Source organism: Candidatus Methylomirabilis limnetica (assembly GCF_003044035.1).
Taxonomy (GTDB): Bacteria; Methylomirabilota; Methylomirabilia; order Methylomirabilales; family Methylomirabilaceae; genus Methylomirabilis; species Methylomirabilis limnetica.
Genome location: NZ_NVQC01000011.1, coordinates 1 through 57,194 on the forward strand (window position 1 = coordinate 1; position 57,194 = coordinate 57,194).

Here is a 57,194-nt window from a genome sequence, read left to right on the forward strand (position 1 = left end):
CGCTCTTCCAGTTGTTCAAGTGGTGTTGTCATAAGGCCTCCTTATCTGATTGCTCAATTAACAATCAGATGATAGGCCAAAAAAAGGGAAAAGTCAATATTACCCATAAATTTGTCTTACACCCGCAAGGAATTTCCAACGATCCGGAACATGGCAAACACTGCAGGAACGGTCAGCCTATTCCCGCTGATCAGAAGGACTCTCCACCTCCAAGCGGGGATGTCACCCTCGGCATCGCGGTGTAGATTTCAACCACAAATCCGCACCAAGATCGAAACGCCTGGCGGATTTTAGTCGGGATGAATGCGGGATTCTTTCGGTTGATTCCACAGATCAATTCGAAATGCGTATGGAGTGTACACCAGGTGTTTTTAACGATTCAATCAGGAAGGCCCAAATCTATCTGGGGAGAAAGCTTGGAGGGGAAATGGTGGTTCTTTGTCCAGAATCAGGTCGGCGACCAACTCTCCCGTCAGTGGTCCTAGCAGGATCCCGCTACGGTAGTGTCCAGTGGCTACGATCAGATTTGGAATATTCGCAAAGCGGCCGATGGCAGGCAGACCATCCGGTAGCCGGGGACGCAGTCCTGCCCATGTCCTGTCGAGAGGCGCGGTCATCAGGCTTGGAACCATCGCCTTGGCGGCCTCGCACAGCTCCGCTACGCCTGCAAGGGTGGCGGTCGAAGCGAATCCCGCTTGCTCTACCGTTGTTCCTATAAGGAGCTCACCGTTTAGTCGCGGAACGAGATATCCCAGTGGGCCCCAGACGAGGTGGGTCAATGGAGGGCGTTCGAAGCGAGCCCGAACGATCTGGCCTCGCACGGGCTCCATGGGAAGTCTGTGGCCGATGAGATCCAGGAGGCGGCCGGACCACGCGCCGGCGCAGGCCACAATGGTATCAGCCAGGATCGTTTTGCCGCCAATATTGACACCCCGCAGGCGATCTTCACCCAGAATGAAGTCGATCGCCTCGACGTTCTCAAGGATCTCGGCGCCGCCGGCACGCGCCCCCGCAGCCAGCCCGGACACTACGGTGCAGGGTCGGATGTGGGCCTCATCCGGAAAGAAGAGCGCGCCTCCTATCTTGGGATTCAGAATGGGCTCCATGGCGCGAACCTCACGTCCGGACAGCTCCTCCACGCGCAGCCCAGCCGCCCGCTGCCAGACCACTCGTCCATTCGCCGCCTCATGTTCCGTCGAATCGAGGAGGTGCAGCAGTCCCCACTTGCAATACTCAATATCCTCTCCGGTGGCGTCCCGAAGCTCATCGGCCAGCGTCAGGTAACGATCCCTTGCGGCGAGGCAGAGGTCGAAGAAGGGCCCAGGTCCTTCCGCCTCCGCCTGAGGCGCCAGCATACCTGCAGAAGCCCGCGATGCCTCCCGCCCGAGCTGTCCACGTTCGATCAGGACGACACGCTTCACGTGAGCTCGAGTCAGGGCGTAGGCGCAGGCTACACCGATAATCCCGCCGCCAATGATGATGACATCCGCGCCTTTAGCCATAGCTATGAAGACTCCTCACGCCGCACCAAGAGATATGCTTAATGGTGAAAGACGATGTCTGGAAAAAGAACTAAAGTCAGGGCAACGACAAGCAGTACTGGAACGATCGCCAGGGCGTAGATCAGCCAACTCTCAGATCTCAAGTGCATGTAGTTTAGTGCGACCAGTACGGCTTTTACCGCTGCAATGGCAAAGATCAGATTATTGATAGCCGACTTTCCCAATGGCAAACGGGTTGCGAGGACCCCGGCGACCATTAACACGAGCAGCCACACCCAGATGGTCACATAGTTGGGATGAACCCGTTCAGGAGTCACTTGGGCCCTCCTTCAGGCAAGAGCGTCGCCGCTCCTCAGCGGTATGTGCAGCAAGGCTAGACATTATAGTGAATGGCCTCGGCCTTGTAGGGGCAGGGCTTGCCCTGCCCGGGCATTGCGTAATCCCGAGAAGGGCGCAGCAAGCAGCGCCCCTACGATCCGGATGACGCGTTGACGAGTTATAGTCGCCCACACAATTTGCGGAAGACCCATAATACATTTGGTAACTACTCAGGTGTTTAGACTGAAGGCTGAAGGCTCTGAATTATCTCGCAAGACACGAATCAAGCCGTTCAAGACCTTCTCGGTTTATATGACTTTTGGTTCAACCAGATAAACCAACATTGCTACTTCATCAGCCAACTCAAATGCCCGAAGTTTTGTGTGATCAGAACACGATTACCCCTAACAGCCTTCAGCCTTCAGCCTTCAGTCTATCTACCTTGTAGTTACCATTTCAGTACGAAAGGTAGAGAAGCGGGAAGAGGAAGATCCAGACGATGTCAACAAAGTGCCAGTACAGCCCCGCAATCTCGATGCGATAGCCGGTGCTCAACCCCCTCCCTGCCGCAAGAAACAGGATGAAGTTCACAATAGCCCCGGCAATGACGTGTAGCATGTGCAGTCCCGTCAGCGCGTAGTAGAAGGACCAGAAGGAACCGCTCCACGGTACGGCGCCCTCCATGATGTGGGAGGTGTACTCATAGGATTTAATTCCGAGGAACGTCAGCCCGAGCAGGGTGGTAAGCAGCAGAAACCTTTGCGCCCCACGCTGATCCGCCTTTTGGTAGGCGTCAAAGGCCATCGCCATGGTCATGCTGCTGGTAAGCAGGACAAAGGTGTTGATCGTCGCCAGGGAGGTGCTTAGATGGGCGGCTTCTGCCGACCATCCCGGGCTGGCCGCCCGAGCCAGGATATAACTGCCTACGGCGGTTCCAAAAATCATCACCTCAGAGGCGATCACGAACCAGATGGCGATCTTGCCTCGAAGCGCGGGGGTGAACTGTTCGGATACGACCGCCATACGCATTATCGCCCGTCCTGGGCAGCTCCCGACACCGGGGCACGATCCTGCGGAAGATAATCTTCACGAATGCCGGGAGGGCTGTACTCATACGGGCCGCGGTAAACGGTTGGGGTCGCTTCTCCCCAGTTGTCATGAGGCGGCGGAGAGAGGGCTGTCCACTCGAGTGTTGCTGCCTCCCAGGGGTTGCGCTCCGCCTTTCTGCCGGCCACGATACTCCAGGCAAAGTTGATCAGGAATGGAATCTGGGCGATGATGAGCCCAATCGCACTTATCGTAATCTGGATGTTAAGCGGTTGAACCGCTTTCAGGAACTCGTACTGGAGCGGGTTGGCGATACGACGCGGCATCCCGGCGAGGCCGACGGCATGCATCGGGAAGAAGGTGAGATTAAAGAACAGGAAGGTGAGCAGAAAGTGTAGTTTTCCCATGGGTTCATTCATCATCCGACCGAACATCTTTGGAAACCAGAAGTAGAGGCCGGTAAAACCGCCAAATATGACGACGCTCAACAGGGTGTAGTGGAAGTGGGCCACGACGAAGTGGGTACCGTGAATCTGGATGTTGGCCGGCGCCGAGCCGTTTACGATGCCGGTGAGTCCTCCGAGAATGAACATGGCGATAAAGCCCAAGGCCCAGAGCATCGGGGGCGCAAGGCGGATCGAGCCTTTCCATAGGGTAAAAATCATCGAGAACAAAATGAGCGCAAGTGGTACAGAGATCAGGATGGTGGCAATACTAAACGGCATGACGAGCCGGGGATCCATGCCGCTGATGAACATGTGATGCGCCCAGACGATAAAGCTGAGGACCCCCGTGATGAGGGTCGAGTAGATAATCCACCGATAGCCAAAGATTGGTTTCCTCGAGAAGACAGCCAGGACCTCTATCACCGCCCCAAGCCCTGGCAACAGGATGACGTAGACCTCAGGATGGCCGAAGAACCAGAAGAGATGCTCCCAGAGCAGGGGGTCGCCACCCCCTTCGGGTACAAAGAAGCTGGTTCCCAGGAGCCGATCCATCAAGAGCATTACGGCTGCCGCGATCAGCGGTCCCACAGAGAGCAAGAAAATGACGGAAGCGGTGAGTAGCTGCCAAATAATGATCGGAAGACGGAAAAAGGTCATCCCCGGTGCCCGCATAGTGATCGCGGTGGTGAGAAAATTGACGCCGCCGATTAGGAAAGAGCTGAACTCAAGGGCGTGAGCGATAAGCCAGAGGTTTATCCCCCAGTTCACACCGGTATATTCTGCCCTTGCGCTCAGCGGCGCATAGCCGGTCCAACCGGCGGAGGCCCCACCAGCGGGAACGAAGAATGATGTTAAGATCAGAAGAGCAGAGACCGCGAGGATCCAAAAGGAGAGCATGTTGAGCCGCGGGAAGGCCATATCCCTGGCCCCGATCATAAGCGGGATCAGAAAGTTTCCAAATGCCCCCAGCAAGATCGGCATTGCCACAAAGAACACCATGATCGTGCCGTGATTGGTGACGAGAGCGTTGTACGTCTCCGGCCCCACAAAGCCGAATCCAGGGATTGACGTGTCGGGAAAGGCAAGCTGCCATCGCATCACATAGGCCAGGTAGCCCCCCACAAAGGCCATAAAGAGGCCGAGGGAGAGATACTGCTTGGCGATCGTTTTGTGATCGGTTGTGAAGATATACGTACGCCAAAAGCCGAGCTCCCCATGTGCGGCGTGGATAACGGCCGAGGGAATGGGGGCTACTCCTGGGGGATGGCTCATGGTTGGTCTATTTCCTTGAGAGAGCTTTGCGTGGCAGTGCTTCTGCCATTACGGAAGGCCACTGTTCTTTCACCCACTTGTCGTATTCCTCAGCAGTGTGGACGGTCAAATGTCCGATCATCCCGGAGTGACCGAATCCGCAGAGTTCTGCGCAGGGGATCTCGAACACGCCGGTCTTGGTGGCCTGGAACCAGGCGGGAAACTCACGTCCTGGTACAGCGTTCTGCTGTAGTCGCAGGTTGGGTAGGAACAGACTGTGAATGACATCCTTTGACTTGAGGGTGATACCGACGACCTTGTTCACTGCAACGTGCAGCTCATTGTCCATCTGAAGATCATCCGCCGTCCCGAACTGGCCATCCGGCCCTGGATAGAGGATCTCCCAGTTAAACTGCTTTCCAGTCACCTGCACCTGAAGCTCGCTTGGCGGCACGTTAATCCTGGCCTTTGCCCATGCATCGCCTGATCGAAAATCGAGCCACAAATCGAGCACGAGGACGAGCGCGGTCGGGATAAGAATCCACGCAACCTGCGAAAACTTCTCGCCCGTGATGTAGGTGGCACGCCGTCCCTCGCGCTGGCGGAAGAGTAGAACGAAGCCGAGCATGGCCCCAATGGTCACAATGAACCATGCCAGCGTGATGTAATAGATCAGCCAGAAGAGAGAGTCAATCTCTCCCCCATAGGTTGAGATATTCTCAGGAAGCCAGCTCAGGAACATACCTCATCCGCCCCAATCAGAGTCACTACGTTGTGATAGGCACACAGCGAAAGAAGAACCAAAAGCGTTTCTAACATTCACCTCAAATAGTGTCAACGTTAATTCTCGAGTCTATCCCGCAAACCCCCGTTCACCCTTCGACACGCTCAGGGCGAACGATGAATGTAAAGAAGCGTTAGACGCACTACTCTAGCGGATTGTGAAATCAACGCGGCTATCCTTCAGCGTGTTGCGTTTCTCGGGCGCCAATGACTTGGGCTCAATGATGAACAGTCGCCCCTGCTCAACCTCGCCCGATCGTAGGATGGCATCCTTGACCTTCATGGCACGTTGAGAGGCCAGCAGCCGCAGGCCATCATCATTAACCTGGGTGTGTGTCAGCATCAGCTTTTCCATTTCGGGGACCGGAAGGTCCTTCGCAAACCCCACGAGGTTGCGTGGCTTGGGAAACGTTTCCGCCTTGTAGGCTAGCCTCAGGAATGGCTCGTACTCCGCTGGTTCAAGGTTCAATTCAGCGACCGGGATCGACGCCTGTCCTTGTTTGAGGCGCTGATTGAATTTCTGGACCTTCAGCTTCCTCATGAACTCACGCTGCCGTAGCCCCTCTCTGTCCTTCTCAACATCAACATGGCCTTCGATCTCGAGCTTTAGCGAGGGCCGCTCATACAGCGCCTTAACCAGCATCTCGATCTTTTTCGCGTTTGTATCGGCCACAGTAGCGCTCCCTGGCTCGTACTCGAGATACCCCAGTTCCTCCCCACCCCCGATAAGCGCTCCGAGTAGGGCAAATGGGGCCGTCGCTGCCTTTGAGAGAAGGTTGACGAGGATCTGTAGGACAACCTTCCAGACTCTGAATTCAGGGTCATCAAGGCTGCCGGTCACCGGGAGATCCAGACGGATCTCTCCATTTCTGTCCTTGAGGAGGGCGATGGCCAATCTGACAGGCAGATTTGTTGCAGTGGGGCTTTCTACCTTCTCTCCCAGGGTAAACTGATCCAGGAACAGATTATTTTTGGAATCTAGCTTCCGGTTGGCAATCTGATAATTCAGATCGAAGGAGAGCTTGCCCTTCTCGACCGTGTAGCCAACGTATTTTCCCGAGTAGGGGGTCGCGGAGCTCAGGTCCATGTCCTTGAACCCGGCTTTCAGGTCTACAAAGAGGTCGTCGCGCAGCGGGTTGATCTTGCCCACGATCTCGAGGGGGGCAAACTGGTTGACCTTACCCCTGAGCTCAACATCCGCGAGTGTGGCTTCACCGGACGACAGTCCGGTCACCCTTCCACCGATCTCTGTCAGGTCGACGGAATAGGCCGGCTTGAGTGATGCGTCTGAAAAGCTGATGTGTCCCCCCTGAAGCGTGACCGTCCGGATTTGAACATCAGTACCGGCCTTGCCGGATGTCTCGCTGGGGGTGGGCTGCGGGGCGGTCGGCGACGTATCTGGAGAAGTCGGTTTTTCCTCGACTGTCCCCTTTTCCATGATTTGTGCAAGATTGACCGAGCCGTCCGGATGAACGATCAGACGGGCGTAGAAGTCGGTCAGCGCAACCTTAGCGATATGGACGTACGTCGGATTATAGCCTACATCGAGGTCGCCGAACGCAAGGGATTGCCAGGTCAGAAAATCCTGTGCGTGAGCCTTATCAACCGATCCGAACTGCACTGCGGACAGATTGCCCTTGTAGGCAGCCTGCAGGCCGGATCCTTCCTGGTGGTTTAACGAGAGATTGCCGTCGGTTGATACGGTGCCTCTCGTGACGTGGATCTTGACCCGATCGGTGAAATAGGGTTGAAACGGGCGGAGATCGATCGCCTTGAGGCTCACGGCCAATTGCGCGGACAGCGGGGCAATACCGACCGGGCCCTTGACCGTGGCCGTTCCCCCCTTATTCAGACGGAAAGAGACGACGGTCGTACCCTGGCGATCTTTTCTGGTCGTAAGGTTATCGGCCCTCACGCTGATTTCCTGGGCGACGAGGTTGGCCGGCTCGGCAGGCGTATGATCTTCAGCATTCTTCTCAGCTTTTATTGAGATCGCCGTAGCCGTATCCGAAAAGGAGAGCATCCCCTTACTCAGTTGAAACGTATCGATGTCCACTACAGCAGAGGTGGCTGTAGTATCTTGAGCCTTGACATCGGTGCGCGTATCCGGATTCGCGGGAAAGAGGGTCTGAATGTTGGTTACCCCGGACGGATCGCGCCTGATAAACAGTTCTGGTGATTCCAGCGTTACGGATGCCACATGAAACAGCCTGGCAAGAGGTTCCGTAGGCGCGAGCACGACGTCTAAAAGGGGAAGCGCCAGAAGCGGTCGATCCTGTGCGTCGCTGACGGCAAGCTGGCGCAAGGCGATGCGGCCTTCTACCGTCAGCGCGGGTTGTGGGTGTTGAATAAATAACAGTTTCGCTTTGAGGGACATCTTCCCCGAACGGATCGTAAAGTTGGTCTTAACCGGCATATAGGTGAGATAGTAAGGAATATCGAGATCGGTGACATCGATGTCGAAAGTGGTCTCCAGGGAGGAGGCAAACGGTTTTGTCTTGCCTTCAAGGATATACCGGCTGTCGTTGATCATTGCCGACACCCTGGGCGCAACCGATGTATCGATATGGTATGGGTAATTCGAGAGAAACGGGAGGGCGATGTTCAGGTCCCTGACGGTATGATTGGTCTGCCTTGGCTGATCGAGGAGGTCCATGCTGCCGTCCACGATCCGAATATTATTGAATGAAAACTTGCGGGGGGCTGCTCCGCCACCCTGACCCGAGTCGCCCGCCCCCAGGAGATCGGAGAAGTTGTAGGAGCCGTCCTGATGACGGACGATCCGGATGTAGGGTCGATCTATGCGCACATCCTTTAGAATTACAGCCCAGCGGAGCGCGGAAACACTTTGGAGATTAATGAAGAGTTGATCAAACGATACGAACGTATCGGGCGCCTCGCGGTCCTTGACCATGACACCTCTGACGGTCAGTGAGAGCGTGAGCGGATTGATCTTGATCTGTTGGATCGTCACCTCGCGGTGGAGCGTATCCGAGAGTGTTCGCATCAGAAACGATCGCATAAGTGGGGGGAGGCCAAGAAATGCGAAGAGGGCCACGGCCACAAAGACCGCGCCGGACCAGATGAGCAGTTTCCTCAGACGCTGCATGGGCATCAGTCGGCCCAACAACGATACCACCGAGGGTCTCATGATCCGGACAGCAGACGCACCTCCCGCTGCGGAAGCGGGATGCCGATGCGACCGTCCTGAAATCGCTCCACAATTGTTTGGTAAAGCTCCGCCTGGGCAGTCTCGTAATCGTCGACCTTGACCCACGGACGGATCGAGATGACGATGGCCGAATCACCGAGCATACTGATACCCACTAAAGGGATCGGCTCTTTCAGTACGTATGCGCTGCCCTCAAGCACTTGTCGCACGAGACCCATCGTATCGTTCAGGTCCGTACCGTACGCGACGCCTACCTTTAAGTTCAGTTGTCGCATGGTCCCATAATTGTGCAGGATCTCTCCAACGATCTTGCGGTTCGGAATGACGATCTTCGACATGTCCGGATGAACGAGCGTCGTCGAGAAAAGATCGATCATATGGACCTCACCCTGCTCCCCAGCCAGATCGATGTACTCGCCGACACGATACGGTTTTGTAAAGATGATAGTCAGGCCCGCAACGACGTTGCTCAGAACGCCCTGGAGCGCCAGTCCTATGCCGAGCCCGAACACGCCGATGCCGGCGAGAAAGGGTGACATCTGGATTCCCAGGTTGCCAAGCACCACCACGACCGTGAGGAGAACGACTACCACCCGGACAAGGCGGACGAGCAGTGTTCTGACTGGAGGCTCAATATGCTGACGCAAGGTCCATGTGCTAACGACGTTCCCGATCCATCGCGCTCCGAGTAGACCAGCCGCCAGGAGAATAATGGCCCCTAGAACCTGAAACCCGTAACGGATCAAGAGGTCGATCATGAGTGCTACCGGCGGCATCGTCATGGTGCGAACCTCCGCTGTGTGTCGTGGACCATCGATGTAATCCTCGTGTGCATTAGTAGTAACTGCTCAGGTAGATAGGCTGAAGGCTGAAGGTATTTAGGGACAAATAATGCGTGATCATGCAAAACTCCGGAAAAGGTCTTGAATAGCTTGATCCGAGCGTTACGTAATGATCGATCTACTTCAGCCTAAACGCCTGAGTAGTTACCATTAGTAGACCTCTATCCCGGTCATCTGGAGAAGACCTCTTTCAGAAGATCGGTCACGCGGGCCGTCGGATCGGTCCTGATCTTGCGTTCCTCCTCCCCCAATACATGGAACAGGCCGTCGAGGCCCTTGGAGACGACATGCTGATCGATGTCAAGTGTTGCGCTCTTCACGAAGGGGATAGATTGATACAGCGTAACCAGTTCCTTGTATTGGCGGACGGCACCGACCTCGTTCATCGCCTGTTCAACGACCGGCCGGAAGGCTGCAACTAGACGGTTCGAGGTCTTTGCCTTGAAATAGTCCGTAGCTGCTGTGTCGTTTCCAGTGAGGATTGTGCGGACATCCTCGAAGGTCATCGCTGAGAGGGCATCGGTAAAGATCTGTGTGGCGGCTGGGGCTGCTCGCTCAGCAGCCCGATTCATGCTCAACATAAACGCATCCATCTGCGGACCATACCCTACCGCCCGCATCGTCGTTTCCAGTGTCTGAAGTTGTTGCGGCATCAGGATCCTGATCGCCGGGTTGTCAAAGTACCCATTAGGCTTCCCCGTCAGTGCGACGGCGTTCTGCGTCCCGATCCGTAGCGCTTCTTTCAGGCCTGAGCCGATCCTCCCATCATCAAGCCCACCCTGCTGCCCCATTTCCAACCCTTTGAAGGGCTTACTGAAGGGCCACCACCCTGGAGCCGGGGCATTATGCTCCTGCGCGGCTGCCGGTTGTTGACCGGCAAGGATGAGCATCGGGAGGCACAGGATGAGCGTTGCACATCCCTTCCAGAATCTCTTTTGCATCGCCAACCTCCTGTACGCGAATTATTGCAGCGGCTCCCCGGCTGAACAGATTGAGACCATGACGCCCACTTCAGATCACAGAGGTGCAATACGCGCAGCGTGTGGCCTCCAGGTGGATACTGGACAAGCAATGGGGGCACGCCTTTGTGCTCGGTGCGACCGGCGCCGCTTCGGGCTTCCGTGTCATGCGGTTGATCTGCCTGATCAGGAGGAAGATGGCAAAGGCCACGATCAGAAAATCCAACACGGTGTTGAGAAACACCCCGTAATTGATGGTGGCTGCACCTGCAGCCTTGGCTGCGGCGAGCGTGGGGTGGGCAGTACCGGAGAGATCGATGAACAGGCTGGAGAAGTCGACCTTGCCGACCAACAGGCCGATGGGGGGCATGAGGATATCATTGACAAATGAACTGATAATTTTGCCGAAGGCGGCGCCGATCAAGATCCCGATGGCCATATCGATGACGTTCCCGCGCATCGCGAACTCTTTAAACTCCCGAAGCATCTACCCCTCCTCTTGCGCAATGGCAGATTACCACGCCTGTTCCGACCTTTACCCAGCGCAGGGACGGACGTGAATCCTGCCCCTGCTGCTACAGAGGATACCATAGTCTGCCGCTTGTCCGAAATAGCTTCCGACGGTGCCAAATCTATAAAGTGGAGCAGGGGGGCGCCTTATTCGGCGTTTCATTGAGAGGTGCGGGACAGGGTAAGGAAGCGGTTCGTGATGCAGGATGGCTGCCCGCGATTCGCAGCAACCTCGATCGGGTTTAGGCCAACGAAATTCTATGGTCCTCTAGGAGCTGTCGAAGGCGCTGGCCGTTGAGGAGCTCGATGGGTGGCCCCTCGGTGAGCTTCCGAACCTCTTCGGAGAAGAAGCCGGTTGTGATAAAGATGCCCTTAGATGCCCTTTCAGCACGTACCGTATCGCCTAGGGCAATGATCTGGGTGGAGTTGATCGGCACCTCAGGCGGGATCAGGACACAACGGACGATATAGCTGCCGCCGATAATCGGTTGGGGATTGACGGCGGTGATGTCGATCTCCCCATGTGTGTTACGATGGCAGCCCGTGATGGACAGACCCATCTGCTCCAGGAGGAGGAAACAGAGGCGTTCGAACTGCTCGGGCGTCAGCCGTTCCAGTCGCTGCTGCTCGACGTCCCTCGGTTGGTAGAAGGCCTTTTCGGCGGCTACCGGCGGCGAAGAGCGATTGAGCAAGAAGATCAGGCCCAGGCCGAGCAGGATCGCAATCGTAACTAAAACGAACATGCCTCTTGCTCTTCAAGGACCACCCAGGAGATCAGGCGAACAGACAGGAAGATCCTACCTGTACATCTCTTCGTAGATTCGATCTTTCTGGCCCTTTTTGATCAAGCGGTCATGGCGGAATGCTTGTTTCATCGCTGTCCCGAGACAGACTAAGATCAGGACGAGCATCCCGATGATCGGGATGTTGTCCGGCTGCGTCGCAATAGCCATAATATTTTCCATAGCTGACCTCCTTTCACTCGGAATTCTAGCACCGCTACACGTGATAGCAAGTCTTTTGTACGGAACTCTACATCCTCAGACTCGGACGTGCCATCTTCTCCTCTGGACGGGTCCTGAAAATAATCTACACGGCCCACGCTACCCGGCAATCGGCAATCGCTTTATTGTGGCCTCCCTACCATCCGACGAAATAATTCCTCCCTCGATAGCGCATTTTGTTCTTGACAAGCACCATATGTCGAGGTAATTAAGACGTCTCTATACAAGATATGGTAGTGCATTGGAAAGTGGTACCTTTCTGATACGCCGAGATAGATGGCTTATTTGCGCGTGGTAACTTCTTAGGTAGATAGACTGAAGACTGAAGGTTGTTAGACTGGAGGAACGCGCACAGATGAGCCAGGCGTTTTCCAAATGCGACGCGACAATGAACTACCCCACAGCAAGCTGCGGGGTATCGTCTTCTGTTCTGGCCCGTCATTCCGTGCTTGACACGCCTGCCCCGTACTTGATACGGGGCCTGCCCCGTACTTGTGTGATACGGGGGAATCCAGTCGGGCCCTCTGGGTACCGGCTTCCGCCGGTATGACGAACTTGCGGCAACCCGCGGGGGTATCAACCCTCAATGGAATGATGGAGACCGAAAAGGTTTTGGGCGCCTTGATTCGATCCGCGCGCAACGACTAACAGCCTTCAGCCTTCAGCCTAATCACTTTGTAGTTACGTCCGAGTTGTCACAATCATCCCAGGTAGAGGAGGACACAATGTTTGGCAAGGCGAGCGAGTCAACGTTCCACGGGATTGAACAGGGGGCAGAGATGACCCAGGCGGCTGGATCGCGACCGGCGAAGACCGGACAGTGGAGTGAGTCGGCCCTCCGCGTTCTCAAAGAGCGTTACCTGATGAAGGATGAGACCGGTGTCAGAGAGACGCCCGAGGAGATGTGTTGGCGGGTGGCGGTGGCCATCGCCAAGGCCGAAGAACAGTGGGGCAGAAGTGAGACGGAAGCTCGCCAAGTCGCGGAATCGTTTTACGATGTGATGGTTGAAGGGAAGTTCCTTCCTAACTCTCCCACGATGATGAATGCCGGCAAAGAGAACGGGATGCAGTATTCGGCCTGTTTTGTGCTTCCCGTTGAAGACTCCATGGAAGGGATCTTCGAGGCGGTCAAAAGAGCGGCGATTATCCACCAGTCGGGTGGCGGGACCGGCTTTGCCTTCTCGCGCCTCAGGCCGAAGGATACGCTGGTGAAGTCAACCGGCGGTAAGGCGAGCGGTCCCATCAGCTTCCTTCGGGTCTTTAATGCCGCCACCGAGGCAGTCAAGCAGGGTGGGGCCAGGCGTGGCGCCAACATGGGTATTCTCAAGGTGGATCACCCTGACATCCTGGAGTTCATCGACTGTAAGCTGGACGGCGGGATCACTAACTTCAATATCTCCGTGGCGGCCACCGAAACGTTCATGGATGCCCTGGCGAAGGACGAGGCCTACGAGTTGGTCGATCCTCACACCAAGTCCGTCACTGGCCACCTTCAGGCTCGCGAGGTCTTTCAACGGATCGTCCAGGCGGCCTGGCGGACCGGAGATCCAGGGATGGTCTTCATCGATCGCATTAACACAAGTTCGGCCAATCCGGTCCAGCAGGATGAGCTGATCGAGGCCACGAACCCATGTGTGCCAGGGGATACGTGGATTATGACCGACGTCGGTCCACGCCAGGTCCTGGATCTGCTTGGCAAGCCGTTCCGCGCTATCGTGGATGGAGCCGGACATGCGAGCGGACTGGATGGTTTTTTCAAAACTGGTACACGTCCCTTGGTATGCCTTCGGACGGTTGAGGGCTATTCGTTGCGCCTTACGGCAGACCATCAGGTCCGGAGGGTTACTAGGCTGACCCGCTATGTGTCTGAGGCGGAATGGACCGAAGCTGGGCAACTCCGCCCTGGTGATCGAGTACTCCTCCATGATCACCGGGAGCTGACGGGATGGGCGGGGGCTTATACGGAAGGCGAGGGGTATCTCGTTGGTCTGTTAGTTGGGGACGGTACTCTGAAGAACGACAAGGCGGTTCTCTCGGTGTGGTGTCCAGAAGTCGTCGCCGTCGCAAATGGACCGTCCGAGATTGGTGAGTCAGGAGCCTCGGCCGTGATGCAGGCTGCATGGAATTATGCCCAAGCCCTTCCTCATCGGTCGGATTTCAAGGGGTGGCTGCCAGTTTCGGGTCGAACCGAGTTCCGCCTGTCGCTGGCCTATCTGAGGAATCTAGCGGGAGAACTGGGAATGGCGCCTGGCCGGAAGGATATTACCCCTACACTGGAGCAAGCCTCTTCTGCATTCTATCGGGGATTCCTTCGAGGTCTGTTTGATGCCGATGGGTCCGTCCAGGGATCGCAGGAAAAGGGAGTCAGCGTCCGCTTGTCCCAAAGTGACCGAGAACGGTTGCTGGCCACCCAGCGCATGTTGTTGCGCCTGGGCATCGTTTCCACGCTGTATGAGGGCCGCCGTCCGTCACAGGTTCGCATGCTCCCCGACCAGCGAGGAGGCCTGCGAGGGTACGCCACGGCCGAACAGCACGAGCTTGTCATCTCCGGGGATAACCTCCTGCGCTTTGCCGAGCGCGTTGGCTTCTCCGACAGTAACAAGGCCCTCAGGCTACGAACGTTGTGCTCAGCTTACCGGCGCATGGTAAACCGAGAGCGATTTACGGTCCGAGTGGTTTCTGTTACCGACGCGGGAATGGAAGATGTCTACGACGCGCAGGTCCCTGGGGTTCACGCCTTCGATGCCAACGGCCTCTACGCCCATAATTGCGGCGAGCAGCCGCTTGGTCCCAATGACGCGTGCAATCTGGGCTCGGTCAATCTAGCCAGATTTTACCTCCCCTCGATTCCGGTGGATGCCAGGGTGACGGAGCGAATCGATTGGGCTGGACTAGAGCAGGTGGTACGGACGGCAGTCCGCTTCCTGGACGACGTGATCGACGTGAATCCCTATCCGCTCCAGGATATTATCGAGGAGGTCCGAAGCAACCGGCGTATCGGCCTCGGCGTCATGGGCTGGGCCGACCTGCTGCTTGAGCTTGGCCTTCCATACGACAGCGCCGAGGCGGTCACGCTGGGTGATGAGATCATGGGCTTCATTCAGCAAATTGGCCATGATGCCTCTGAGAAGCTGGCAGAGGCGAGAGGGCCGTTTCCTCGCTGGTCACGGAGCATTTACAAGGGCAAGAAACCCCTTCGTAACTCCACCGTCACAACCATTGCGCCTACCGGAACGATCAGCATCATCGTCGGTTGCTCTTCCGGGATCGAACCGATCTTCGCTGTCGCGTTCAGCCACATTGTAGGAGACCGGCACCTGACCTTCGTGAACCCGATCTTCGAGGATGTTGCGAAGCGACGGGGCTTCTACAGCGAAGAGCTGATGCGGCGGGTGGCCGAACAGGGGACCGTTCGCGGTCTTGAAGGCGTACCGGAGGACGTTCAGCGAGTCTTCGTGACGGCCCACGAGATCGATCCCGCCTGGCACGTCAAGATGCAATCAGCCTTTCAGAAGCAGACCGATAATGGCGTCTCCAAGACGATCAACCTGTCCCACTCAGCGACGCCGGATGAGATCGCCAAGGCCTATATGATGGCGTATGAGCTTGGATGTCTCGGGATTACGGTCTTCCGCGATGGCTGTAAGGGCACCCAGGTCTTGCATCTCGGCACCGGCGCCAAGCCTGCCCTGAGCGATGCTGAAGGGCCTGCCTTGGGCGATATTGAAGTAGTGGCACAGCGGGAGGCGCCGCAAGCGATCCCAATCGTTATGAAGATGGGCCGAGAGGCAGCGCTCAAGGTCAAGCCGAGACCGCGGACCGTGAAGGGCGTCACGTACAGGGCGGAGACGCCGCTCGGAACCGCCTTCGTCACCGTCAACCAGAACGGCGAAGGTGAGCCGTTTGAGGTCTTCGCCAGCGTCGGGAAGGCCGGGAGCGATACCTCTGCGGTGTCCGAGGCAATCGGCCGACTTATCTCTATGATCCTCAGGCTGCCGTCACCGATGTCTCCCAGGGAGCGGGTCGAGCAGATCGTGAGCCAACTCTCCGGCATCGGCGGCGGTCGGCCGATGGGCTTCGGTAAGGGTCGGGTTCGGTCGTTACCGGATGCCATCGCCCAGGTCCTGTCCGAGCATATCGGTCTGACCGAGCCCGGTGTTCAAGAGATGCGGGCGGCTCTTGGCAAGGCGACCCAGAAAGTAGGCGACATGTGCCCTGACTGTGGCTCGGCAACCCTCGTCTACGAAGAAGGTTGCCAGAAGTGCTACTCTTGCGGGTTTAGCGAGTGCTAGATCGCATGGCGGATATCCGCTCAATCTTACGTGATTCGTAAAAGTGGAGACTTGATGTCTCGCAGGAGGACGTTAGATGTCGATCAAATCAGATAAGTGGATCAAGCGGATAGCGGTTGAACAGCAAATGATTGTTCCATTCGAGGCTGAGCAGGTCCGAAGCGGGGTAATCTCCTATGGTCTCTCGTCGTATGGGTACGATATCCGAGTGGCGAACGAGTTTAAAATCTTTACTAATGTCAACACGACCATCGTAGACCCAAAGAACTTCGACGAGCGGTCGTTTGTCGATTTCAAGGGCGATGTCTGCATCGTCCCGCCTAACTCCTTTGCCCTCGCCAAAACCGTCGAGCATTTCAGGATTCCTCGGAATGTACTGACAATTTGTTTGGGGAAATCGACGTATGCGCGTTGTGGTGTCATCGTGAATGTCACCCCGTTCGAGCCGGAGTGGGAGGGGTTTGCGACCCTCGAAATCAGCAATACCACACCGTTACCCGCCAAGATCTATGCCAACGAAGGGATCGCCCAAGTGATCTTTTTCGAGAGCGATGAGACGTGCCTCGTGTCGTATGCGGACAAGAAAGGGAAATACCAGGCCCAGCAAGACATCACGCTGCCTAAAATCTAGCCAAGGCCTTTCCTCATTTTATCACTCCCTTTCGGCGAAGAGGGACAGTGCGGTTCGCAAGTATCCACAATCATTCTTAGAACCAGGCGCTGTCTCTCTTGTAGCCAACGATTTCGTTATGAAAAAAGTTTGACTTTTTGTACGATTGTTGTTGACACAGGCAGAACAGTCGTTGTAAATATATCAACAACGATGAGGTGCACAGTTGTTGATCCGGTTATTTTCATCAGAAACACGGGTGAGTCTTCTCACATTTCTTTTCACTAGGTTGGATAAGCGCTTTTATGTCAGAGAGCTGGCGCGACACCTTGGACGGGATATCTCCGGGGTCAAGCGGGAGCTGGACAATCTAGAGAGGGCTGGTTTGTTGGCTAGCGAAAAGGTCGGGAATCTTCGGTACTACCGGGTAAATAAGGCGTCGCCCATTTACACCGATATCAAGGGGATCGTCGCCAAGACCACCGGCATTCATGCGAGCCTCCGAGAAGGACTCCGAAAAATTAAAGGGATCCAGACGGCTATGGTTTATGGGGTAGAGCAGCACGAGGCCGAAGAGGGCCTTGGCCCCATTCGGCTGATGGTTATTGGACGGGTTGATTTGAACGATCTTAACGATACCATCAGGGGGCTGGAGAGCCGGTTAAATCGCGAGATTAACTACCTGGTGTTCGATGAGGCAGAATATCAGCGGAGAAAGACGGAGGATGACCCGTTCCTCGTTGAAGTCCTCAAGGGCCGAAGGGTGATCCTGATCGGAACGGACGATGGCTTATGAGGAGCTTCGGGAGCGCGGCTTGGTTGAGGAGATCAGACCTGACTTCCGGCAGGTCTTGACATTGCTGACAAGGGCTATGAAAGATCTGTCGACGGCCAAGGCCAACGTGAGCATCGACAAGGAATGGGCATATACCATCGCCTACCAGGGAATGCTGGGGGCCGCTAAGGCGTTGGTGGCCGCTGAAGGGTGGCGACCAAGGGGTCGTGACCAGGCCAGAACGGTTATCGTGTTAGTGGGGGAGCTGCTGGGTGAAGAGGGGCGACCTCTGGTCAATGTTTTCGACCGGATGCGTCGCAAACGGCAGGACTTTATGGAGGAACCCCAGACCCCGATCCCACGGTATGAGGTCGAGGGGGCGCTGAAAGATGCACAGTCCCTCATTGAAAGGCTTGTGGATCTCGCCCGTGAGAAAAATCCGCAGTTAGCGTTCCTGTAGCGAAGCTGGGAATGGACCGATTGCGCTGAAGGGAGGTGAGAGACTGAATGGCGGCGAAAAAGCCTGCACCAAAAGCAGCAGTAAAGAAAGCAGCACCGAAGAAAGCAGCACCAAAGACGGCAAAAAAGTCGGGGAGGGGTTGCTAGCCCCGTTTGGCGGTGTGTGAGTCCCTAACCATGGAAGGGGGTGAGAAACTCAATGGCAGCGAAGAAGAAGGCAGCACCAAAGGCAGCAAAGGCAGCACCAAAGAAGGCAGCTAAGAAGAAATAGTAACGCTGCAAGGCCTTGGTGGCCAAAATCGATCCCGCAGAGCCGAAAAAGAAACGATTCGTTACTGGGCGGGCCGGGGAACGATCACCAGGGAAGAGTTGATCGATTGCTGTAAAGGTCAGCAATCGTCGCCCACTGCTGGGGGGCTAATCCCCCCCCCAGCCGGCATTATTCTTACATCTTATCTTAATTTTTAGCTATCAGAGGTGAATGATCGAAACGAAAGCGTGTGAAGTTGCGACGGGGGAGTTAGAAATTGTGCATCAGGATACGTGAGAAAGGAATGGTTGATCCGTAAAGGATGCCGACGGTGCTTGCTGTTTTCTCTTACCCTTGTTGGTGACTCCCGCTATAGCATCTTTTATGTGAGGGGCTTCTTTAATTTCATCCGTCTATCTATGTAGCGGGTTCTCTCCTCGCTGGGGAGGCCAAGAATCTCCCTTCTGCGTGACAGGCCTTCTCAGTGCTCCCCTCCCCATTACGAATATCCTACGTTGGTGAATTCCTCTTTCTGACCGGAGATGTGCTATGGTTATTACATAGCCGTCTACACCGATTGCGTCACAAGTAGTACTGCTTGTCGCTTTAGGCATCCACTCAGGTAAATACCCAGGTGTTTAGGCTGTAGGCTGAAGGCTGTTAGTCGTTACGTATGGACCGAATCAAGGCGCCCAGAACCTTTTCGGCCTCCATCATGCATGTTCACGTCGCATTCAGAAAACGCCTGGCTCATCTGTGCGCGTTCCTATAGTCTAAAAGCCTACAGTCTATCTACCTGAGTAGTTACCCACTCAGAGTCTGATAAACGGTCTTACTGGTGCGATGGCGAGGTTCATCTTCTTGCTTGTCGGAATTATCTCCAAGCGAAGACAAGACCGTTTCACAGTTCTTTACATCATCTCCACTTTATGGTATAGGAAGGCAGGAATGCGAGTAATCAGGCATGTATGGTTAGCGGGGATAGTTGCGGTAGCGATGGCCGCAACTTGTGCGTTTGGGCTGGGCAGCGGTGCGTCCCTGGCATTTGGGGAGGGACAACCCGGTTCGACGGCAGACGTCAAGATCACCAGGTTCCATTTAGTGGAAACGAAGGCCGGCAAGACGCTCTGGGAGGTTTGGGGCGACCGCGGTGAGGTCTTTCAGAAGCAAGACGTTGCGAAGGTGATGAAGATCTCCAATCCGGTAACTATCGTGATCTATTCTGAGGAAGGCAAACTAACGGTCCGAGCGGATAGCGCCACGCTGAACACCCGGACGAAAGATATCCATATGGAGCATAACGTTACGGCGATCTCGGAGCAGGGCAATAGCCTGCAAACCCAGTCCTTGGACTGGTTGGCCAAGGCTCGTCGGTTGTCCACTCGGTCGCCTGTTACGTTGATAAGGGGCGGGCTGACGAGTAGTGGAGTGGGACTGGAGGCAGATGCCGATCTTGAACGTGCGAGATTCTTGAGTCGTGTGAGGTCGCATATGATTCCCGGGGGTGCCGAGCTGGCGACTAAGGCCCCTTCTAGCTCGCGAAGCGGAGGAACTCGATGAATCGCCGCAGTTGGGTTGCCACAGTCATTGTGATAGTGAATCTCGTCTTGCCGGTTGGTTCCGGGCGTGCCCAGGAACGGCAGAAAGGAAAGAGCCCAATTACGATTACCTCTGACCGCTTGGAGGTGAATCGGAAGCTCCATTCTGCGATCTACACAGGGAACGTGATGGCTGATGACAAGGATAAGGATCTGGTCGTCCTCTCTGACAAGATGGAGTTCCTCTTCGATGAGAAGATGGAACGAATCGAAAAGGGGGTAGCTACCGGCAATGTCAGGATCACCAACGGGGCGAAAAAGGCTACTGGCGACCAGCTCGAGTTATTTCGCGATGAAGACATGGCAGTCCTTACGGGAGATCCCAGGGTCTGGCAAGATAACGACCTGATCACCGGAACGAAGATTACCATTTTCTTGAAGGAGGATAGGGCAATCGCTGAAGGTGGTCCCTCAAAACGCGTGACGGCGATTCTCTACCCCAAGTCTGAGGGGGCGGAGCAGCCGAAGTCGGCGGAGCCTGCCAAGGCTGACAAACCGACAGCGCCGAAGGGGGGTTCCTGAGTCGGGATGGAGCGGACCCTTCGGGCAGACAACCTCGTCAAGGCGTTCAAGGGTCGAACGGTCGTGGATGGTATCAGTATCGGTCTCGAAGCCGGGGAGGTTGTGGGCCTGCTTGGGCCCAATGGCGCCGGGAAGACGACGACCTTCTACATGGTCCTTGGATTGCTGAAGCCGGATCGTGGCCGGGTCATGTTGAATGGGGAAGATGTCACTGATCTTCCCGTGTACAAACGGGCCCGCAAGGGCTTAGGGTTTCTCCCGCAGGAGCCCTCGATCTTTCGCAAACTGACAGTGGAACAGAACGTGATGGCTATCCTCGAGATCCTGGACCTGTCAGAAGAAGAGCGACGGCAACGGCTCGACAGCCTCCTTCAGGAGTTGGATCTCACCCACCTTGCCAAAAGTAAGGCCTACACGCTATCAGGCGGCGAACGTCGTCGAGCGGAGATCACCCGATCCCTGGTAACTTCCCCAGATTTCATACTGCTGGATGAGCCGTTTGCGGGAATTGACCCTATTGCGATAGCCGATATCCAGGCCATCATTGCCAGGCTCAAAGTGAAGGGAGTTGGGGTCTTGATCACCGATCACAATGTGCGTGAGACATTGAAGATCGTAGATCGCGCGTATCTGATCCACGAAGGCAAGGTATTGGTCTCCGGCACCGCCAACGAGCTAGCATCCGACGAGCGGGCCAGGGAGATCTACCTGGGCGAACGGTTTAGTCTGTAAGGGTGAACGCTATGGCGTTTGAAGCGAAGCTCAGTCTGCGACAGATGCAGAAGATGGTCATGACGCCGATGCTCCAGCAGGCGATCAACCTCTTGCAGCTATCGCGGATGGAGATGCTTCAGGCTGTACGGCAGGAGGTGGAGGCGAATCCGGTCCTGGAAGAGATGATAGAGGAAACGGAGGAACTGGACGATCTATCAGCGTTGAAGTCCGTTGCTGAGGAGCCGACGGCCGAGCGCAATGGGGAAGGGCAGACCGAAGAAATCGATTGGGAGAGTTATCTTCAGGACGGCGCAGACTATCGTCCATCTATCCAATACGAGTCGGTGGATCGCTTCGAGCGCGAGAGCTTACTTACCAAGCCGGGTACCCTCCAAGACCATCTGCTCTTTCAGCTTCACCTGACCGTCATTGATCAGGATCTTGTCAGGCTGGGCGGCCTCATCATCGGAGAGTTAGACGACAACGGATACCTTCGCAGCAGCATCGATGGGCTGGCGTCGCTGGCCGGCGTTTCCTTGGAGGCGATGGAATCGGCCCTTCGAGTTATCCAGGGTTTCGATCCTGCCGGGGTGGGCGCGCGCGATCTTCAGGAATGCCTGCTCGTGCAGCTTCGGATGCGACCGGAGGAGCATGCGGTAGCAGAGGCCATTGTCAGCGGCCACCTCCATGACGTGGAGCGCCACCGATTCGGGAAAATTACGGCTGCGCTTGGGGTCTCGCTCCGAGAGGTGCAAGGGGCGGTAGCGCTTATTGCCTCCTTGGAACCCAAACCAGGAAAGAACTACAGCAGTGAGGAGCCTCAATACATTACGGCCGATGTGTATATTCTCAAGCTTGATGGACAATTGGTGGTAACGCTGAATGAAGACGGTCTCCCACGCCTTCGAGTCAGTCGATATTACCGGGAGATCATGTCCAAGCAAGCGCCCACTTCACGCGAGGCTCGGGGTTACGTCGAAGAGAAGATGCGCTCCGCCCTGTGGTTTATCCGGAGCATTGAACAGCGGAAACGGACGCTTGTAAAAGTAGCCGAAAGTCTGGTGAAATATCAGAGGGATTTCTTCGAGCACGGGATCTCCCGCCTCAAGCCCCTGACGCTTCGCGAAGTGGCCGATGACATCTCGATGCATGAGTCCACCGTCAGTCGAGTGACTACGAGTAAGTATGTCCAGACCCCGCAGGGACTGTTCGGGCTGAAATACTTTTTCCACTGTGGTGTTCCATCAACCGTTGGTGAAGCCGTCTCTTCTCGTAAGGTAAAAGACATGGTTCACCGATACTTGACGAAAGAAGACTCGCGCAAGCCGCTGAGCGATCAGAAGATCGTGGAGATGCTGGCGAGAGTGCACGGGGTCGAGATCGCCCGTCGAACCGTGGCCAAGTATCGTGGTCAGCTCAAGATCCCCTCATCCAATCAACGTCGCTACGTGTAATTCGGTACAGAGGCATCTCATTCTTTGTCGAGGAGTCAACTGATGCAGATTACCATTACTACTCGCAATCTCGAGAACACCGAAGCACTCAAACGTTACGCAGAGGAGAAGATCGCTCGCCTGCAGAAGTTCGTGGATCAGATTACCTCAGTCCATATCGTCCTCTCAGTCGAGAAGCATCGACAGATCGCGGAGGTTACGCTCCACGTACGAGACCATACTATCCGTGGAGAAGAATCGAGCGCTGATCTGTATTCCGCCATCGACCTTGTGGCTGACAAGGTTGAACGCCAGATCCTTCGCTACAAGGAGAAGGTTGTGGATCACTCCGGTCGAGGCATAAGCCGGTTGCGGTCCAGGGAAGAGCTGGCGGCTACGGAGGCTGAGTCCTTTATGGAGGATGGTCCCAGCATCGTTAAGACCAAAAGCTTCGCCATCAAACCGCTCTCTCCTGATGAGGCCGCCGTCCATATGGACCTGTTAAGCCACAATTTCTTTGTGTTCCGAAATGCCCAGACGCAGGAGGTCAACGTCCTCTATCGAAGGCGTGATGGGGATTACGGCTTGATCGAACCCACGAATTAAGCGCCCGTAGATGCTATCGTCAGGCGTGAGGGGTTAGGCGTGAGGAGAAGTTCGTTTCACGCCTTACGATTCACGTTTCACGAATATGTTCGCTGATAGCTAAGCGCCCGTAGATGCTATCGTCAGGCGTGAGAGGTTAGGCGTGAGGATTCGTCGTATAGCGAATATGAAGGGCGCAATGCGGTGAAGCCGACTGAGCTTGTGATTATCACCGGTATGTCCGGGGCCGGTAAGAGTCAGGCGAACAAGTGCTTGGAAGATATCGGCTTTTTTTGTATCGATAACCTGCCGACACCCTTAATCCCCACCTTCGTTCGGCTCTGCACGCAATCAGACCATGCCATTGAACGGGTTGCCCTTGTTATCGACGTTCGGGGGGGCGAGTTCGTTGATCCGCTGTTCGACATCCTGGGGATACTTCGGGCTGAAGGGCATGCCGTCAAGATCGTATTCCTGGACGCAAGTAATGAGGTGCTTGTGCGGCGCTTTAGCGAGAGCCGACGCCCGCACCCTCTCGCGGCTGGAAAGTCGGCTCTGGCCGGGATCGTGGCGGAGCGACAGATACTGACTCGCCTTCTGGACGAGGCGGATCTCATTATCGAGACGAGTACCCTGACTATTCATGACCTGAAACGGTTCCTCTCTCAGGCATTCGTGGTGGAGCGGCCCACAGCCAAGATCAGCCTCTCCCTGGTCTCTTTTGGCTATAAACATGGACTGCCGTTTGACGCCGATCTGGTCTTTGATACTCGATTCCTACCCAGCCCTCATTTTATCGATGACCTGCGGCCGCTGACCGGCCTTGATTCACAGATCGGCGAGTTTATCATGCGAGCTTCAGCGGCCAAGCCTTACCTTGAGCGTCTGATGGATTTGCTTGACTTTGTGACCCCTCTCTGCGAGGAGGAAGGTCGCGCCTATCTGACTATCGCACTTGGCTGTACCGGTGGCCACCACCGTTCGGTCTTTTTAGCGGAACAGCTTGCCGGCCATTTGCGAGAGTGCGGCTATCTGGTCAACGTCAGACACCGTGACATCGAAAGGGCCTGAGCATGCACTCATCCTGTGCCGGGATACGGGTAAGCGTGTAGGCGACGCAGGATGCCTCGACTCGGATCTCAAGGGGCGAAATCGGGCCGATCGGTGCATGGGGATGCCCGCAGCAGGCCGACTTCTGAGGATGGGTGGCTCTGGTGGTCCCACCAACATGGGGATTGACGAAGCGCTCGCCACCTTGTGTAGAGATGTTGCGACCCTACGCTTTTACGCATGGGAGGCTCCGACACTTTCCATCGGTTACTCTCAGCGGAGTAGCGACATCGACCCTGCGGCCTGTCGCAAATCCACGGTGCATCTGGTGCGCCGTCCTACAGGCGGTAGAGCCGTACTGCACCAGCAAGATCTGACCTACAGCCTGATCCTTCCCCTGCGCCCACCCTGGACGAAGATCTCGATCGCAGAGAGTTACCACCAGATAAACGTGTGCCTGCTGCGGGGTCTTGAAACGCTGGGCCTGAAGGTGCGGGTTGGGAGCCGCCCGAGACAGGTTAACGGAGCGCTGTCCCCATTCTGCTTCCCAGCCATCTCGCAAGATGAGGTCTTGGTGGGCAGGAAAAAGGTGATCGGCTCAGCGCAGCGGCGATTTCCCACGGCACTTCTTCAACAGGGAAGCATTCTGTTGGATTTCGACCCTGCCGGTATTCTTGATCTCCTACGCCCATCCGATCGGGCCGCCGCCGCAGGTGCTTTCGAGACAGTGGGTTCACTGCGGGAGGCGCTGGGGTGGCTTCCTGATCGTCTGGAGGTAGAGACGGCGATTAGAAACGGATTTTCCGAGGAGATGGGGATCGAATTCGTGGAAGGTGAGCTTCGGCCAGAGGAGTTCCGGCTATCCGTAGAGTTAGCCGCCACACGCTATGGCTCAGAGGACTGGACCTTTCGTCGCTGATATTATATTGGATCGACCTTGACAGCCTCCTTAAGCCTTTGCTACGGTATCGCTATAAGGTCGTATCCGTATCTGTAGGCGCGTATGCTCTACATGGGAGCGGGTAGTGAGCAGTGAAAAGGCGAAGGCCATCCAGGGGGCGATGGCGCTGACCCTGTCGGCTCCGCAGGAAGAGAAGAGTGATTGAGCACGGGAGACGCGATCAAGAAGGGTCGATGGAATTCGCGCGAGATTTTAAAGGGCGAAGAGCTCTCATGAACCTGCCCAACAAGATCACGCTGGGCAGGATCTTCTTAGTTCCCTTCATCATCGTCTTCCTGGTTGTGGGGGAGAAGGTCCCCAATTATACTGCTGGCGCTATCTTTCTAGCTGCGGTCCTGACCGACTGGCTGGATGGCCAGATTGCTCGCAACACCCGGCAGGTGACCACGCTGGGCAAGTTGCTTGATCCGATCGCCGACAAGCTGCTCATCTCCACTGCTCTCATCGCGCTGGTGCAGGTGGGGCGCGCGCCGGCATGGATGGTCGTTCTGATCGTGGGCCGTGAGCTGGCTATCACCGGGCTCAGAACGATCGCTGCCTCACAGAGCGTCATCATCCATGCAAGCGACTTTGGAAAGTACAAGATGCTCACAGAGGTGGCGGCGGTGAGCTTCCTGATCCTCGACTGGCCACCGGAGTGGGGTTTCATTGCCATTCCCTCCCTGGGGGTTCTTTGTCTGTGGGGAGCGATTGCGTTGAGCATCGTCTCGGGCATCGACTATTTCTTGAAGTTCTGGAAAGTTATCGACCTGAGCTGATAAACCTTCTCATCTCTGGAGGGCAATGAGCGTAGGATTATGGCTCGTTCCACTGGGGTATCTCGCCGGCTCCATCCCGTTCGGCCTCCTGATTGCCAGGGCGTCGAAAGGAGTGGATGTGCGTAAAGTCGGGAGCGGCAACATCGGTGCCACCAATGTCTTGCGGGTCGTGGGCACAGGGGCCGGCGCTCTCACTCTTGCCCTGGACGCGCTGAAAGGGTGGGCGCCTGTCGCATTGAGTAAGCTCCTTGGTGCGCCGGAGGTGCTCGTTGCTACGGTAGGACTGGCAGCATTTCTGGGTCATCTGTATCCGCTCTTTCTCGGCTTTCGCGGGGGGAAGGGAGTAGCCACCGCCTTGGGGGTGTTGCTCGCGCTGTTTGCGAAGATCGCGTTGCTGATTGTGGGTGTCTGGGTGTTGATAGCTGCCCTCTTTCGCTATTCGTCGCTTGCTGCCGTCGGCACATGCATCGCATGCCCGCTGCTCGTATGGGTTCTTGATGGCCGACCGCCCTATGTGGGCTTGACGATTATTATCTGCGGTTTCATCCTCATCCGGCACCGGGAAAACCTGGGACGCCTTATGGCGGGGGAAGAGGGGAAGATCGGACAAAAGCTACAGGGAGCGGATCTGCCTCGGCACGATCGGCTCGCCTCGTAAGGACAAGACATGTCTCTCATCGTTCAGAAATACGGCGGAAGCTCCGTAGCAGACGTCGAACGAATCAAAAACGTGGCGCGTCGCGTGGTGGAGACGAAGCTCCAAGGGCACGACTTGGTCGTGGTGGTATCAGCCATGGCTGGAGAGACGGACCGCCTGTTAGGCCTTGCCGCTAAGATCTCCGATGCTCCGGATGAACGCGAGCTTGACGTCATCGTGACCACCGGAGAACAGATCTCGATCGGTCTCCTGTCGCTGGCCATTCAACAACTCGGGCACAAGGCCCGCTCCTTTACGGGAGCCCAGGTCAGGATCCAGACCGATACCGCCCACACCAAGGCAAAGATCGTAAGTGTCGAGGTTGACCGGGCACAACAGGCGCTTCGGGAAGGAGCTATCGTCATCGTCGCCGGGTTCCAGGGGGTGACGGCGGAAGAGGACGTGACGACGCTGGGGCGTGGCGGATCAGATCTGACGGCGGTGGCCATGGCGGCGGCCCTGAATGCCGACCTTTGCGAGATCTATACCGATGTGGATGGGGTCTACACCGCTGACCCGAATGTTGTTCCAGAGGCGAGGAAGCTCGGGAAGATCTCCTATGATGAGATGCTCGAGATGGCTAGCTTGGGGGCGAAGGTACTTCAAGCCCGGGCGGTAGAGTATGCCAAGAATTACGGCGTGCCGGTTCACGTCCGTTCCAGTTTCAATTCAACCCAGGGGACACTGGTGGTCCAGGAGGATGCGGAGATGGAGAGGGTAGTGGTCTCTGGGATCGCTTGCGATAGAAACGAGGCGAAGATTACTGTGCTGCGCGTGGCGGATCGTCCGGGGATCGCAGCCAAGCTGTTCGGCCGGGTTGCGGAGGCCAACATTGTGGTGGATATGATCGTCCAAAACATCAGCCAGGATGGGACGACCGATATCTCGTTCACGGTCCCGAAGTCGGACTTCCCTAAGGCGATGCAGCTCCTCAACGGTGTGGCTCAGGAGATAGGCGCTCAGCAGGTTGAGGGTGACGACAGGATCGCCAAGGTCTCCATCGTGGGGGTGGGGATGCGGACTCACTCCGGGGTGGCTGCGAGGATGTTTGAGGCCTTGGCACGCGAGAACATTAACATCACAATGATTAGTACCTCCGAGATCAAGATCTCCTGTCTGATCGATGCCAAGTACGGAGAGTTGGCCGTCCGTGTTCTGCACGAGACCTTCGGCCTGGCCGAGCGCAACGTGGTCGAGGATCGCGCGTGAAGGGAACGTACACCAGGCGCGAGGCGATCGTCGCCGGCCTCTTTGGCGTGGCTGTCGCCGGCATTGTGTGGGGTCCTGTCATTCTTCGTCCGTTTGGCTCTGCCCCTGCCATTGATCTTCGAACGCTCCAGTTTCAGCAAGACCGGCCCGCGGTACAGGCCCGTCTGTCGCCACCGGCCAGGGTCACAAAGACAAAACCGACCAGCCGCGTGGACATTAATCATGCTGATGCCGTAACGCTTCAGACGCTGCCGGGGATCGGTCCGACACTGGCCCAGCGTATCATCACCCACCGGAAGGGCTATGGCCGGTTTACAGGCGCTGACGGGCTTAGAGAAGTTGAAGGGATCGGTCTGAGGCGATTTGAGAAGCTTGAGCCCTGGATCGAGGCGCGCTGAGCGATGAGCTATCGTGTTCGCCTTGATATGTTTGAGGGCCCACTGGATCTCTTACTCTATCTGATTCAGGTCAACGAGGTCGACATCTACGATATCCCCATTGCCAAGATTACCCAGGAATACCTGGGATGCCTGGGCGGAATGGAGGCCCTTGATCTGGAGATCGCAGGAGAGTTTCTGGTACTGGCTGCCACGCTGATACATATTAAGTCGAAGATGCTTCTCCCGGTGCAGGAGTCGGTAGCGGAGGGGACCTCTGAGGACGACCCGCGGCAGGAGCTGGTGGAACGTCTCCTGGAGTACAAGCGGTTCAAAGATGCGGCCATGAAGTTCGAGGAGTTGGAGGCGGGACAGGCGCTCCTATATGTCAGGCCTGACGATCCATCGATTCCGATCGCCGAGGGCCCCCTGGAGGTCAGCCTCCCCGCGTTGCTTCGCGCATTTATGGCGATCATGCAGCGCGCACCAGAGGCGATGGCAGGCGAAATCACCCCAGACACGATCAATGTGGGAGGACGAATGGTGGCGGTGCTGGATCGGCTGACGCTTCAGAGTCCGGTACCATTCCTGGCCCTGTTCGAGGGGGTGACGACGCGCGCCTTATTGATCGCTACCTTTCTCGGGCTACTCGAGCTGTTACGTCGGGGCTTGGTCCGAGCCCGGCAATCGGATCCGGGAAGCGAGATCACGATCTATCGAATCGTAGAAACTGCGGTGGAGGCCAATGGACACCTCGGCTGACCTCGGCCCGCTTGGGGTCCTTGAGGCGTTATTATTTGTCGCCGAGGCGCCACTGCCGCTGGAACGAATCGAGGAGATCATCGACGGTTGCTCAAAGGAAGAGGTGAGTCAGTTACTCGCCGACTTACAGGAAAAATATCGGCAACCGGACCGGGGACTTGTCGTGACCGAGGTTGCCGGGGGCTATCGTCTGACGACAAAACCAGAGGTGGCCTTATGGGTTCAGCGGCTTCGCGGGTCCAAGCCGGCCAGGCTGTCCAGACCTGCACTCGAAACGCTGGCGCTCATTGCCTATAAGCAGCCGATCACCAAGGTAGAAATCGAGGCGATTCGAGGGGTTATGGTGGACGGGGTCGTAAAGACGCTCGTGGAGCGGGACCTCATCCGAATTCTTGGACGAAAGCCCGAGGTGGGTAGGCCGATCCTCTACGGGACCAGCAGGTCCTTCCTGGAATACTTTGGATTTAAGGACCTCTCGGAGCTACCGACTATGAAGGAGATCGAGACGCTGACCCCGAGCCCTGTCCCCGAGCGTACTGATCTGGGAGCGACCGTAAAGGAGGCGTCAGGCGAGGCAGTTGATGAAATCGAAAAGGCGGATTGAGGCGACCGATGGTGGCCAGGAACGACTGCAGCGATATCTCGCCAGAGCCGAGCTGGGCTCGCGCAGGAGTTCCGAGAAGCTGATCCTCGCGGGGAGGGTCTGCGTCAATAATCGGATCGTCACGCAGCTTGGGACAAAGGTATCGCCGGGCCTCGATAAGGTGACGTGCGATGGTAAGCCGGTCACACCAGCGGCCAGTCTGGTCTACGTCATGCTGCATAAACCGGCAGGCGTCCTGACGACCTTATCCGATCCTCGTGGACGGCCGATCATCAGCGACCTCCTGCCGTCTGAAGGGCTGCCAAGGCTCTTTCCTGTTGGGCGTCTTGACTATCACACAGAAGGACTCATACTTCTCACGAATGATGGAGAGTTAGCCTACGGGCTCATGCATCCCAGCTTCGAGATCGAGAAGGAATATCTCGCCCAGGTGCGTGGTTGCCCCAAGCCTGCCGATCTGGCTAAGTTGGAGGCGGGGGTAATATCGGATGGGGAGAGGTTGTGGGCCACCCAAGCCAAGCTCGTTACCCGTGGGGTAAGCTCTGCATGGATCGCACTTATCGTACAACAAGGACGGTATCACGAGATCAGACGGCTCTGCGATGCTATTGGGTACCCGGTAATTCGACTCCAGAGGGTTCGTATTGGGCCCCTCGTCTTGGGGAAACTGGCCAAAGGGTGCTGGCGACGACTCAACCTCGGGGAACTGGCCAGCATCCGTCGCGTGGTGGGACTGGGAACTGCCTGATGGGGCATGGTGGCGGCGTGGGTAGCGTGCGCCCCTGCCTGGGCTGGGGAGCCTGATGAAGATTGCGAGGTTACGGCATAAGATCGATCAGATCGATTCGAAGATCGTATCGCTGCTCGGTGAGCGAGCCGAGGTTGTGTTCAGAGTCGGGCAGGAAAAGGCTAAGGCGAATATGGACCTCCACGTGCCGCAACGCGAGGAGGAGATCTTTACCCGTCTGATGCTGGAGAATACGGGGCGCTTTCCCATTCACGCGATTCGGCCTGTTTTTCGCGAGATCATCTCAGCCTGTCGATCCCTGGAGGGTCCGTTAAAGCTGGCCTACCTTGGCCCGGAAGGGACGTTTACCCACTTGGCCTGTACGCGGCGGTTTGGGGTATCGGCCCAATTCGTGCCGGTTCGCTCAATCAGTGATGTCTTCGCCGAGGTAGAAAAGGGAAACGTCGAGTACGGGGTGGTGCCCATTGAGAACTCCAGTGAAGGTGTGGTCAGCCATACCCTGGATACATTTATGGAATCGGACCTGAAGATCAGTGGAGAAATTCTCCTGGAAGTGTCCCACAGTCTCCTGTCCAAATCAGGCGATCTGAGGAAGGTGAAAAAGATCTACTCGCACCCGCATGCCTTCGCTCAGTCCCGAAAATGGCTGGAGGCAAATCTGCTGCGAGTGCCGCTCTTCGAGGCGTCGAGTACTGCGGCGGCGGCAAAGCTCGCAGCAAAAGAGCCGACAGCGGCTGCGATTGCGAGTGAATTGGCTGCTAGCCTGTACAAACTTAAAGTCATTTCTCGAAAGATAGAGGATACCCCGCGTAATTTCACACGGTTCTTGATAATTGGTAAGACCCCGGCTACACCAACTCATCGCGATAAAACCTCCGTGATGTTCTCGATCAAAGACCGGGTAGGGGCGCTGTATCGTATCCTGGAACCTTTCGCGAAGCATCAGATCAACCTGACCAAGGTCGAGTCCAGACCATCCAAGACCAAAGCCTGGGAGTACGTTTTCTATTTGGACGTTGAGGGACACGTTGCCGACGAGCCTGTGAAGGCGGCGCTCGCGCTACTGAAAGAGGAGTGTCTGTTCCTGAAGGTCCTCGGCTCGTACCCCAGGGGAAGCTCCATCGAGACCTAGGAGAACCGTAAGAATCATGGCCAAGTCGTTGGCAGAGCTCGCCTCGCCATACCTTCATGGGCTCGCACCTTACACCCCCGGGAAGCCAATTGAGGAGGTGGAGCGTGAGTTTGGGATCACAGGGGCCATCAAATTGGCGTCAAATGAGAACCCCCTGGGCCCTTCGCCGCTGGCACTTCGCGCCTTACGAGAAGCGCTACCGGAGGCCCACAGGTATCCCGATGGCGGCGGCTACTTCCTGAAGGCGCGGCTGGCCGCTCGCCTTGGACTGACACCAGACCATCTGGTCCTAGGGAACGGGTGTAACGAGGTCTTAGAGCTGATGGCCCGCGCCTTCCTGCTCGCGGGAGACGAAGTAGTCATCGCTGATCCGGCATTTGTCATCTACGGGATGCTGGCCCATCTGCAGGGGTGTACCACGATCCGCGTGCCGCTGAAGGCGTGGACCCACGACCTTGAGGCTATGGCGAAGGCCGTAACCCCCAGGACCAAGATGGTGTTTGTCGGCAATCCCAACAACCCCACAGGCACGGCTGTAGGGCCAACGGAGCTGACTGCCTTTATGGACGCCCTCCCGGCAGAGGTCATAGTGGTCATCGATGAGGCATACATCGAGTACGTCCCGCAGGAGATGATTCCGGATTCCCTGACGTACGTCCGGCAGGGGCGCTGGGCGATCGTCCTTCGGACCTTCTCTAAAATCTATGGTCTGGCAGGGCTCCGGATCGGGTATGGGATGGCGCCGCCGTCGATAGTGGAACTACTCGAGCGGATTCGGGCACCCTTTAACGTCAACGCCCTGGCCCAGCGAGCAGCGTTGGCTGCCCTAGAGGATGAGCACCACGTCACCAATAGCCGAATGTTCAATGAGCTGGGAAAGGCGTACCTGTCCAGCGAGCTGCATCGTCTGGGGCTTCAGTTCCCGCCGTCCGTAACGAACTTTCTGCTGATCGATGTCAATCGCGACGGACGGGTAGTGGCGGATGCGCTGCTCCGAATGGGCGTCATCGTACGCCCACTGGGGGGAGCCCACTTGAAGACCCACATCCGCGTGACCATAGGGACGCCCCCGGAGAACGAACGATTCATCGACGCGCTGAGAAGTGTGCTTCAAAAAGGCAGCCATCAGCAATCAGCGATTAGCAGGCAGGGAAAAAGCTGATGGCTGATAACTGGAGGCGTAAAAAATGATCATCATTTTGAAACCGCATGCGACTGAGGCCGAGATTGCCTTGGTCGTCAAGAAGATCGAAGGCTTCGGCTTGGCCGCCCACATCTCGAAAGGGACGGAGCGAACTATCATCGGCGCGATCGGCGACGAGCGGGTTTTGCAGGATCGGCCGTTAGAGGCCTTCCCCTTTGTGGAACAGGTCCTGCCCGTGCTGAAGCCGTACAAGCTGGCTAGCCGTGAATTTAAACCTGAGGGCACCATCGTCAACATCGACGGGGTGCTGGTCGGCGGCAAGCAGGTAGTGGTCATGGCCGGGCCGTGTGCAGTTGAGAATCGAGATAGCCTGCTTCAGGTCGCCAGGTGCGTGAAGGATGCAGGGGGGCACATCCTGCGAGGCGGCGCCTACAAGCCCCGGACCTCCCCGTACACCTTTCAAGGTCTTGGTGAAGAGGGGCTGACCTATTTGTCAGAGGCCAAGGCGGAGACCGGCCTGCCGATCGCCACCGAGCTCATGGATCCCCGGGACGCCCCCCAGGTTTATCAGTGCGCCGATCTGGTCCAGATCGGGGCGCGGAACATGCAGAACTTCAGGCTCCTGAAAGAGGTTGGGTGCCGTCGAAAGCCGGTCCTCTTGAAGCGGGGGCTAAGCTGTACCGTGAAAGACCTCTTGCTCGCAGCCGAGTACATCTTGTCGGAGGGTAACTACGACGTCATCCTCTGTGAACGCGGGATCAGGACCTTTGAAGACGCCACCCGCAACACCTTGGATCTGTCGGCTATCCCCCTGATCAAGAGGCTGTCGCACTTGCCGGTGATTGTCGACCCGAGCCATGCGACAGGTAAGTGGCACCTGGTCGCGCCAATGGCCTTGGCCGCGGTGGCGGCCGGCGCCGACGGCATCATGGTAGAGGTTCATCCCCACCCGGAGGACGCCCTGTCTGATGGGCCCCAGGCTCTGCTGCCCAGCACATTCGAGAAACTGATGAACGATCTCAGCAAGGTGGCCCAGGCAGTAGGACGGTCGCTGTGACGGTAGCGTCAAGGATCGAGCCGCCTGGCGCTGCTGCCTCGTCGTCTTCACCACTCGTACAGCGACTTGCGATCATTGGCCTGGGCCTGATCGGTGCAAGTGTGGGGCTGGCTTGTCGCGCCCGCGGTCTGGCCGGAGAGATTCGTGGAGCCGACGAAGATCCGGACCATTGTGCGCAGGCCGTCGCGCTGGGTGTGGTGGACTGGGCCGCCGCGGACGCCGCGGTCGCTGTAGAAGGGGCCGACATCGTACTTCTGGCCGTGCCGGTAGGCGCGATGGAGCCGACCATTAAGCGGATTGTCCCGCATCTGGATTCCGGCGCGGTGGTGACGGATGTGGGGAGCGTGAAGGGGTTAGTGGCAGCAGTGATGGAGCGGTTACTGCCAGGCGGCAATGGAGTGCCAGGCCACCCGATTACCGGGCGGGAGAAGTCCGGGCCGCACGCGGCGTCGGCCGAGCTGTTCGTTGGTAGCAAGTGCGTGCTTACCCCGAGCGCCTCTACCGATCCTGCCGCCGTCCTGCGGGTACGCACCCTGTGGAGGGCCATAGGATCAGAGGTGCTGGAGATGAGCCCGACTCGCCATGATGATATCTTCGCGGCGGTCAGCCATCTGCCGCATGTCGTCTCGTATGCGCTGATGGGAGCGATGCTCGATTTAGCTGATGGCGGCGATGATCTGCGAGAATTCGCGGCAGGCGGTCTGAAAGATTTCACGCGAGTGGCCATGAGCCATCCGGTCATGTGGCGCGATATCTGCCTGGCGAATCGCCAACCGATCCTGAAGATGATCGGACAATTCCAGGCTGCCCTTGACCACCTGACTGTGATGATCAACGCCGAAGACGGGGAAGGGCTCTACCGGCAATTTGCGAGCGCCAAGGCCTATCGAGAGGGTTTTGGGAATGGCAATGATGGCGATGATCGTAAGCGCACAGCTTAGTGACCGAAGGGAACGGGCACTACTGGTAGGGATACATTGCAAGCGCGACCCCAGATGGGAGGCCGAGGACTCGCTCGTCGAGCTTGCCCGGCTGGCGGAGTCGGCTGGGGCCCTTGTGGCGGGAACGATCCTGCAAGACCGGAACGCACCGGACCCGCGCTATCTGATCGGGAAGGGCAAGGCGCAGGAGATCAAGGCGGAGTGGAGTGGGAAGATCGATCTGCTGGTGATTGATGAGGAGTTGTCTGGCTCGCAGCAGCGAAGCCTGGAGGAACTGACCGGCTGCAAGACCGTCGATCGCCCCTTGCTCATCCTGGACATCTTCGCCCAGCGCGCGAGGAGCCGGGAGGGTAAGCTCCAGGTGGAGCTGGCTCAGCTCGACTACCTGCTGCCGCGCCTCGTCGGGCGAGGGGTTGAGCTGTCGCGCCTTGGCGGCGGAATCGGGACCCGTGGTCCAGGCGAAACCCAGTTGGAGACCGACCGTCGGACGATCCGCCGACGAATGGCGAAGATCCGGGATGAGCTCACCAAGGTCCGTCGGCATCGGGCCCTCTTGCGGCGGCCTAGAAAGCGTCATGCGATCCCGATCGTGGCCCTGGTCGGCTACACCAATGCCGGCAAGTCGACGCTCTTCAATGCCCTCACGCACTCGGATGTTCGGACCAACGACGCGCTCTTTGTGACGCTTGATCCCATCCTGCGTCGGGTCACCACGGCCGACGGATTCAGCTTTCTGCTCTCCGATACCGTGGGGTTCATCCGGCGCCTCCCCGCGCAATTGGTGACGGCGTTCAAGGCCACACTGGAGGAACTCAACGAGGCCGATCTTCTGCTGCACGTGATCGACGCCAGCCATCCCCAGATGATGGAGCAGAAGCAAGCCGTAGACGCGATCTTGGGCGATCTCGGCCTCTCGGACAAGCCGATCATTGAGGCCTTGAACAAGGTCGATCTTTTGGCGAACGGGATTGCGCCATCCTTTGTGTCCGGCAAGAGCGCATTCCCCCGGGTGGCGTGCTCCGCTCTGACCGGGTATGGTATGGATCGTCTGCGACAGGTAGTCCAAGAGAAGCTGACGCCCGCGACGGATCATGCCCCGATAGAAGCGGCTGTTGCGTGGCCCTGTCGCTGATGAATCTTGCCAATAGCCTCACGATCTTCAGGATCCTGATGGCGCCTGTCATCTCGATCTTGATGGTCTACAAGTACTGGCGACTTGGTTTGGCGATCTTTGTGCTGGCAGGGATCACCGACGCCCTGGATGGTTTCATCGCGCGTTCGAGGTCCCAGGGGACAGAGCTGGGGATGATCCTGGATCCGCTGGCCGACAAGCTGCTGCTCTTTGCCACTTTCATGACGCTGGTATACCTGCACCAGATCCCCAAGTGGCTCTTCATCATTGCCGTCAGCCGGGACCTGATAGTGGTTGGCGGTTTCCTGGTTATCTACATCGTCAAAGGCAAGGCAACGGTCTCTGTCTCCTGGATAGGGAAGTGTACGACAGGTCTGCAAATGCTGACCGTGCTGGCGACGCTCATTTCCCGTGTGGCCGGCGGGGTAGAGCCCTACGTGCCGGGGCTTATCTATCTTACGGCAGCGGTCACGATTGTGTCCGGGCTCGATTACCTCAGGCGAGGCACGATGGTACTCAACTCATGAAGTTGACCGCGAAGGTCTTAAATGGCTTGATTTGTGCCTTGCGAGTTAATGTATAACCTTCAGCCTTCAGTCTAAACACCTAAGTAGTTATTCCACGATAACGTATCCGATTGGAGAGAACTGCGATGCCCCTTCCTGTGGTCACGATCGTTGGTCGGCCCAATGTGGGCAAATCGACCCTGTTCAACCGGCTGGTGGGCGGGCGAAGGGCGATTGTACTCGACAAGCCAGGCGTAACCAGAGACCGGCAGTACGCGCCGATCGAGTGGAAAGGCTGCGCGTTCCTGCTCGGTGATACCGGGGGGTTCGAGCCGGGCGTCAAAAGCGGTCTGGCGGTTCAGGTGCTCGCCCAGGTCCAGATGGCGGTCCAGGAGGCCGCCCTCATCGTCTTTGTGGTTGATGCCCGCGAGGGGCTGACCCCGCTGGACGAGGAGATCGCCAGGGCGCTTCGGCACGATGTACGCGCCCGTATAGTCGTAGTGCCGAATAAGGTCGATCGGCCCACCCACGAGGTTTTGGCGTCTGAATTCTTTCGGATGGGATTCGACGAAATCTGCCCGGTCTCCGCCGAGCATGGCCTGGGCGTTGCGGAGCTCTGCGACCTGATCGTCGAGGCGCTGCCGCAGACAGATGTCGCACCCGAGGAGAAAGCCATCCGTGTGGCGGTGGTCGGTCGCCCGAATGTGGGAAAATCATCGCTGGTCAACGCGCTGTTGGGGCAGGAGCGTGTCATCGTGAGCGAGCAGGCGGGCACAACGAGGGATGCGATCGACACCCCGTTTGCCTACAATGACACCCCGTACATCCTGATCGACACCGCAGGACTCCGGTCGCGAAGCAAGGTCCACGAGCCATTGGAGCGGTTCAGTGTGGCGAGGGCGCTCAGGGCCATTGAGCGGAGCGACGTCGCCTTAATCCTGGTGGACGCGCAAGTAGGGATCACAGACCAGGACGCTAAGATTGCCGCCTACGTCCAGGATACCGGAAGCAGCGCCATCCTTGTCGCGAATAAGTGGGACCTGATGCCGCCTGGCGCCGATGCCCGGCAAGAGTTCACGCTGCAGATTCGCGATCAACTGAGGCACCTGGATTACGCACCTATCGCATTCGTCTCGGCCCTCAGCGGCTATCAAGTGCTCACGCTGTTGCCTCTGCTTCAGACCGTCGCGCAGTGGCGTTCACACCGGGTACCAACCCCCCAGATCAACGAACTCATCGGTGAGGCGACCCGGAAGTACCCCCCGCCTGCCCACGGTAAGCGTCCTGTTAGATTTAGCTATGCTACACAAGCCGCCAATCCTCCCCCAACCTTTCTGCTCTTCGTGAGCGACCCTAGCGGTGTACGGGTCCCCTACCGGCGCTATCTGGTCAACCAACTTCGGGCAGCGTACGCATTTATCGGCGCACCGATCCGCCTGGTCTTAAAAGGCAAGAGCGGCAAATGAATAGCTCGGCTTTCTACATGATATGAAGACAAAGGGGGATCTACTCTTGGTCAACCTTAACACGCCTTTCGGTTGCTAAGAGGGCGATCATGGCAGGCAGTAGGTCGGGTTAGCGCAGCGTAACCCGACGAAGCGCACGCGATACCGGCGTGCATGTATTTCAATCTAGTCAAACACGGACTTATGTCATTGGCGATAGAGTGGCCGTATTCCAGCTTTCGCCGGTATGTTGCGGCGGGGTTTATCCAGCGGATTGGGGACAGGGTGCGATAGATTTCGAGGGGGTGGGGCATGAGTGATGGAAGCGGATTGTCGGGTTACGCTACGCTAACCCGACTCGGGGTCGGTGTGGGTCGCTACGCCTTTAGCGTATAACTCTTTCATTCACAACACCTCGCCGGTTTATCCCGGCGCACAAGGAGAAACCCCATGCCTATTCCCACTGAACCGATTGGTAGCGTGCCGCGCCAGCGGGAGTTGCAAGAAGCGATGCAGGCCTTCGCGGCAGGGACGCTTTCGGCTGAGAAATTGGATACCCTCTTCGATGAGGCGGTCCGCGAAACCATCGAGCAGTTCGAAGCCACCGGTTCTCCTATCATCACCGACGGCGAACAGACCAAGCCAAGTTTCGCCACCTATCCCTTGGCCGGCCTGGACAATCTTGCCCCTGATGGCATGATTATCCCTTTTGAGGATGGTCATACGCGCCAACTGCCGCGTCTGATCAGGGGGCCATTCCGTTATGGCGCCTATGCCGGATCGTGTCTGCCCCGTGCCAAAAAGTTTGCCTCCAAGCCCCTGAAGCAGGCGGTCATTTCGGCGTCCGCCATGTCGCTGCTCTATCCGGCTGATGGGATCGACGGTTACCCGCAGGCGCAATTCCTGGACGATTTAGTGCGGCACGCCGTTGCCGATATCCGCGGTTGTTTCGACAACGGCGCCTACGATGTGCAAATTGACTTCACGGAGGCGCGGCTTGCGATCAAGCTGGATTCTTCTAAGCGCTTGTTGCAGCAGTTTATTGACCTCAACAATCGGGTGCTTTCCCACTTCACAGCGGAGGATCGGCAACGCATCGGCGTGCATACCTGCCCCGGCGGTGATCACGACTCGACCCACAGCGCGGATGTGGATTATGGCGAGCTGATCCCACTCCTGATGACGCTCGATGTGGGGTGTTTCTATATGCAAATGGCCAGCGAGCGACATCCAGAACGCGCGTTGCGTGTGATCTGTGAGCATCTCAAGCCCCATCAGCGTATTTACGTGGGGGTGATTAATGTTATCGATGAGGAAGTGGAATCCGCCGAAACGGTGCGCGATCGGGTGTTGATGGCCGCTGAGTACATTCCCGTGGCCCAGCTAGGCACAACCGATGACTGCGGCTTTTCCCCATTCAGCGACGACATCGCTACCGCCCGCGTCACCGCCTTTGCCAAAATTCAGGCCCGTGTACGCGGATCAGAATTGGCCGCGGAACAGATCGGCGTTTGATCGCAAACCAAAGTGAGCATAGCCCCCTTCCCCTTTCTTCGCTTCAGGCAACGCCCTGACCAGGCGGGTTGAGGGGCTCGGGCCAGGTCGGTCTCAACGGCACGCGCCTGAATAGTCAGATCGACACGCTTCTGCCGCTACGTATGACACCTCCGGTACAGGAGGTGACGATGAAATAATAGGGAACATGCTACTGTTTTGCAGTAATAAGCTTTTTGTCTGTGCCGCTTTTGGCTGTAAACACTGTGCCGGCCATCAGGCGGCTGCATCAGACGGTTGTCCACGCGGGCACGCTCGCGCCTCCGCCTGCTGCTGACACGCAATGCCGTTATGCGGACCAGGAGATAAGTGAGCGCCAACGATCTCGATGTTTTATGGCATAATTGTTCGGATGTATTTTGCCCCTGGCGAGCACAATCCATCGCATTCCACGTCTACTACAACGAGTATAAGGCATCGGTGGACATTCGCATGTGCGAAATCATTGACGGCAATCTGCCCCGAAGGCAACAGAAACTGGTCCTGGCGTGGGTAGAACTTCACCAGGAGGAGTTGATGGCAGACTTGAATCTCATCATGAATGTAGAAAACCCGTTCAAGATTCAACTGCTTCAGTGAGGAGCAGAGACCATGTACCCGTCTATGTCAAAGGTAGTTCCCAATGAAGACTTTACGCTTGCTATCGCGTTCGATAATGGCGAACACGGTATGCTTGATATGAAACCGTATCTCGAGTTTGGGGTGTTTCGAAGGATAAGAGAGTATGAGCATTTCAAGTGCGTCCGGGTTGCCTTCGACACCATTGAATGGGACAGTGGAGTTGATCTCGATCCCGAATTCGTATACGGCAAATGTAAGATGACGACCCACGCATAACGATTGGATGTAGACGTTTCGGAAGCCTATCGACATCCGAAGCGGCTGATTCATACGTTGGGCCGAATAGGGCTTGCGAAGATCATAGTGCTACTATAGTATCACTACTATGCGAACCGAGCTCGTCACAACACTGAAGCGCCAAGCCACAGAGCTTCTCTCCGAGCTGGAACGGAACAAGGAGCCGATCCTTATTACGCAGCACGGCGTACCAAGCGCCTACTTGGTGGACGTCGAAACCTACGAGACCTTGCAGCGTCGGATGAGTCTGCTCGAGGGAATCGCGCGTGGGGAGAAAGCTGTTGAGGAAGGGCGTACGCTCACTCATGCGCAGGCCAAGAAGCGCATGAATCGATGGCTGAAGTAATTTGGTCCGAGCCTGCGCTTAGCGACCTGGATGCCATCGCCGACTACATCGCATTGGACAATTCGGAAGCGGCTAAGATGTTAGTTCGGGACGTATTTCGGCACGTGGGTCAGCTTGCTGATCATCCCAAGAGCGGTTCCAAGCCACAGGAACTAAAGGGGTGGCGCTACAGACAGATCGTCGAGCCGCCATGCCGGATCTTCTATCGGGAAGAGGGTTCGCGTGTCTATATTCTGCATGCCATGCGAGGCGAACGGTTGCTTCGACCTTCTGTTGTTGCAACACGCAGCAAGGTGTCAACCAAGTAAAGTCCAACAGCCGGTTCCAGGCGACACTCCTACTCTCATGAGTGTGATCTTGTCGAGCGCTGCCGCTCGGGTCTGGCCACGCGCTCATTTTCGGCAGACTTCCGTGTCTCCGCTATCACGGCGTATCGCTAATCGCTCTGAGTGTGGCACCAGCGGAACTCGTCCTGGCCGGACGCTTCAACTTAACGCTTCGCCGGCATGACGTGAAGCCCGACTCACCGCGATGAAGCGCGTTGTCGTAATTGGAGCAGGGGCGGCGGGGACCATGGCCGCGATCTTTGCGGCCTCTAGCGGCGCCGAGACGTTGCTCCTCGAGCGCACGAAGGACGGCGGACGCAAAATTCTCATTAGCGGGGGCGGCCGGTGCAACATTCTGCCTGCCATCGTTCATGAGTCGCGCTTCGTTACCGATTCTTCACCCCACACCCTTCGAAAGATGCTCCGCTCCTGGCCGCTAGGCGAGCAGATCGCGTTCTTCGAAGGCGAAGCCGGGATCCCCCTGATGGAAGAACCAGAGTCGTCTAAGCTGTTTCCACAATCTGAGAGTGCGTGCGATGTTCGCGACAGGTTGCTGGCGCTCGCACGTGCCAGAGGCGTCTTAATCGAGACCGGCGCGTTGGTCGACGGATTGCTCCCTACTGGCAACGGCTGGCAGATCGAGCGGCAGGGAGGACCTTCTCTGCAGGCCGATGCCGTCGTTATCGCCACGGGGGGCCGCTCCGTCCCCAGCACGGGAAGCGATGGCCTTGGGCTCGATATCGTCGCGACGCTGGGACACACGATCAACCGAACCTACCCCGCGCTGACTCCGCTGACGGTGACGGTCCGGCTAAAGTCGGACACTGCGGGTAGCGCGCCGTTCGCCAAGCTCTCGGGAATCTCGCTGCCGGTCACACTAACCGCCCACGCGGGAACCTTGAAGTCCACGTCGACAGGAGGATTTCTTTTCACCCATCACGGCTACAGCGGGCCCGCCGTACTCGATGTGTCTCATGTTGCCGTGCGCTCACGCGCCGAGATGGACTCTCCCGCACGTCTCGTTGTGAACTGGACGTCATTGAACGATAAGGATTGGGAATCGGCTCTCGGTCCACGTGGTTCTCGAACGGTGTTGAACGCTGTGGCGGCTCATTTACCTCGTCGACTCGCCGAAGCGCTGATCGAGTTCGTCAGGATTGATCTCTATCAACCACTCTCGCAACTGACCCGCGATGAGCGGCTCCGTCTCATCGAAATCCTCGTGCGCGGTGAACTACCGTGGTCGGGAGACGAGGGGTACAGGAAAGCCGAAGTCACCGGCGGTGGCGTGCGTCTGTCGGAGATCGATCCGGAGACGATGGAAAGCAAGATTCACAAGGGTTTGTTTCTGTGCGGCGAGATGCTCGACGCTTTCGGACCGATCGGCGGCTACAACTTCCTCTGGGCGTGGGCGACGGGGCGCGCGGCCGGTCTCGGCGCATCACACACGCAATAGGTCTTCACTCATGCAATCTCTCAAGCTGCAAGGCTAGGTTCACCGATGGCACTCGTTTCGCTCGATCACGTCTCCATCGCGTTCGGACACGTCCCGCTACTCGACGACGCAAGTCTGCAGGTCGAAGCCGGCGAACGTGTGTGCGTGATCGGCCGGAACGGCACCGGCAAATCCACATTGCTCCAGATCCTCAGTGGAGATCAGACCCCCGATAGCGGCTCCGTGTGGCGACAGCCTGACATTGGGGTCGCGCGGCTCGTGCAGGATGTTCCCCTGGCGTCCAACCGGCCCGTCTTCGACGTCGTCGCGGAAGGGCTCGGCAACCTCGGCGAGTTGGTGGCCGCCTACCATCACGCGGCGGTAGAGGTGGCCGAACGATGCACCGACATCTCGCTCGAAAAGCTGGGCACGCTGCAGCATGAACTCGAAAAGCGTGACGGGTGGCGCCTTGAGCAGCGAGTGGAAACCGTGATCGAGCGTCTGGACCTCTCGGCCAATGCCATCGTCGACACCTTGTCAGGCGGCTGGCGGCGGCGCGTACTGCTGGCACGGGCGCTGGTGGCCCAGCCGCAGCTCCTTCTGCTCGACGAACCCACGAACCATCTCGACATCGAAGCCATGAGCTGGCTCGAAGAATTTCTCAAGACGTACGCAGGTGCGGTGGTGTTTGTTACCCACGACCGGGTATTTCTCCAGAATCTGGCAACACGGATCGTAGAAATGGATCGCGGCAAATTGACGTCGTGGCCAGGCGACTACGAGACCTTTCTCCACAAGAAGGAGGAATGGCTCGCGAACGAAGCCGTCCAGAACGATAAGTTCGACAAGCGTCTGGCTGAGGAAGAGGTGTGGCTTCGCCAGGGCGTGAAGGCGCGACGTACGCGGAATGAAGGGCGGGTTCGCGCACTGGAGGCCATGCGAAAGGAGCGGGCCGCCCGGCGAGCGCTGATCGGCAATGTGCGTCTGCAGGGTGAGATCGGCGAACGTTCCGGCCAGCTCGTGTTCGAGGCCACCGGTATCTCGAAGTCGTTCGGCGAAAAGGCCGTCGTCCGAGATTTGTCGTTACGTGTGATGCGCGGCGATCGTGTGGGGTTGATCGGGCCGAATGGATCAGGCAAGACGACCCTGCTTCGAATGTTGATTGGCGAACTTACGCCCGACACGGGTGAAGTTGAGTGCGGCACTAACGTCCAGGTGGCGTATTACGATCAGCAACGCGAGCAACTCGATCCCAAGCGCACGGTGTTTGACACGGTCGGTGATGGAAACGACACGGTCACGGTGAACGGTCGCACGCAGCACATCCACGGATATCTTCGCGATTTTCTGTTTCCACCTGAGCGAGCGTACGCCAAGGTAAAGGCATTGTCGGGCGGAGAGCGAAATCGCTTGCTGTTGGCACGCCTGTTCACGCGACCCGCCAACGTCCTTATCCTCGATGAGCCCACAAACGATCTCGACATCGAGACATTGGAATTGCTCGAATCGCATCTCATCGAGTGGCCGGGAACGCTGCTGCTCGTCAGCCACGATCGCGCGTTTATCGATCACGTCGTCACGAGCACGCTCGTCTTCGAAAGCGGCGGACATGTGCAGGAGTATGTCGGGGGATACGAGGACTGGCTGCGGCAGCGCGGCACCCGGGAGACGGCGGCCGAGCCGCAGCCGGCGATAGCGGAACGCACTGCGGAACCACTGGTGACGATGGCGACCCGGAAGAAACCGACGTATCGCGAGCAAAAGGAACTCGATCAGTTGCCGGTGCAGATCGAAGCCCTGGAACGGGAGCAAGCGCAATTGACCGCCTCGATCGCCGACCCCCACTTTTACCGTCAGCCGGCCGATTCCATCACAGAAGCGCTCGCGCGTCTCGAAATTCTGAAAAATGAGCTTCACGACACCTATGCTCGCTGGGAGAAGCTTGATTCCCGTATCACAGGCGAGCGCGCGTGAGGGGCTCACTAAGCTTTTGGAGGCGTTGCATATCCTGGAAATATTTGTCATTCCTGCTATAATAGGAGAATCATGATATCAGTAGACGGCGTGTGCATGCGGTTCGGCTCGAAAGTCCTGTTTGAAGGCGTCACGACCACATTTTCCGCAGGGCGGCGCTACGGCCTTACGGGCCCCAACGGTGCCGGCAAGTCGACTTTCATGAAACTGCTTACCGGAGAGATCGATGCGCAGCGGGGCACGGTGTCCAAGCCTCGTAAGCTCGGTGTCCTCAGTCAGGACCAATACGCGTTCGACCAGTTCCGCGTGATCGACACCGTCATCATGGGCAACAAACGCCTGTGGGCAGCCCTTCAGGAGCGCGACGAACTCTACGCGCAGCCGGAGATGACTCACGAGGCCGGCATGCGTCTCGGCGAGCTCGAGGGCATCGTCGGCGACGAAGACGGCTACTCGGCGGATAGTGACGCGGCCGTGCTGCTGCAGGGGCTCGACATTGCCTACGAAAGCCACGACGTGAAGATGTCGGAATTACAGGGCGGGCAGAAGGTGCGCGTGTTGCTGGCGCAGGCCTTGTTCGGCCACCCGGAAGCGCTGTTGCTCGACGAGCCGACGAACCACCTGGATCTGGATTCGATTCATTGGCTGGAGGAACTCCTTGGCCGGTACGACGGCACGCTCATCGTCATCTCGCACGACCGCCATTTCCTGAACAACATCTGCACGCATATCGCCGACATAGACTATCAGACTATCATCACCTATACCGGTGGCTACGACGACATGGTTGTCGCCAAGACGCAGATTCGATCGAAGATCGAGTCGGAGAACGTGCAACGGGGAAAGAAGATCGAGCAGTTGCAGGAATTCATCCGGCGATTCGGGGCGGGCACGCGGGCGAGCCAGGTCACATCGCGGCGCAAGGAGGTCGAACGGCTGCGGCTGACCGATTTGGCCCGTTCGAACATTCAGCGTCCGTACATCAAATTCTCGATGAAACGGCCGTCTGGAAAGGTTGCGCTGGAATTCGAGCAACTGTCGAAGGGCTTCACTAACAGTCCTGTCATTTCCGACTTCAGCGCCATCGTCAATCGTGGTGAAAAGATCGTGCTCGTCGGCCGCAATGGGGCCGGCAAAACCACCATGCTAAAGGCGCTGCTGGCCGATGCGCCCAACTTTCCGGCATCCCCTTCCGATGTAGACAGCGGCAAGGTGAGGTGGGGGCACGAAGCGTCGATCGGCTACTTTCCACAGGACCACACAGGAGAGATCGAGAAGGGGCGTACGGCGGCGGACTGGCTGCACAGCTACGATCCGGATGCGTCACGGCAGGACATTCACGGGCTGCTGGGACAGATGCTGTTCAGCGGCGAAGAAGGCCACAAGCCGACCGAAGCACTGTCCGGCGGCGAGACCGCCAGGCTGCTGTTCTGCCGCATCATGCTGCTGAAACCGAACGTGCTAGTCCTGGACGAGCCCACCAACCATCTCGATCTGGAATCCATCAACGCGCTGAACGTGGCGCTTCAGAAGTTCGAGGGCACCGTGCTGCTGGTCACGCACGACCAGGACCTGCTCGAAGAAGTGGGCACGCGGATGTGGCACTTCGAGCACGGCAAGATTGTGGATTTCAAGGGAAGCTACGAGGAATACTCTTCGTCGCCGGCCTGACGCACTTCTTCGGCGAAATGGCACGCCGACCAGTGTCCGAGAATCGGGGGGGGCGTGGGGCGCGTACATGAATAGTGGCCTTCATTCCTCTCGAAGCATCGCCATCCTGGGCGGCGGAGCGGCGGGCATGTCCTGCGCGCTATGGTTGAAGCATCTGGGTTTCTCGCCTGTTATCATCGAGCCAGGCCCGGCGCTGGGCGGGCAATTGTTAAGGATAAACCGGATAAACCGGTGGATATTGGGCATCCCGGGACAGACGGGGCCTGCGCTCGCTGAGCTGTACGGCAGGCATGTTGTAGATGAAGCCATCGAAGTCCGCCTTGGTGTCCGGCCCGTATCCGTTATGGTGGAAGATTCCAGTTTCAGCCTGGTCGTACGGGAAGGCGAGAATCGCACGGCATCGCTGTCTGTGCGGGCACTTGTCATTGCTACGGGATTGCGGGTAAAATCATCGGAACTCCTGCACCCAATCCCGGGAGCCCTGTCGCTTTATGAATCCGGCCTCTTATCGTTTTTCCCTCTGGACCATCTCGAACCTATGGAAGCCCTTGAGGGAAAACGGGTGGCTGTGATAGGCGGCGGCGACAACGCTCATTTCACCGCCAAGGATCTGGCCTCCAGAACTGCCCTCACCCATTTGATAATCCGCTCGCGGCCCACGGCGCAGCCCATGGTGCGTAAAGACGTGGAAGCGCTTATCCAACAGGGGCGCATCCAGGAACATAGCGGCGCGCTCATCACCGGTTTTCATCAAGGATCCGCCGGCATCGCCATTGCATTGGCCCGAAACGATTGCAAGGCTGAACGCATCGAGGTTGACCGGATTTTCGCCCGCACTGGCTTCGCGCCGAATACGGAATTCCTCGTCGGGCTCGGCCCCTTGGCCGGGCTGGAAAGGAATGGCGAGGGCTATGTGCGGGTCGATGCCTCGAAGCGCGCGTCGCTCCCTTTCGTGTACGCCATAGGCGATGTCGCCAACCCCGACCATCCCTCCGTGGTCACCGCTATTGCCGACGGCGCAGTGGCGGCGATGGCCATCGCTCAAGACGTGGGAGCATAGGCATGGGCGTTGACACGCCGCTGGTCTGGATTGTGGACAGCGCCTACACCGGCGAGTTAAATGCCCGCCTCGGCGTGGCCGAGCGGCTGGGCTACGACTACGAGATAATTCCGTTGCCCAACGGCGACATCGGGGCCTACGCCAGGCTGCTGGATAATCGCTATGGCGATGCCTGCCGGGATGGCAAACCCAGACCTGTGATCCTGTTGAGCGGGACCGGAGAAGACACGATCGGTCCTATCGCGGATATTAAGGCTTTATTCCAAGGGCGGCTGCTGAACGTGTACCTGGCGTCCATCCTTCCGGACGAACTCGATATGCGCCTTCTGGAGTACGATTTGGTCGCCTCCCCCCAGTTGAGCGGCGCCAATATCGTCACCACTGTGGGCGTGGTGCACAAGATGACGGACCGCCTGCTGGACCACGCTTTCCACCGGCACAGGGATATGTTCGCCGACGTTGCCCGGCCCCTGGTGTGCTTACTGCTGGGCGGCAACACCCGCTATTGCTTCGGCTTCAACGAAGGCTATGCTCGCGGTTTGGGCAGGCGGGTCGCGAGCATCGTCGCATCGCTCAAGGGGAGCCTGGTGGTCACCAATAGCCGCCGAACCCCGAAAGAAGCTCTGGCCGCCTTGCTGGACGAGGTCGCGGGCCCGGATCGCAGCTTTTTCGACTGGCAACAAATCGACCCCGATGTTTATCCCGCGCTGCTAGCCCATAGCGATGTGTTTGTCGCTACAGGGGATTCAGTCTCCATGTGCTCCGAAGCAAGTTACACAGGCAAGCCACTGTTGGTTGACATGAGGAACTGTACAACTGAGATCTACCATCGCAATATCATCGGCACGCTCATTGCTTATGGCGCAGCCAAGCCGCTGAGCGACACGTTCGAAACCTGGACGTATACCCCACCCGATCCTACCGGGGCCGTGGTCGCAGCAATCCACGAGAGGTTGGTGGAGAAATAGCCGTTCCTCCGAATTGTGGCTTATGCTGTACCGTAACTACTCAGGTGTTTAGGCTGAAGGCTGAAGGCTGTTAGGCAGCGTCAAAGAATAACATGTACATATTCATGATCCGACAAATGCACAAACCCCCTCTTTCCCCCTTTCGAAAGGGGGATGAAGGGGGTTTGTTGCTTTGGTAGATGTAAATGTTAATTGTTGACGCCCTCTTAGAATCTCGCTGACAAAGACGTCGAGAGTGCTTCGAGGACGTTCCGGGCGTATTGGAGGTGTTTGGTGGTGACACCCACCGATCGCATCTGCTACTCTCTATGTTCAAAGAAGGGCTGTCGACGCGACAGTTCGGTGCGACTCAATTCTACGAAAGGAGAAACAGTAATGGGTGAAAGTGGAAAAAAAGATAAAGGCAAAAGGGAAACGCAGAAAAAGGCCCTGCTTGATCCAAAGGCAAAACGAAAAGTGAAACAAGAAAAGAAGAGCAAGCCTGGCTCTTCCAGGTGATAATGAACTTCTCCCGCAGCAAGCTGCGGGGTATCGTCTTCTGTTCTGGCCCGTCATTCCGTGCTTGACACGCCTGCCCCGTACTGGATACGGCGGAATCCAGCCGGGCTCTCTGGATACCGGCTTCCGCCGGTATGACGAACTCGCGGTAAGCCGCGGGGAATGAACCCCCAGTAGATTCAATCAAGCGAGGAGGCTACCAATTCCTGCGTAAGTAAGGCCGCATCGTGACGCGTACGCACACGTGGGAGCATGAAAGGAGCCTTCGCCAAAACACCTAAGTAGTTACCATTACAGAATGTCGTCTTTCGTTTCGCGCGTGGCGTACAGGCCCGCAAGCGAGAGGATCGCTGCGGCGGAAAGGTAGTAGCCCACGTACTGCAATCCGTATGTCGTGGCGAGATAGGTGGCGGCGTAGGGCGTAAGCGACGCGCCGAAGAGGCCGGCTAGGTTGAAGGTCATGGAGCTCCCAGAGTAGCGCACCGACGCGGGAAACAACTCGGACAGCACCGTGCCGAGCGGACCGTATACGAGGCCCATCAGACACATCCCCACGACCATCGTCATCACCGCGCCCGCTGTACCGGCGGCGAACATCGGCGCGAATACCAGACCGAACACGACGATGCCAACGTTCACCCACATCAGCATGCGGCGGCGCCCCCGCTCGGCCATGACAGCGCCGATCGGGATCGTCAGCGCGAAGAACAGGATGCCGAACAACTGTATGATCAGGAATTGTTCGCGGCTATACCCGAGCGCGCTCGTTCCCCACGACAGCGCGAACACCGTCATCAGGTAGAAGATGACGAACGCGGTGAGGGACACCAGGACCCCGAGGAACAGCGTTTGGGTGTGGTGCCGGAGGACGGTCAGTAGCGGCACCTTCACGCGCTCGCGCTGATTGAGGATCTTGACGAAGACGGGCGTCTCGGTAATCGTCAGCCGCACGTAGAGGCCAAGGAGTACGAGCGCGGCGCTCGCCAGGAAGGGGATGCGCCAGCCGAACGCAAAGAACTGTTCGTCGGTCAGCCACGCGGAGAGCGCCAGGAAGATGCCGCCGGAGAAGACGAATCCGATCGGCGCGCCGAGCTGCGGGAACATGCCGTACCACGCCCGCCTGCCGGGAGGAGCATTCTCGACGGCCAGGAGCACGGCGCCGCCCCACTCACCGCCGAGACCCAGCCCCTGGCCGAAGCGGCATAACGCGAGGAGGATCGGCGCAGCGATGCCGATCGTGTCGTACGCGGGGAGTGCGCCAATGGTGACCGTGGACACGCCCATCGTGAGCAGTGCGGCGACCAGCGTGACCTTACGGCCGATGCGGTCGCCGAAGTGGCCGAAGACCGCGGAGCCGATCGGTCGCGCGACGAATGCGATTGCGAACGTCGCCAGCGAGGCGAGCGTTGCCGCGGTCGGATCGGACGCCGGAAAGAACAGACGGGGAAAGACGAGCACCGCCGCCGTGGCGTAGATGTAGAAGTCGAAGAACTCGATCGTGGTGCCGATCAGGCTCGCAAACAGGACCTGGCGCGGACTGTTAATCGGCTTGGCGGGCGAGGGGTGGTTGTTGCTCACACCGTGGGAGAGATCACGTCTCGACAAACGACCATCCGTATTTCATTCCAATGTCTCCTGTCCACCCTCTATTTCTTCTCCCACTTCTCTTTGAATTATCCGATTAGCGGCGGCCCGATCGCGTAGCGCAACCAACGGCATAGTGTTTGGGCGGTCCGCTCGACGATCGGAATGGGCGCTAATGTGAATACTGTAGCGTGCCTGTGAGTTTTGGTGATAGGAAGGCGTATACGATTACGCCTATAAGAACCCCTATACCATCCGCCAGCAAGTCGAGCGGGTCACCAAAACGGGTGCTAGTAAGCGCGCCTTGCATGACCTCAATGATAACTCCATGAGTTATTAAGCCAAAGAAAACGGGTCGCAATCTTTGCGGAAAAGCAAAACATCCCATGATGGAAAGGATGGAGTAGGCTAAAGCGTGTTGCGCCTTGTCCCAAAACTGAAAAGCCTTTGGAATGGAAGTACTTGGAATTAAAGCGAGTAATGATACGAGAGCGAGGCAGATACAAAACAGTAGCGGCATGTAACGAAGAATTTTAATCGTTTGTCTCATATCGGTAAGATCAACACGGTTATTGGAGAAGCACAACCATTGAGCATACTGACCGACATACCACCATCCAAACCTTTGACGGATGCGGCGATTCTCCTGTCTTTTAATGAGCTTGTCAAGTCCGCACGGCACCGATTGTTAAGGTGGACCCCAAAACAGCGATAGAAAGTTGTCATTGCGAACGAAGTGAAGCAATCTCCCATTGTTGCACCGACACAACAGACGCAATGACGCGATCGACGCCATAGACGCAATGGTAGAATACTTGCTTCCTGCGGTGATTCCACGCTATAATCTCCGCAGGAGCTGCGTAGAATGTATATCCATGAGCGTAAGGACTGGCCCCGGTTTAACTGGAACCGCGAGCTGTTCGCTGAGCCTCTCGCCGACGTTCGCCACCGACAGGGTCGGCTGATCGGCCACATGGAAGCCCTCGGATTCAATCTCCGCCAGGAGGCCGTCTTGCAAACCCTCACGTCCGATGTTCTCAAGAGCAGTGACATCGAGGGCGAGAAGCTGGATGCTGAACAGGTCCGGTCCTCGATTGCGCGCCGCCTCGGTCTGGATATCGGCGCCTCCAAGCCCGCAGACCGCAATGTCGAGGGCATCGTTGAAATGATGCTCGACGCCACGCGCCATTATGACCAGCCACTCAGCGCCGAAAGGCTCTTTGCGTGGCATGCGTCCCTGTTTCCCACCGGGCGCACCGGCATGACCAAAATCAGGGCAGGGGCCTGGCGTGACGACAGCACCGGTCCGATGGAGGTCGTCTCTGGCCCGGTTGGGAAGGAGCACGTCTATTATCAAGCGCTCCCGGCACCACGGGTCGATGGGGAGATGCGTGCGTTCCTGGAGTGGTTCAATGCCAACGCCGACAGTGATCCGGTCTTGAAAGCTGGACTGGCCCACCTCTGGTTCGTCACCATCCACCCGTTTGATGACGGCAACGGCCGCATTGCGCGCGCCATCGCCGACATGGCCCTGGCGCGCTCAGAAAATAGTCCGCAGCGCTTTTACAGCATGTCAGCGCAAATCCGGCAGGAGCGTAACGCGTATTACGACATTCTTGAAGAGACGCATAAGGGGACGATGAACATCACGCCCTGGATGGAATGGTTCCTCGGCTGTCTGGGCCGCGCCATCGATGGTTCACAAACCACTCTGGCCGCAGTCCTCGCCAAGGCGCGCGTCTGGGACGCGCTAGCCGGTGTTGCGATCAACGACCGGCAACGCCTTGTGCTCAACCGTCTCCTTGATGGCTTCGAGGGTAAGCTCACGACATCGAAATATGCGAAGCTCGCCAAGTGTTCCCAGGACACCGCCCTCCGTGACATTCTGCCGCTCGTCGAGCGCGGTATCCTTGTCCGCAACCCGAAAGGCGGGCGGAGCACGAGCTATGCGCTCGCTCCGCTACGATAGAGCGATGCGTGCAACCGACCATCTTGGGTCTATTCCGTCTTTTTCGTCACTGACCACCCGACCAAATAGACTAGATAGACCAAGCAGACGCAATCAGCGCCGTACGCCGCACGCTGCACGCAACAGACTCAATGACGCAACAGACGCGATAGACGCATGAAAGTTGTCATTCTCGCCGGTGGTGTCGGTACCCGCATCTTCATGCCTGGGAGGGATAGCGCCATATACCTGTTCCCCCATTTCTTGACATTTATATCCATAGGGCTCACAATCTTACCAAACGTCATACTTAATAGAGGTCTCCTATGCCTACCGTTACAGATCGGTCTCCAAAATCCAAGATCACGGTCACGCTGAGTCCGGACGTAGTCCGTCAACTGGATGCCCTCCTTGACCTCCCGGGGAACCGCTCCCGAAGCCTCCTGGTTGAAGAGGCCATTCGCCGGTGGCTTCAGGAGCACGCTCAGAAGCAGATTGAACGCCAGGTTGAGGATTATTACCTTTCCCTCTCCAAGGCCGAGCGCAAAGAAAATGAAGCGTGGTCCAAAACCTCCGCTCGCGCGGCCAAATACATCTGGGATAAATAGCCACCATGCCATATCCTGGCCGAGGCGAGATTTACATGGTCAAACTCCCATGGCATCCTTCCGACACTAAAAATCGGCCCGCTCTTGTTGTGTCAATGGACGTTCGCAATCGGCTGGCCAGCGATGTCATTGTGGTGCCTGTAACCTCGACCCTTCGGCCCGCGCCCACCCATGTCGAACTGCCTGCCGGAGAGGGAGGCCTCAAGCAAACCTCCATGGCCAAGTGCGAGCAGATCACCACGCTGGATAAATCGTTTCTCCTTCGCGGCCCCTTTGCCGGAACGGTGCGCCCATCGCTCATGCTTGAAATCGAAAAAGCTATCCAACGGGCCATCGGCATTCCGATCGTTTAAATAGCGTGTGGCACGCCTTCCCCCGTAGCATCACGCTTCGCGTACCTCCGCACCCCCCAGACGCAATCGACGCGATGACGCAAGCCGTGCGGTGATGGCGGCCTGATCAATGGCGGGTTCTTAGTACTCTCCCCGCGCGATGCCGCGCATCCGCTGCTCGATGGTGATTTTCGTGGGACCGAAACGTGAAACCCGCCGATAGCCCTGAAAGTCTTCTTGCTTTGGTTATACCAGTACAGGTATAATAAGCACATGCCATTCCTAAGAAAAACCGATCGAATGGGTGGGGAGCAGCAAAAAGGATTTGATGGCGCTTCCTGCCGACGTGCGGAAGTTCTTCGGCCATGCCCTGGACTTCGCACAGCGCGGCGATCAGCATGACGCGGCGAAGGTGCTCAAAGGTTTCGGCGGTACCGGCGTACTTGAGGTGGCCGAAAACGCTTGCAAAGGAGCGACGAAATGAAAAAAAGGCTCATTAATGGTATCGAGGCGGAAAGCAGCTCCGGCAATGTGTTTGCTGACCTGGGCCTGCCGAATGCCGACAAGCTCAAGATCAAGTCCGGCTTGGTGATCAAAATCACCCAGGCCGTGCGCAAGCTGGGCTTGACTCAAGAAGAAGCCGCCCGTCGCATGGGGATCACCCAGCCGAAAGTGTCCGGCATGATGCGCGGCGACTTTTCCAACTTATCCGAGCGCAAGCTGATGGACTGCCTGAACCGGCTTGGCTACGACATCGAAATCAAGGTGAAGCCGGCTGCGGAGCCGGTCGGCCACCTCGTGCTGGCTGTCGCTTGACCGGATTCAGGAAGCACCTCGCCCCGCTGCGTCACCGCCCGCAGTCATTGGCAATCGCCGTCGGCTGACTTACGTACTTGTTACATTTGTCCTTGTTGTCAGGTCTTTCTCGTCACAGACCAAACAGACGTTTGAGCGGTTGGTTGACGCGGAGCTAGCGGGCAGCGTCTTCGCAATGATGGATGCTAAGGTCCACCACGGGTTAGCCCGATCCATTTGTTCAGATGCCGGACAACTTATTAACGCTCTCAAAATACTAACTTTACGTGATCGAAGAACCCTTCTGACCTCCCTTTGCCAAAGGGAGGATTTACCCCTCTTTGGAAAAGAGGGGCGAGGGGAGATTTTAAGATTGCTGTCCAAATCCGGTCTTTCAAAAATCCTATGTTGGACAAGTATGATTGGGATGTGTTATTGCGAGTGTTACGCTGAGATTGTCGCGCACCCTTCGGGTACTCGCAATGACGTACACATGAACGGATTGGGCCGTCAATGCCTATTTGTGGGGTGGATGAGGTGCTGGCGGTTGGGGGGCGTGATAAGCTGAAGAGAAATGTTCAGCTTCAAGGGACGAGTTACGAAGTCGTCATGGGGTAGAAACCACTTGCAACGCAACTCGGCGCAGCTAATTGGCAATATCGTCACTGAGGTGAGATACTAGACTTTCTCCGGGATCATCCTTGGCGTGTTGCTGTTCACTGAACCCTCGACTCGGTGACGCTATAGACACCACCCCTCGTTTGGCCTAAAGTGTTGGCACCAGTGGGGCACGCTGCGGGAGACCTGAAACCGGCATGGTAGGCCACATGGACCAAGTAGTGCGGACATTTGCAACGGAGTTGAGAGGGGCTGGGGCCTCGTGTGCGGCAGATCCTGCTCTTTGGCTCCAGGGCCGAGGGGACGCTGGGGAAGGGTCTGATGATGACATGCTGGTGGTCATCGATCAGCGCACGCCCGAGCCGTACTGGACGTTGAGCGGGGGCTCATGGATCGCTATGGGGTCTTGGTATCGACGATCCTTCGCAGCGAGGAGGAATGGCAACACAGTCAGGCTTTCGCCTTGGCTCGTAATATCATACGGGAAGGCGTACCTTGTGAAGGACGAGCTCGACCAACCAGACGCAATAACACAATAACGCCATAGACGCAATAAACGCTATGAACGCAATGAACGCCATAGACCGGACACTCAAGCAGGCTCTCCTGGCTGCTATCTGCATTCAGCCGGGTATCGGGCTGGTCATTATGTTCGGTTCGCTGGTGGCCGGCAAGGGGCGTATGGAAAGCGATCTGGACCTGGCGGTAGACGCGGGGCGCCGCCTGACGGCCAGCGAGAAAATAGCGCTGATCTCCGAGTTGGCGAGAAGAACCGGCCGGCCGATTGACCTGGTGGATATCCACACCGTTGGCGAGCCTCTTCTGGGGCAGATTCTTCGGCACGGAAAAAGGTTGCTGGGCAGCGATACGCACTACGCCAACCTGATCCGCAGGCACCTCTTCGATCAAGCGGACTACCTGCCGTACCGCAACAGAATCCTCGCTGAAAGGAGGCAGGCATGGATCGGGAGGTGATCGAGCACAAGCTCGAATCCCTGCGCCGATGTCTTCAGCGCGTCGCGGACAAATGCCCGCCCAACCCAGAAATGTTGGAGCGAGACCCCGATCTTCAAGATATTATCGCGCTCAACCTGACCCGTGCCGTGCAATTGTGCGTGGACATCGCCGCGCACCTTATTGCCGGCATGGAAGTGCCACCACCGGATACGATGGGCCAAACCTTCGATGCCTTGGCCAAGGCTGGCGTGATCCATGAGAACCTGGCAATGCAACTGAAGCAAGCAGTGGGCTTTCGTAATGTCGCCGTGCACAACTACGAGGAAATCAACTGGACTATTGTCCACACCATTGCCCGCCATCACCTTGGCAATTTCACAGAATTCGCTAGGGTTATTGTCTCCAGATTGGCAAGATGACCATTCCGTCTATCTCGGCACAGCCCAAACCAACGCAATCAACGCGATGACGCAACAGACGCAATAAACGCCATAGACGTAATGACGCAATAACGCAATGACGCAATCAACGCTATAGACGCCTTCCAGCCTTCAACTTCCTAAGAATGGTGCAAGTCGTCCAGGAAACCAGCGAGCGTGAGTATGCGGATCTCTTCATGGCAGACGAGCGAAAGAAGATGGCGGTCACCGGAGACGATGATTTTGGCCTCAGCCAGCAGGGCACATTCGAGAATCCGATTGTCCGGCTCATCCGTGAGAATATGAAGGTGAGGCTGGGTCTTCAGGACCGTAGCCGTCTTGCTGATGGACGTGAGGAGTTGCTCGACCTTCTCATCCGTCCAGTCGAATTTAGTTCGGAGGATGTTGGCGGTTTCGGTGAGAATGAAGAAAGAAGTGAAGAGGACGAATCTTCCCCGCACGGCATGCAGATAGGCCTCTTCCGCATTGCCGCCAGGAATGGCAAAGGCCGAGATGAAGATATTCGTATCGAAGACGACCCGCACGTTCAGCGACCCTGAAGGACCAGGGCTTCGACGTCAGCTTCGGTCAGGATACCTTTCTTTCTGGCCTGCCGGACGCCGTACCGCTGAAGCTCAAAGAACTCCAACTCCATGCGACGCTGCTCATAGGCCTGGAACATATCGCGGAAAAGCTGACTCTTGTTCTTGGCCTCGGCTTTGGCTAATCCGCCGAACCGCCGCGCGAGGTCATGAGGAAGCGACACTGTTAAGGCTACCCGCTTGTGCTCCACATTACTACCCTCCTTTCTGTATGACAAAATTATACCTGGCATCGCACTGACCGTCAATGCTGAGCATCGTGAGAGGGGAGTGAATCTTATAAGCTGTATTCATTCAGTGGACCGTGTCAACCCCATTTTCTGTATGAATCGGGACACGACGACCGCCATCGACCCAACCGACGTAATCAACGCGATGATGCAACGACGTAATGAACGCTATAAACGCCGCACGCAATGACGCCATCAACGCCATAAACGCCGCACGCAATAAACGCCATCGACGCAACAGACGCGTGGTATAGTCCTCATGGAAGATGGATAGAGTACTCAAGGAGGAAGGAAATGGAACGGGTTGTGAGAATCCATATTGAGAAGCTGCCAGAGGGTGTGTACCTCGCCACCTCCGGCGCCGTACCAGGTCTGGTCGCTCAAGGGCGAACTGTTGCAGAAACATTGGAAATCGCCAGGGATGTTGCTCGAAGGCTACTGGAAGCCCGGGCCGAACGCCAGGAGGTGAACTCGCTTCAGCCAGCCGAAGAGGTTGTGGAATTCCCATTGGTCGTCAATATCTGAGCCATGGGACGGTTGGCTGGGTTTCGATATCGTGAGGTCATCAAGCGACTGCAAAGACTTGGGTTTGCATTCGCTACACGACGGTTCCCAATCACCCAGGGGACATACCGGTAGGAACACTGCGCGCAATCCTGAAACAAGCTGGGATTGATCCGGAAGACTTTCTCAACTCATGAAGTTTCTTGACACTCCAATCTCTCACCATAAGCTTATCGCGTCTTGATCTTCCATGTGAGGCCGATTCGCGTTTCCGTCCGACCCAATCAACGCAATAAACGCCGCACGCCATCG

Annotated in this window: 59 protein-coding genes and 3 pseudogenes; 46 read left to right on the plus strand and 16 right to left on the minus strand. The window is 57.2% G+C overall.

Annotated features, from left to right (window positions below):
- The coding region (locus CLG94_RS13475) for a hypothetical protein (RefSeq protein WP_204593528.1) at positions 1–245 on the plus strand (245 nt) is incomplete at its 5' end.
- 138 nt (positions 246–383) lie between these two features.
- On the opposite strand, the gene thiO is transcribed toward CLG94_RS13475, so the two are convergent.
- The 11 genes from thiO to CLG94_RS13380 all read right to left on the minus strand — a co-directional run bounded on the left by thiO (position 384) and on the right by CLG94_RS13380 (position 11,795).
- Positions 384–1,502, minus strand: coding sequence for a glycine oxidase ThiO (gene thiO / locus CLG94_RS02150; protein ID WP_107561260.1), 1,119 nt, complete (start codon positions 1,500–1,502; stop codon positions 384–386).
- A gap of 38 nt (positions 1,503–1,540) precedes the next feature.
- Positions 1,541–1,819, minus strand: coding sequence for a cytochrome C oxidase subunit IV family protein (locus CLG94_RS02155; RefSeq protein WP_107561261.1), 279 nt, complete (start codon positions 1,817–1,819; stop codon positions 1,541–1,543).
- A 457-nt stretch (positions 1,820–2,276) separates the two neighbouring features.
- Positions 2,277–2,849, minus strand: coding sequence for a cytochrome c oxidase subunit 3 (locus CLG94_RS02160; protein ID WP_107561262.1), 573 nt, complete (start codon positions 2,847–2,849; stop codon positions 2,277–2,279).
- A complete protein-coding gene (locus CLG94_RS02165; RefSeq protein WP_107561263.1) occupies positions 2,849–4,585 on the minus strand; it encodes a cytochrome c oxidase subunit I in 1,737 nt (578 codons plus the stop codon). The genes CLG94_RS02160 and CLG94_RS02165 overlap by 1 nt, the downstream gene beginning before the upstream one ends.
- Positions 4,586–4,592: 7 nt before the next feature.
- Positions 4,593–5,306, minus strand: a complete 714-nt coding sequence (locus tag CLG94_RS02170) for a cytochrome c oxidase subunit II (RefSeq protein WP_107561264.1) — start codon at positions 5,304–5,306, stop codon at positions 4,593–4,595.
- Between the two features lie 189 nt (positions 5,307–5,495).
- On the minus strand, positions 5,496–8,486 hold the full coding sequence (locus CLG94_RS02175) for a DUF748 domain-containing protein (protein ID WP_161953971.1): 2,991 nt from the start codon (positions 8,484–8,486) through the stop codon (positions 5,496–5,498).
- Between the two features lie 8 nt (positions 8,487–8,494).
- Positions 8,495–9,301 (minus strand): mechanosensitive ion channel family protein, encoded by an 807-nt coding sequence (locus CLG94_RS02180; RefSeq protein ID WP_107561266.1) that lies wholly within the window; start codon positions 9,299–9,301, stop codon positions 8,495–8,497.
- 230 nt (positions 9,302–9,531) lie between these two features.
- Positions 9,532–10,302: a DUF4197 domain-containing protein gene (locus tag CLG94_RS02185; RefSeq protein WP_107561267.1), complete on the minus strand. Its 771-nt coding sequence runs from the start codon at positions 10,300–10,302 to the stop codon at positions 9,532–9,534.
- Positions 10,303–10,372: 70 nt separating this feature from the next.
- On the minus strand, positions 10,373–10,807 hold the full coding sequence (gene mscL, locus CLG94_RS02190) for a large-conductance mechanosensitive channel protein MscL (protein ID WP_107561268.1): 435 nt from the start codon (positions 10,805–10,807) through the stop codon (positions 10,373–10,375).
- A gap of 265 nt (positions 10,808–11,072) precedes the next feature.
- Positions 11,073–11,573 (minus strand): restriction endonuclease, encoded by a 501-nt coding sequence (locus tag CLG94_RS02195; protein WP_107561269.1) that lies wholly within the window; start codon positions 11,571–11,573, stop codon positions 11,073–11,075.
- 54 nt (positions 11,574–11,627) lie between these two features.
- Entirely contained in the window at positions 11,628–11,795 is a 168-nt protein-coding gene (locus tag CLG94_RS13380; protein ID WP_193450625.1) for a hypothetical protein, read from the minus strand.
- 764 nt (positions 11,796–12,559) lie between these two features.
- Here CLG94_RS13380 and CLG94_RS02200 point away from each other — a divergent pair.
- The 4 genes from CLG94_RS02200 to CLG94_RS02215 all read left to right on the plus strand — a co-directional run bounded on the left by CLG94_RS02200 (position 12,560) and on the right by CLG94_RS02215 (position 17,971).
- Positions 12,560–16,126, plus strand: a complete 3,567-nt coding sequence (locus tag CLG94_RS02200) for a ribonucleotide reductase barrel domain-containing protein (protein WP_107561270.1) — start codon at positions 12,560–12,562, stop codon at positions 16,124–16,126.
- A gap of 76 nt (positions 16,127–16,202) precedes the next feature.
- Entirely contained in the window at positions 16,203–16,757 is a 555-nt protein-coding gene (gene dcd, locus CLG94_RS02205) for a dCTP deaminase (RefSeq protein WP_107561271.1), read from the plus strand.
- Between the two features lie 205 nt (positions 16,758–16,962).
- On the plus strand, positions 16,963–17,532 hold the full coding sequence (locus CLG94_RS02210) for a winged helix-turn-helix domain-containing protein (protein ID WP_107561272.1): 570 nt from the start codon (positions 16,963–16,965) through the stop codon (positions 17,530–17,532).
- Positions 17,522–17,971, plus strand: a complete 450-nt coding sequence (locus CLG94_RS02215; protein ID WP_018129911.1) for a HEPN domain-containing protein — start codon at positions 17,522–17,524, stop codon at positions 17,969–17,971. Before CLG94_RS02210 ends, CLG94_RS02215 begins: the two co-directional genes overlap by 11 nt.
- Positions 17,972–18,141: 170 nt before the next feature.
- Here CLG94_RS02215 and CLG94_RS02220 read toward each other — a convergent pair whose 3' ends face one another.
- The gene (locus tag CLG94_RS02220; protein WP_107561273.1) at positions 18,142–18,366 is read right to left on the minus strand and encodes a hypothetical protein; all 225 of its coding nucleotides are present in this window, start codon (positions 18,364–18,366) and stop codon (positions 18,142–18,144) included.
- A gap of 802 nt (positions 18,367–19,168) precedes the next feature.
- Here CLG94_RS02220 and lptC point away from each other — a divergent pair.
- The 32 genes and pseudogenes from lptC (at position 19,169) to CLG94_RS13745 (ending at position 48,285) form a co-directional block, all read left to right on the plus strand.
- A complete protein-coding gene (gene lptC / locus CLG94_RS02225) occupies positions 19,169–19,780 on the plus strand; it encodes an LPS export ABC transporter periplasmic protein LptC (RefSeq protein ID WP_107561318.1) in 612 nt (203 codons plus the stop codon).
- Positions 19,777–20,340, plus strand: a complete 564-nt coding sequence (lptA, locus tag CLG94_RS02230) for a lipopolysaccharide transport periplasmic protein LptA (protein ID WP_107561274.1) — start codon at positions 19,777–19,779, stop codon at positions 20,338–20,340. Before lptC ends, lptA begins: the two co-directional genes overlap by 4 nt.
- Before the next feature lie 6 nt (positions 20,341–20,346).
- Entirely contained in the window at positions 20,347–21,072 is a 726-nt protein-coding gene (gene lptB, locus CLG94_RS02235; RefSeq protein ID WP_107561275.1) for an LPS export ABC transporter ATP-binding protein, read from the plus strand.
- Between the two features lie 11 nt (positions 21,073–21,083).
- Positions 21,084–22,508: an RNA polymerase factor sigma-54 gene (gene rpoN / locus CLG94_RS02240; protein WP_107561276.1), complete on the plus strand. Its 1,425-nt coding sequence runs from the start codon at positions 21,084–21,086 to the stop codon at positions 22,506–22,508.
- Between the two features lie 42 nt (positions 22,509–22,550).
- On the plus strand, positions 22,551–23,093 hold the full coding sequence (gene hpf, locus CLG94_RS02245; protein ID WP_107561277.1) for a ribosome hibernation-promoting factor, HPF/YfiA family: 543 nt from the start codon (positions 22,551–22,553) through the stop codon (positions 23,091–23,093).
- 183 nt (positions 23,094–23,276) lie between these two features.
- Entirely contained in the window at positions 23,277–24,143 is an 867-nt protein-coding gene (gene rapZ / locus CLG94_RS02250; RefSeq protein WP_107561278.1) for an RNase adapter RapZ, read from the plus strand.
- Positions 24,124–25,041, plus strand: coding sequence for a lipoate--protein ligase family protein (locus CLG94_RS02255; protein WP_133174601.1), 918 nt, complete (start codon positions 24,124–24,126; stop codon positions 25,039–25,041). Before rapZ ends, CLG94_RS02255 begins: the two co-directional genes overlap by 20 nt.
- A 215-nt stretch (positions 25,042–25,256) precedes the next feature.
- Positions 25,257–25,841 carry a CDP-diacylglycerol--glycerol-3-phosphate 3-phosphatidyltransferase gene (gene pgsA / locus CLG94_RS02260; protein WP_239993085.1) on the plus strand — a complete coding sequence of 195 codons (585 nt, stop codon included), beginning with the start codon at positions 25,257–25,259 and terminating at the stop codon, positions 25,839–25,841.
- A gap of 25 nt (positions 25,842–25,866) precedes the next feature.
- Positions 25,867–26,499: a glycerol-3-phosphate 1-O-acyltransferase PlsY gene (plsY, locus tag CLG94_RS02265; protein ID WP_107561280.1), complete on the plus strand. Its 633-nt coding sequence runs from the start codon at positions 25,867–25,869 to the stop codon at positions 26,497–26,499.
- Positions 26,500–26,508: 9 nt separating this feature from the next.
- Positions 26,509–27,747, plus strand: a complete 1,239-nt coding sequence (locus CLG94_RS02270; RefSeq protein WP_107561281.1) for an aspartate kinase — start codon at positions 26,509–26,511, stop codon at positions 27,745–27,747.
- Positions 27,744–28,145, plus strand: coding sequence for a ComEA family DNA-binding protein (locus tag CLG94_RS02275; RefSeq protein ID WP_161953972.1), 402 nt, complete (start codon positions 27,744–27,746; stop codon positions 28,143–28,145). The genes CLG94_RS02270 and CLG94_RS02275 overlap by 4 nt, the downstream gene beginning before the upstream one ends.
- A gap of 3 nt (positions 28,146–28,148) precedes the next feature.
- Positions 28,149–28,886: a segregation and condensation protein A gene (locus tag CLG94_RS02280; protein WP_107561283.1), complete on the plus strand. Its 738-nt coding sequence runs from the start codon at positions 28,149–28,151 to the stop codon at positions 28,884–28,886.
- A complete protein-coding gene (scpB, locus tag CLG94_RS02285) occupies positions 28,870–29,490 on the plus strand; it encodes an SMC-Scp complex subunit ScpB (RefSeq protein ID WP_107561284.1) in 621 nt (206 codons plus the stop codon). Before CLG94_RS02280 ends, scpB begins: the two co-directional genes overlap by 17 nt.
- Entirely contained in the window at positions 29,468–30,238 is a 771-nt protein-coding gene (locus CLG94_RS02290; RefSeq protein ID WP_107561285.1) for a pseudouridine synthase, read from the plus strand. The genes scpB and CLG94_RS02290 overlap by 23 nt, the downstream gene beginning before the upstream one ends.
- A gap of 55 nt (positions 30,239–30,293) precedes the next feature.
- A complete protein-coding gene (gene pheA, locus CLG94_RS02295; RefSeq protein ID WP_107561286.1) occupies positions 30,294–31,370 on the plus strand; it encodes a prephenate dehydratase in 1,077 nt (358 codons plus the stop codon).
- 16 nt (positions 31,371–31,386) lie between these two features.
- Positions 31,387–32,532 carry a histidinol-phosphate transaminase gene (hisC, locus tag CLG94_RS02300; protein WP_107561287.1) on the plus strand — a complete coding sequence of 382 codons (1,146 nt, stop codon included), beginning with the start codon at positions 31,387–31,389 and terminating at the stop codon, positions 32,530–32,532.
- A gap of 25 nt (positions 32,533–32,557) precedes the next feature.
- Positions 32,558–33,571 (plus strand): 3-deoxy-7-phosphoheptulonate synthase, encoded by a 1,014-nt coding sequence (gene aroF, locus CLG94_RS02305; protein WP_107561288.1) that lies wholly within the window; start codon positions 32,558–32,560, stop codon positions 33,569–33,571.
- Positions 33,568–34,512: a prephenate dehydrogenase gene (locus tag CLG94_RS02310; protein WP_161953973.1), complete on the plus strand. Its 945-nt coding sequence runs from the start codon at positions 33,568–33,570 to the stop codon at positions 34,510–34,512. Before aroF ends, CLG94_RS02310 begins: the two co-directional genes overlap by 4 nt.
- Complete coding sequence (gene hflX / locus CLG94_RS02315) at positions 34,475–35,644, plus strand: GTPase HflX (protein ID WP_239993091.1); 1,170 nt, start codon at positions 34,475–34,477, stop codon at positions 35,642–35,644. The genes CLG94_RS02310 and hflX overlap by 38 nt, the downstream gene beginning before the upstream one ends.
- A complete protein-coding gene (gene pgsA, locus CLG94_RS02320; protein WP_107561290.1) occupies positions 35,629–36,171 on the plus strand; it encodes a CDP-diacylglycerol--glycerol-3-phosphate 3-phosphatidyltransferase in 543 nt (180 codons plus the stop codon). The genes hflX and pgsA (CLG94_RS02320) overlap by 16 nt, the downstream gene beginning before the upstream one ends.
- Before the next feature lie 125 nt (positions 36,172–36,296).
- Positions 36,297–37,616, plus strand: a complete 1,320-nt coding sequence (gene der / locus CLG94_RS02325; protein WP_107561291.1) for a ribosome biogenesis GTPase Der — start codon at positions 36,297–36,299, stop codon at positions 37,614–37,616.
- Positions 37,617–38,045: 429 nt separating this feature from the next.
- Positions 38,046–39,110, plus strand: coding sequence for a cobalamin-independent methionine synthase II family protein (locus CLG94_RS02330; RefSeq protein WP_107561292.1), 1,065 nt, complete (start codon positions 38,046–38,048; stop codon positions 39,108–39,110).
- Positions 39,111–39,477: 367 nt separating this feature from the next.
- Positions 39,478–39,728, plus strand: a pseudogene (locus tag CLG94_RS02335) (DUF4160 domain-containing protein).
- 12 nt (positions 39,729–39,740) lie between these two features.
- On the plus strand, positions 39,741–39,986 hold the full coding sequence (locus CLG94_RS02340; RefSeq protein WP_107561293.1) for a DUF2442 domain-containing protein: 246 nt from the start codon (positions 39,741–39,743) through the stop codon (positions 39,984–39,986).
- Between the two features lie 109 nt (positions 39,987–40,095).
- Entirely contained in the window at positions 40,096–40,353 is a 258-nt protein-coding gene (locus CLG94_RS02345) for a type II toxin-antitoxin system Phd/YefM family antitoxin (RefSeq protein WP_107561294.1), read from the plus strand.
- Positions 40,341–40,661, plus strand: a complete 321-nt coding sequence (locus CLG94_RS02350) for a type II toxin-antitoxin system RelE/ParE family toxin (RefSeq protein WP_107561295.1) — start codon at positions 40,341–40,343, stop codon at positions 40,659–40,661. The genes CLG94_RS02345 and CLG94_RS02350 overlap by 13 nt, the downstream gene beginning before the upstream one ends.
- 223 nt (positions 40,662–40,884) lie before the next feature.
- Positions 40,885–42,135: a BaiN/RdsA family NAD(P)/FAD-dependent oxidoreductase gene (locus tag CLG94_RS02355; protein WP_107561296.1), complete on the plus strand. Its 1,251-nt coding sequence runs from the start codon at positions 40,885–40,887 to the stop codon at positions 42,133–42,135.
- 45 nt (positions 42,136–42,180) lie between these two features.
- Positions 42,181–44,088 carry an ATP-binding cassette domain-containing protein gene (locus tag CLG94_RS02360; protein WP_107561297.1) on the plus strand — a complete coding sequence of 636 codons (1,908 nt, stop codon included), beginning with the start codon at positions 42,181–42,183 and terminating at the stop codon, positions 44,086–44,088.
- Between the two features lie 72 nt (positions 44,089–44,160).
- Positions 44,161–45,759, plus strand: coding sequence for an ABC-F family ATP-binding cassette domain-containing protein (locus CLG94_RS02365; protein ID WP_107561298.1), 1,599 nt, complete (start codon positions 44,161–44,163; stop codon positions 45,757–45,759).
- A gap of 67 nt (positions 45,760–45,826) precedes the next feature.
- Positions 45,827–46,819 carry an NAD(P)/FAD-dependent oxidoreductase gene (locus CLG94_RS02370; protein ID WP_107561299.1) on the plus strand — a complete coding sequence of 331 codons (993 nt, stop codon included), beginning with the start codon at positions 45,827–45,829 and terminating at the stop codon, positions 46,817–46,819.
- A gap of 2 nt (positions 46,820–46,821) precedes the next feature.
- Positions 46,822–47,787, plus strand: coding sequence for an ELM1/GtrOC1 family putative glycosyltransferase (locus tag CLG94_RS02375; protein ID WP_107561300.1), 966 nt, complete (start codon positions 46,822–46,824; stop codon positions 47,785–47,787).
- 375 nt (positions 47,788–48,162) lie between these two features.
- Positions 48,163–48,285: a hypothetical protein gene (locus CLG94_RS13745; protein ID WP_275666211.1), complete on the plus strand. Its 123-nt coding sequence runs from the start codon at positions 48,163–48,165 to the stop codon at positions 48,283–48,285.
- Positions 48,286–48,576: 291 nt separating this feature from the next.
- On the opposite strand, the gene CLG94_RS02380 is transcribed toward CLG94_RS13745, so the two are convergent.
- Positions 48,577–49,863: an MFS transporter gene (locus tag CLG94_RS02380; RefSeq protein WP_107561321.1), complete on the minus strand. Its 1,287-nt coding sequence runs from the start codon at positions 49,861–49,863 to the stop codon at positions 48,577–48,579.
- A 178-nt stretch (positions 49,864–50,041) separates the two neighbouring features.
- On the minus strand, positions 50,042–50,419 hold the full coding sequence (locus tag CLG94_RS02385) for a VanZ family protein (protein ID WP_153062378.1): 378 nt from the start codon (positions 50,417–50,419) through the stop codon (positions 50,042–50,044).
- A gap of 315 nt (positions 50,420–50,734) precedes the next feature.
- On the opposite strand from CLG94_RS02385, the gene CLG94_RS02390 reads away from it, so the two are divergent.
- The 7 genes and pseudogenes from CLG94_RS02390 to hepT all read left to right on the plus strand — a co-directional run bounded on the left by CLG94_RS02390 (position 50,735) and on the right by hepT (position 55,546).
- Positions 50,735–51,838 carry a Fic family protein gene (locus CLG94_RS02390; protein WP_107561302.1) on the plus strand — a complete coding sequence of 368 codons (1,104 nt, stop codon included), beginning with the start codon at positions 50,735–50,737 and terminating at the stop codon, positions 51,836–51,838.
- 305 nt (positions 51,839–52,143) lie between these two features.
- Complete coding sequence (locus CLG94_RS02395) at positions 52,144–52,425, plus strand: CopG family ribbon-helix-helix protein (protein ID WP_107561303.1); 282 nt, start codon at positions 52,144–52,146, stop codon at positions 52,423–52,425.
- A gap of 5 nt (positions 52,426–52,430) precedes the next feature.
- Positions 52,431–52,778 carry a type II toxin-antitoxin system PemK/MazF family toxin gene (locus CLG94_RS02400; RefSeq protein ID WP_107561304.1) on the plus strand — a complete coding sequence of 116 codons (348 nt, stop codon included), beginning with the start codon at positions 52,431–52,433 and terminating at the stop codon, positions 52,776–52,778.
- Positions 52,779–53,085: 307 nt separating this feature from the next.
- Positions 53,086–53,229 (plus strand): annotated as a pseudogene (locus CLG94_RS02410) (type II toxin-antitoxin system RelE/ParE family toxin); the annotation flags it as partial.
- A gap of 8 nt (positions 53,230–53,237) precedes the next feature.
- The gene (locus CLG94_RS02415) at positions 53,238–53,573 is read left to right on the plus strand and encodes a helix-turn-helix domain-containing protein (RefSeq protein ID WP_107561305.1); all 336 of its coding nucleotides are present in this window, start codon (positions 53,238–53,240) and stop codon (positions 53,571–53,573) included.
- 1,158 nt (positions 53,574–54,731) lie between these two features.
- Positions 54,732–55,145 (plus strand): type VII toxin-antitoxin system MntA family adenylyltransferase antitoxin, encoded by a 414-nt coding sequence (mntA, locus tag CLG94_RS02425; protein WP_107561307.1) that lies wholly within the window; start codon positions 54,732–54,734, stop codon positions 55,143–55,145.
- Positions 55,130–55,546 carry a type VII toxin-antitoxin system HepT family RNase toxin gene (gene hepT / locus CLG94_RS02430; protein WP_107561308.1) on the plus strand — a complete coding sequence of 139 codons (417 nt, stop codon included), beginning with the start codon at positions 55,130–55,132 and terminating at the stop codon, positions 55,544–55,546. Before mntA ends, hepT begins: the two co-directional genes overlap by 16 nt.
- Positions 55,547–55,686: 140 nt before the next feature.
- Here hepT and CLG94_RS02435 read toward each other — a convergent pair whose 3' ends face one another.
- A complete protein-coding gene (locus CLG94_RS02435; protein WP_107561309.1) occupies positions 55,687–56,091 on the minus strand; it encodes a putative toxin-antitoxin system toxin component, PIN family in 405 nt (134 codons plus the stop codon).
- A 2-nt stretch (positions 56,092–56,093) separates the two neighbouring features.
- A complete protein-coding gene (locus CLG94_RS02440) occupies positions 56,094–56,339 on the minus strand; it encodes a ribbon-helix-helix protein, CopG family (protein ID WP_107561310.1) in 246 nt (81 codons plus the stop codon).
- Positions 56,340–56,672: 333 nt separating this feature from the next.
- Between CLG94_RS02440 and CLG94_RS02445 the strand changes: the two genes are divergently transcribed.
- Together CLG94_RS02445 and CLG94_RS02450 are read left to right on the plus strand one after the other, a co-directional pair.
- Positions 56,673–56,903 (plus strand): type II toxin-antitoxin system HicB family antitoxin, encoded by a 231-nt coding sequence (locus CLG94_RS02445; RefSeq protein WP_107561311.1) that lies wholly within the window; start codon positions 56,673–56,675, stop codon positions 56,901–56,903.
- A gap of 3 nt (positions 56,904–56,906) precedes the next feature.
- Positions 56,907–57,079, plus strand: a pseudogene (locus CLG94_RS02450) (type II toxin-antitoxin system HicA family toxin).
- Positions 57,080–57,194: the final 115 nt, after the last annotated feature.

Coding starts and splice junctions, on each gene's coding strand:
- CLG94_RS02355 (WP_107561296.1), top strand. CDS start 40,885: ATGAAGCGCGTTGTCGTAATTGGAGCAGGGGCGGCGGGGACCATGGCC.
- CLG94_RS02360 (WP_107561297.1), top strand. CDS start 42,181: ATGGCACTCGTTTCGCTCGATCACGTCTCCATCGCGTTCGGACACGTC.
- CLG94_RS13380 (WP_193450625.1), bottom strand. CDS start 11,795: ATGGAAAATATTATGGCTATTGCGACGCAGCCGGACAACATCCCGATC.
- hepT (WP_107561308.1), top strand. CDS start 55,130: ATGGATCGGGAGGTGATCGAGCACAAGCTCGAATCCCTGCGCCGATGT.
- rpoN (WP_107561276.1), top strand. CDS start 21,084: ATGGCGTTTGAAGCGAAGCTCAGTCTGCGACAGATGCAGAAGATGGTC.
- CLG94_RS02185 (WP_107561267.1), bottom strand. CDS start 10,302: ATGCAAAAGAGATTCTGGAAGGGATGTGCAACGCTCATCCTGTGCCTC.
- CLG94_RS02195 (WP_107561269.1), bottom strand. CDS start 11,573: ATGTTCGTTTTAGTTACGATTGCGATCCTGCTCGGCCTGGGCCTGATC.
- CLG94_RS02215 (WP_018129911.1), top strand. CDS start 17,522: ATGGCTTATGAGGAGCTTCGGGAGCGCGGCTTGGTTGAGGAGATCAGA.
- CLG94_RS02290 (WP_107561285.1), top strand. CDS start 29,468: ATGAAATCGAAAAGGCGGATTGAGGCGACCGATGGTGGCCAGGAACGA.
- CLG94_RS13745 (WP_275666211.1), top strand. CDS start 48,163: ATGGGTGAAAGTGGAAAAAAAGATAAAGGCAAAAGGGAAACGCAGAAA.
- CLG94_RS02385 (WP_153062378.1), bottom strand. CDS start 50,419: ATGAGACAAACGATTAAAATTCTTCGTTACATGCCGCTACTGTTTTGT.
- plsY (WP_107561280.1), top strand. CDS start 25,867: ATGAGCGTAGGATTATGGCTCGTTCCACTGGGGTATCTCGCCGGCTCC.
- CLG94_RS02350 (WP_107561295.1), top strand. CDS start 40,341: ATGGCTGAAGTAATTTGGTCCGAGCCTGCGCTTAGCGACCTGGATGCC.
- CLG94_RS02180 (WP_107561266.1), bottom strand. CDS start 9,301: ATGACGATGCCGCCGGTAGCACTCATGATCGACCTCTTGATCCGTTAC.
- thiO (WP_107561260.1), bottom strand. CDS start 1,502: ATGGCTAAAGGCGCGGATGTCATCATCATTGGCGGCGGGATTATCGGT.
- lptB (WP_107561275.1), top strand. CDS start 20,347: ATGGAGCGGACCCTTCGGGCAGACAACCTCGTCAAGGCGTTCAAGGGT.
- CLG94_RS02395 (WP_107561303.1), top strand. CDS start 52,144: ATGCCTACCGTTACAGATCGGTCTCCAAAATCCAAGATCACGGTCACG.
- CLG94_RS02270 (WP_107561281.1), top strand. CDS start 26,509: ATGTCTCTCATCGTTCAGAAATACGGCGGAAGCTCCGTAGCAGACGTC.
- CLG94_RS02200 (WP_107561270.1), top strand. CDS start 12,560: ATGTTTGGCAAGGCGAGCGAGTCAACGTTCCACGGGATTGAACAGGGG.
- CLG94_RS02160 (WP_107561262.1), bottom strand. CDS start 2,849: ATGCGTATGGCGGTCGTATCCGAACAGTTCACCCCCGCGCTTCGAGGC.
- hisC (WP_107561287.1), top strand. CDS start 31,387: ATGGCCAAGTCGTTGGCAGAGCTCGCCTCGCCATACCTTCATGGGCTC.
- CLG94_RS02400 (WP_107561304.1), top strand. CDS start 52,431: ATGCCATATCCTGGCCGAGGCGAGATTTACATGGTCAAACTCCCATGG.
- CLG94_RS02445 (WP_107561311.1), top strand. CDS start 56,673: ATGGAACGGGTTGTGAGAATCCATATTGAGAAGCTGCCAGAGGGTGTG.
- hflX (WP_239993091.1), top strand. CDS start 34,475: ATGGCAATGATGGCGATGATCGTAAGCGCACAGCTTAGTGACCGAAGG.
- dcd (WP_107561271.1), top strand. CDS start 16,203: ATGTCGATCAAATCAGATAAGTGGATCAAGCGGATAGCGGTTGAACAG.
- CLG94_RS02170 (WP_107561264.1), bottom strand. CDS start 5,306: ATGTTCCTGAGCTGGCTTCCTGAGAATATCTCAACCTATGGGGGAGAG.
- lptA (WP_107561274.1), top strand. CDS start 19,777: ATGAATCGCCGCAGTTGGGTTGCCACAGTCATTGTGATAGTGAATCTC.
- CLG94_RS02390 (WP_107561302.1), top strand. CDS start 50,735: ATGTATATCCATGAGCGTAAGGACTGGCCCCGGTTTAACTGGAACCGC.
- aroF (WP_107561288.1), top strand. CDS start 32,558: ATGATCATCATTTTGAAACCGCATGCGACTGAGGCCGAGATTGCCTTG.
- CLG94_RS02375 (WP_107561300.1), top strand. CDS start 46,822: ATGGGCGTTGACACGCCGCTGGTCTGGATTGTGGACAGCGCCTACACC.
- mntA (WP_107561307.1), top strand. CDS start 54,732: ATGAACGCAATGAACGCCATAGACCGGACACTCAAGCAGGCTCTCCTG.
- CLG94_RS02345 (WP_107561294.1), top strand. CDS start 40,096: ATGCGAACCGAGCTCGTCACAACACTGAAGCGCCAAGCCACAGAGCTT.
- CLG94_RS02340 (WP_107561293.1), top strand. CDS start 39,741: ATGTACCCGTCTATGTCAAAGGTAGTTCCCAATGAAGACTTTACGCTT.
- CLG94_RS02365 (WP_107561298.1), top strand. CDS start 44,161: ATGATATCAGTAGACGGCGTGTGCATGCGGTTCGGCTCGAAAGTCCTG.
- mscL (WP_107561268.1), bottom strand. CDS start 10,807: ATGCTTCGGGAGTTTAAAGAGTTCGCGATGCGCGGGAACGTCATCGAT.
- pgsA (WP_239993085.1), top strand. CDS start 25,257: ATGGAATTCGCGCGAGATTTTAAAGGGCGAAGAGCTCTCATGAACCTG.
- CLG94_RS02165 (WP_107561263.1), bottom strand. CDS start 4,585: ATGAGCCATCCCCCAGGAGTAGCCCCCATTCCCTCGGCCGTTATCCAC.
- hpf (WP_107561277.1), top strand. CDS start 22,551: ATGCAGATTACCATTACTACTCGCAATCTCGAGAACACCGAAGCACTC.
- CLG94_RS02280 (WP_107561283.1), top strand. CDS start 28,149: ATGAGCTATCGTGTTCGCCTTGATATGTTTGAGGGCCCACTGGATCTC.
- der (WP_107561291.1), top strand. CDS start 36,297: ATGCCCCTTCCTGTGGTCACGATCGTTGGTCGGCCCAATGTGGGCAAA.
- scpB (WP_107561284.1), top strand. CDS start 28,870: ATGGACACCTCGGCTGACCTCGGCCCGCTTGGGGTCCTTGAGGCGTTA.
- CLG94_RS02415 (WP_107561305.1), top strand. CDS start 53,238: ATGAAAAAAAGGCTCATTAATGGTATCGAGGCGGAAAGCAGCTCCGGC.
- lptC (WP_107561318.1), top strand. CDS start 19,169: ATGCGAGTAATCAGGCATGTATGGTTAGCGGGGATAGTTGCGGTAGCG.
- CLG94_RS02330 (WP_107561292.1), top strand. CDS start 38,046: ATGCCTATTCCCACTGAACCGATTGGTAGCGTGCCGCGCCAGCGGGAG.
- CLG94_RS02370 (WP_107561299.1), top strand. CDS start 45,827: ATGAATAGTGGCCTTCATTCCTCTCGAAGCATCGCCATCCTGGGCGGC.
- pheA (WP_107561286.1), top strand. CDS start 30,294: ATGAAGATTGCGAGGTTACGGCATAAGATCGATCAGATCGATTCGAAG.